At 58.8% G+C, this 54,062-nt stretch carries 58 protein-coding genes and 4 tRNA genes (2 of these 62 only partly in view); 38 read left to right on the top strand and 24 right to left on the bottom strand.

Going from position 1 to position 54,062, the window contains the following annotated elements; genetic code table 11:
• The 3 genes in view from EXN68_RS07300 to EXN68_RS07290 are tightly spaced (each overlapping or abutting the next) and all read right to left on the bottom strand, a layout consistent with a single transcriptional unit that may run on beyond the window.
• Positions 1 to 654: the 5' portion of an anti-sigma factor family protein gene (locus tag EXN68_RS07300; protein WP_142840221.1), read on the bottom strand. Its footprint begins 135 nt before the window's first position; 654 of the gene's 789 nt are visible here — the first part of the coding sequence; the start codon lies at positions 652 to 654; its stop codon lies off the left edge, out of view.
• The gene (locus EXN68_RS07295; RefSeq protein ID WP_161991236.1) at positions 651 to 1,208 is read right to left on the bottom strand and encodes an RNA polymerase sigma factor; all 558 of its coding nucleotides are present in this window, start codon (positions 1,206 to 1,208) and stop codon (positions 651 to 653) included. The genes EXN68_RS07300 and EXN68_RS07295 overlap by 4 nt, the downstream gene beginning before the upstream one ends.
• The gene (locus tag EXN68_RS07290; RefSeq protein ID WP_142840220.1) at positions 1,192 to 1,572 is read right to left on the bottom strand and encodes a COG4315 family predicted lipoprotein; all 381 of its coding nucleotides are present in this window, start codon (positions 1,570 to 1,572) and stop codon (positions 1,192 to 1,194) included. Before EXN68_RS07290 ends, EXN68_RS07295 begins: the two co-directional genes overlap by 17 nt.
• A 142-nt stretch (positions 1,573 to 1,714) precedes the next feature.
• Between EXN68_RS07290 and EXN68_RS07285 the strand changes: the two genes are divergently transcribed.
• Complete coding sequence (locus EXN68_RS07285) at positions 1,715 to 2,074, top strand: ArsR/SmtB family transcription factor (RefSeq protein WP_161991234.1); 360 nt, start codon at positions 1,715 to 1,717, stop codon at positions 2,072 to 2,074.
• Entirely contained in the window at positions 2,071 to 2,553 is a 483-nt protein-coding gene (locus tag EXN68_RS07280; protein ID WP_142840218.1) for an SRPBCC family protein, read from the top strand. The genes EXN68_RS07285 and EXN68_RS07280 overlap by 4 nt, the downstream gene beginning before the upstream one ends.
• A gap of 6 nt (positions 2,554 to 2,559) precedes the next feature.
• Here the strand turns inward: EXN68_RS07280 and EXN68_RS07275 are convergent, their stop codons facing one another.
• Together EXN68_RS07275 and EXN68_RS07270 are read right to left on the bottom strand one after the other, a co-directional pair.
• On the bottom strand, positions 2,560 to 3,042 hold the full coding sequence (locus EXN68_RS07275; RefSeq protein WP_142840217.1) for a DUF2269 family protein: 483 nt from the start codon (positions 3,040 to 3,042) through the stop codon (positions 2,560 to 2,562).
• A complete protein-coding gene (locus tag EXN68_RS07270; protein WP_142840672.1) occupies positions 3,042 to 4,328 on the bottom strand; it encodes an SDR family oxidoreductase in 1,287 nt (428 codons plus the stop codon). The genes EXN68_RS07275 and EXN68_RS07270 overlap by 1 nt, the downstream gene beginning before the upstream one ends.
• 124 nt (positions 4,329 to 4,452) lie before the next feature.
• Between EXN68_RS07270 and EXN68_RS07265 the strand changes: the two genes are divergently transcribed.
• Entirely contained in the window at positions 4,453 to 5,580 is a 1,128-nt protein-coding gene (locus EXN68_RS07265; protein ID WP_046798120.1) for an ATP-dependent DNA helicase, read from the top strand.
• A gap of 78 nt (positions 5,581 to 5,658) precedes the next feature.
• Here the strand turns inward: EXN68_RS07265 and EXN68_RS07260 are convergent, their stop codons facing one another.
• Positions 5,659 to 6,354, bottom strand: a complete 696-nt coding sequence (locus tag EXN68_RS07260) for a MerR family transcriptional regulator (protein WP_142840216.1) — start codon at positions 6,352 to 6,354, stop codon at positions 5,659 to 5,661.
• Positions 6,355 to 6,588: 234 nt separating this feature from the next.
• On the opposite strand from EXN68_RS07260, the gene EXN68_RS07255 reads away from it, so the two are divergent.
• Entirely contained in the window at positions 6,589 to 7,344 is a 756-nt protein-coding gene (locus tag EXN68_RS07255; protein ID WP_142840215.1) for a pyridoxine 5'-phosphate synthase, read from the top strand.
• A 71-nt stretch (positions 7,345 to 7,415) separates the two neighbouring features.
• Positions 7,416 to 8,681 (top strand): NAD(P)/FAD-dependent oxidoreductase, encoded by a 1,266-nt coding sequence (locus EXN68_RS07250; RefSeq protein WP_142840214.1) that lies wholly within the window; start codon positions 7,416 to 7,418, stop codon positions 8,679 to 8,681.
• A gap of 228 nt (positions 8,682 to 8,909) precedes the next feature.
• Here EXN68_RS07250 and EXN68_RS07245 read toward each other — a convergent pair whose 3' ends face one another.
• Positions 8,910 to 9,956: an NAD(P)-dependent alcohol dehydrogenase gene (locus EXN68_RS07245; protein ID WP_142840213.1), complete on the bottom strand. Its 1,047-nt coding sequence runs from the start codon at positions 9,954 to 9,956 to the stop codon at positions 8,910 to 8,912.
• A gap of 189 nt (positions 9,957 to 10,145) precedes the next feature.
• Here EXN68_RS07245 and EXN68_RS07240 point away from each other — a divergent pair, with 189 nt between their 5' ends.
• On the top strand, positions 10,146 to 11,084 hold the full coding sequence (locus EXN68_RS07240; protein ID WP_142840212.1) for an AraC family transcriptional regulator: 939 nt from the start codon (positions 10,146 to 10,148) through the stop codon (positions 11,082 to 11,084).
• A gap of 60 nt (positions 11,085 to 11,144) precedes the next feature.
• Here the strand turns inward: EXN68_RS07240 and EXN68_RS07235 are convergent, their stop codons facing one another.
• Positions 11,145 to 12,029, bottom strand: coding sequence for an SDR family oxidoreductase (locus EXN68_RS07235; RefSeq protein ID WP_142840211.1), 885 nt, complete (start codon positions 12,027 to 12,029; stop codon positions 11,145 to 11,147).
• 111 nt (positions 12,030 to 12,140) lie between these two features.
• On the opposite strand from EXN68_RS07235, the gene EXN68_RS07230 reads away from it, so the two are divergent.
• From EXN68_RS07230 to EXN68_RS07210, 5 genes are all read left to right on the top strand, one after another.
• Positions 12,141 to 12,554 carry a winged helix-turn-helix transcriptional regulator gene (locus EXN68_RS07230; RefSeq protein WP_116979280.1) on the top strand — a complete coding sequence of 138 codons (414 nt, stop codon included), beginning with the start codon at positions 12,141 to 12,143 and terminating at the stop codon, positions 12,552 to 12,554.
• Between the two features lie 165 nt (positions 12,555 to 12,719).
• A complete protein-coding gene (locus EXN68_RS07225) occupies positions 12,720 to 13,373 on the top strand; it encodes a TetR/AcrR family transcriptional regulator (RefSeq protein ID WP_142840210.1) in 654 nt (217 codons plus the stop codon).
• Between the two features lie 49 nt (positions 13,374 to 13,422).
• Complete coding sequence (gene ilvC, locus EXN68_RS07220) at positions 13,423 to 14,442, top strand: ketol-acid reductoisomerase (protein WP_142840209.1); 1,020 nt, start codon at positions 13,423 to 13,425, stop codon at positions 14,440 to 14,442.
• A 137-nt stretch (positions 14,443 to 14,579) separates the two neighbouring features.
• On the top strand, positions 14,580 to 14,834 hold the full coding sequence (locus tag EXN68_RS07215; protein WP_142840208.1) for a type II toxin-antitoxin system Phd/YefM family antitoxin: 255 nt from the start codon (positions 14,580 to 14,582) through the stop codon (positions 14,832 to 14,834).
• Complete coding sequence (locus tag EXN68_RS07210) at positions 14,831 to 15,100, top strand: Txe/YoeB family addiction module toxin (protein WP_046798129.1); 270 nt, start codon at positions 14,831 to 14,833, stop codon at positions 15,098 to 15,100. Before EXN68_RS07215 ends, EXN68_RS07210 begins: the two co-directional genes overlap by 4 nt.
• A gap of 4 nt (positions 15,101 to 15,104) precedes the next feature.
• On the opposite strand, the gene EXN68_RS07205 is transcribed toward EXN68_RS07210, so the two are convergent.
• Positions 15,105 to 15,554 carry an RbsD/FucU family protein gene (locus tag EXN68_RS07205; protein WP_142840207.1) on the bottom strand — a complete coding sequence of 150 codons (450 nt, stop codon included), beginning with the start codon at positions 15,552 to 15,554 and terminating at the stop codon, positions 15,105 to 15,107.
• A 276-nt stretch (positions 15,555 to 15,830) separates the two neighbouring features.
• On the opposite strand from EXN68_RS07205, the gene EXN68_RS07200 reads away from it, so the two are divergent.
• The 5 genes from EXN68_RS07200 to EXN68_RS07175 all read left to right on the top strand — a co-directional run bounded on the left by EXN68_RS07200 (position 15,831) and on the right by EXN68_RS07175 (position 22,279).
• Positions 15,831 to 17,075, top strand: a complete 1,245-nt coding sequence (locus EXN68_RS07200) for an aminotransferase-like domain-containing protein (RefSeq protein WP_142840206.1) — start codon at positions 15,831 to 15,833, stop codon at positions 17,073 to 17,075.
• A 331-nt stretch (positions 17,076 to 17,406) separates the two neighbouring features.
• Positions 17,407 to 18,390 carry an ABC transporter substrate-binding protein gene (locus tag EXN68_RS07190; RefSeq protein WP_142840205.1) on the top strand — a complete coding sequence of 328 codons (984 nt, stop codon included), beginning with the start codon at positions 17,407 to 17,409 and terminating at the stop codon, positions 18,388 to 18,390.
• Between the two features lie 9 nt (positions 18,391 to 18,399).
• Positions 18,400 to 20,094: an ABC transporter permease gene (locus tag EXN68_RS07185; RefSeq protein ID WP_142840204.1), complete on the top strand. Its 1,695-nt coding sequence runs from the start codon at positions 18,400 to 18,402 to the stop codon at positions 20,092 to 20,094.
• Entirely contained in the window at positions 20,082 to 21,110 is a 1,029-nt protein-coding gene (locus EXN68_RS07180) for an ABC transporter ATP-binding protein (protein ID WP_142840203.1), read from the top strand. Before EXN68_RS07185 ends, EXN68_RS07180 begins: the two co-directional genes overlap by 13 nt.
• Positions 21,111 to 21,169: 59 nt before the next feature.
• Complete coding sequence (locus EXN68_RS07175; RefSeq protein WP_142840202.1) at positions 21,170 to 22,279, top strand: endonuclease/exonuclease/phosphatase family protein; 1,110 nt, start codon at positions 21,170 to 21,172, stop codon at positions 22,277 to 22,279.
• A 91-nt stretch (positions 22,280 to 22,370) separates the two neighbouring features.
• Here the strand turns inward: EXN68_RS07175 and EXN68_RS07170 are convergent, their stop codons facing one another.
• The gene (locus tag EXN68_RS07170; RefSeq protein WP_142840201.1) at positions 22,371 to 24,110 is read right to left on the bottom strand and encodes a GGDEF domain-containing protein; all 1,740 of its coding nucleotides are present in this window, start codon (positions 24,108 to 24,110) and stop codon (positions 22,371 to 22,373) included.
• 210 nt (positions 24,111 to 24,320) lie between these two features.
• Here EXN68_RS07170 and EXN68_RS07165 point away from each other — a divergent pair.
• Positions 24,321 to 24,396: transfer RNA gene (locus tag EXN68_RS07165), tRNA-Thr, on the top strand.
• Positions 24,397 to 24,456: 60 nt separating this feature from the next.
• On the opposite strand, the gene EXN68_RS07160 is transcribed toward EXN68_RS07165, so the two are convergent.
• On the bottom strand, positions 24,457 to 24,810 hold the full coding sequence (locus tag EXN68_RS07160; protein WP_142840200.1) for a nuclear transport factor 2 family protein: 354 nt from the start codon (positions 24,808 to 24,810) through the stop codon (positions 24,457 to 24,459).
• 397 nt (positions 24,811 to 25,207) lie between these two features.
• Between EXN68_RS07160 and EXN68_RS07155 the strand changes: the two genes are divergently transcribed.
• Complete coding sequence (locus EXN68_RS07155; protein WP_046798137.1) at positions 25,208 to 25,810, top strand: J domain-containing protein; 603 nt, start codon at positions 25,208 to 25,210, stop codon at positions 25,808 to 25,810.
• 7 nt (positions 25,811 to 25,817) lie between these two features.
• On the opposite strand, the gene EXN68_RS07150 is transcribed toward EXN68_RS07155, so the two are convergent.
• Positions 25,818 to 26,387 (bottom strand): DUF922 domain-containing Zn-dependent protease, encoded by a 570-nt coding sequence (locus EXN68_RS07150; RefSeq protein WP_404944519.1) that lies wholly within the window; start codon positions 26,385 to 26,387, stop codon positions 25,818 to 25,820.
• 202 nt (positions 26,388 to 26,589) lie between these two features.
• On the bottom strand, positions 26,590 to 27,045 hold the full coding sequence (locus EXN68_RS07145; protein ID WP_142840198.1) for a PRC-barrel domain-containing protein: 456 nt from the start codon (positions 27,043 to 27,045) through the stop codon (positions 26,590 to 26,592).
• Between the two features lie 188 nt (positions 27,046 to 27,233).
• Here EXN68_RS07145 and EXN68_RS07140 point away from each other — a divergent pair, with 188 nt between their 5' ends.
• Both EXN68_RS07140 and EXN68_RS27390 read left to right on the top strand, forming a co-directional pair.
• Positions 27,234 to 28,739: an anti-phage dCTP deaminase gene (locus EXN68_RS07140; RefSeq protein WP_142840197.1), complete on the top strand. Its 1,506-nt coding sequence runs from the start codon at positions 27,234 to 27,236 to the stop codon at positions 28,737 to 28,739.
• Between the two features lie 2 nt (positions 28,740 to 28,741).
• Entirely contained in the window at positions 28,742 to 28,915 is a 174-nt protein-coding gene (locus EXN68_RS27390) for a hypothetical protein (protein WP_161991232.1), read from the top strand.
• Between the two features lie 34 nt (positions 28,916 to 28,949).
• On the opposite strand, the gene EXN68_RS07135 is transcribed toward EXN68_RS27390, so the two are convergent.
• Both EXN68_RS07135 and uvrB read right to left on the bottom strand, forming a co-directional pair.
• Positions 28,950 to 29,918, bottom strand: coding sequence for an alpha/beta hydrolase (locus tag EXN68_RS07135; protein ID WP_142840196.1), 969 nt, complete (start codon positions 29,916 to 29,918; stop codon positions 28,950 to 28,952).
• Between the two features lie 210 nt (positions 29,919 to 30,128).
• Positions 30,129 to 33,095: an excinuclease ABC subunit UvrB gene (gene uvrB, locus EXN68_RS07130; protein ID WP_142840195.1), complete on the bottom strand. Its 2,967-nt coding sequence runs from the start codon at positions 33,093 to 33,095 to the stop codon at positions 30,129 to 30,131.
• Between the two features lie 258 nt (positions 33,096 to 33,353).
• Between uvrB and EXN68_RS07125 the strand changes: the two genes are divergently transcribed.
• Both EXN68_RS07125 and EXN68_RS07120 read left to right on the top strand, forming a co-directional pair.
• On the top strand, positions 33,354 to 33,707 hold the full coding sequence (locus EXN68_RS07125; protein WP_003495099.1) for a DMT family protein: 354 nt from the start codon (positions 33,354 to 33,356) through the stop codon (positions 33,705 to 33,707).
• 106 nt (positions 33,708 to 33,813) lie between these two features.
• A complete protein-coding gene (locus EXN68_RS07120) occupies positions 33,814 to 34,236 on the top strand; it encodes a GNAT family N-acetyltransferase (RefSeq protein WP_142840671.1) in 423 nt (140 codons plus the stop codon).
• 36 nt (positions 34,237 to 34,272) lie between these two features.
• On the opposite strand, the gene EXN68_RS07115 is transcribed toward EXN68_RS07120, so the two are convergent.
• Entirely contained in the window at positions 34,273 to 34,656 is a 384-nt protein-coding gene (locus EXN68_RS07115) for a winged helix-turn-helix transcriptional regulator (protein ID WP_142840194.1), read from the bottom strand.
• Positions 34,657 to 34,813: 157 nt separating this feature from the next.
• On the opposite strand from EXN68_RS07115, the gene EXN68_RS07110 reads away from it, so the two are divergent.
• Complete coding sequence (locus EXN68_RS07110; RefSeq protein ID WP_142840193.1) at positions 34,814 to 35,425, top strand: NAD(P)-dependent oxidoreductase; 612 nt, start codon at positions 34,814 to 34,816, stop codon at positions 35,423 to 35,425.
• 12 nt (positions 35,426 to 35,437) lie between these two features.
• Positions 35,438 to 35,914, top strand: a complete 477-nt coding sequence (locus tag EXN68_RS07105) for a nuclear transport factor 2 family protein (protein WP_142840192.1) — start codon at positions 35,438 to 35,440, stop codon at positions 35,912 to 35,914.
• 76 nt (positions 35,915 to 35,990) lie between these two features.
• On the opposite strand, the gene EXN68_RS07100 is transcribed toward EXN68_RS07105, so the two are convergent.
• From EXN68_RS07100 to rlmB, 5 genes are all read right to left on the bottom strand, one after another.
• On the bottom strand, positions 35,991 to 37,355 hold the full coding sequence (locus EXN68_RS07100; RefSeq protein ID WP_142840191.1) for a PepSY-associated TM helix domain-containing protein: 1,365 nt from the start codon (positions 37,353 to 37,355) through the stop codon (positions 35,991 to 35,993).
• Between the two features lie 45 nt (positions 37,356 to 37,400).
• The gene (locus tag EXN68_RS07095) at positions 37,401 to 37,802 is read right to left on the bottom strand and encodes a DUF2946 family protein (protein ID WP_142840190.1); all 402 of its coding nucleotides are present in this window, start codon (positions 37,800 to 37,802) and stop codon (positions 37,401 to 37,403) included.
• 70 nt (positions 37,803 to 37,872) lie between these two features.
• Positions 37,873 to 38,466 (bottom strand): hypothetical protein, encoded by a 594-nt coding sequence (locus tag EXN68_RS07090; protein ID WP_142840189.1) that lies wholly within the window; start codon positions 38,464 to 38,466, stop codon positions 37,873 to 37,875.
• A gap of 5 nt (positions 38,467 to 38,471) precedes the next feature.
• The gene (locus EXN68_RS07085; RefSeq protein WP_142840188.1) at positions 38,472 to 38,864 is read right to left on the bottom strand and encodes an acyl-CoA thioesterase; all 393 of its coding nucleotides are present in this window, start codon (positions 38,862 to 38,864) and stop codon (positions 38,472 to 38,474) included.
• 71 nt (positions 38,865 to 38,935) lie between these two features.
• The gene (rlmB, locus tag EXN68_RS07080) at positions 38,936 to 39,823 is read right to left on the bottom strand and encodes a 23S rRNA (guanosine(2251)-2'-O)-methyltransferase RlmB (RefSeq protein WP_142840187.1); all 888 of its coding nucleotides are present in this window, start codon (positions 39,821 to 39,823) and stop codon (positions 38,936 to 38,938) included.
• 209 nt (positions 39,824 to 40,032) lie between these two features.
• Here rlmB and EXN68_RS07075 point away from each other — a divergent pair.
• From EXN68_RS07075 to EXN68_RS07065, 3 genes are all read left to right on the top strand, one after another.
• Positions 40,033 to 40,117, top strand: a tRNA-Tyr gene (locus EXN68_RS07075).
• A 25-nt stretch (positions 40,118 to 40,142) separates the two neighbouring features.
• Positions 40,143 to 40,216 (top strand) — tRNA-Gly (locus EXN68_RS07070).
• Between the two features lie 509 nt (positions 40,217 to 40,725).
• Complete coding sequence (locus tag EXN68_RS07065; RefSeq protein WP_142840186.1) at positions 40,726 to 41,415, top strand: alpha/beta hydrolase; 690 nt, start codon at positions 40,726 to 40,728, stop codon at positions 41,413 to 41,415.
• A 54-nt stretch (positions 41,416 to 41,469) separates the two neighbouring features.
• On the opposite strand, the gene EXN68_RS07060 is transcribed toward EXN68_RS07065, so the two are convergent.
• Positions 41,470 to 41,796: a BA14K family protein gene (locus tag EXN68_RS07060; protein WP_142840185.1), complete on the bottom strand. Its 327-nt coding sequence runs from the start codon at positions 41,794 to 41,796 to the stop codon at positions 41,470 to 41,472.
• A 334-nt stretch (positions 41,797 to 42,130) separates the two neighbouring features.
• Here EXN68_RS07060 and EXN68_RS07055 point away from each other — a divergent pair, with 334 nt between their 5' ends.
• Together EXN68_RS07055 and EXN68_RS07045 are read left to right on the top strand one after the other, a co-directional pair.
• The gene (locus EXN68_RS07055) at positions 42,131 to 42,580 is read left to right on the top strand and encodes a hypothetical protein (RefSeq protein ID WP_142840184.1); all 450 of its coding nucleotides are present in this window, start codon (positions 42,131 to 42,133) and stop codon (positions 42,578 to 42,580) included.
• A 638-nt stretch (positions 42,581 to 43,218) separates the two neighbouring features.
• A complete protein-coding gene (locus EXN68_RS07045; protein ID WP_142840183.1) occupies positions 43,219 to 43,587 on the top strand; it encodes an MliC family protein in 369 nt (122 codons plus the stop codon).
• A 481-nt stretch (positions 43,588 to 44,068) separates the two neighbouring features.
• Here the strand turns inward: EXN68_RS07045 and EXN68_RS07035 are convergent, their stop codons facing one another.
• A complete protein-coding gene (locus tag EXN68_RS07035; RefSeq protein ID WP_142840181.1) occupies positions 44,069 to 44,701 on the bottom strand; it encodes a TerC family protein in 633 nt (210 codons plus the stop codon).
• Positions 44,702 to 45,103: 402 nt separating this feature from the next.
• Here EXN68_RS07035 and tuf point away from each other — a divergent pair, with 402 nt between their 5' ends.
• A complete protein-coding gene (gene tuf / locus EXN68_RS07030) occupies positions 45,104 to 46,279 on the top strand; it encodes an elongation factor Tu (protein WP_080824790.1) in 1,176 nt (391 codons plus the stop codon).
• Positions 46,280 to 46,346: 67 nt separating this feature from the next.
• On the opposite strand, the gene EXN68_RS07025 is transcribed toward tuf, so the two are convergent.
• Positions 46,347 to 46,934, bottom strand: a complete 588-nt coding sequence (locus EXN68_RS07025) for a histidine phosphatase family protein (RefSeq protein ID WP_142840180.1) — start codon at positions 46,932 to 46,934, stop codon at positions 46,347 to 46,349.
• Between the two features lie 194 nt (positions 46,935 to 47,128).
• Here EXN68_RS07025 and EXN68_RS07020 point away from each other — a divergent pair.
• The 8 genes from EXN68_RS07020 to rpoB form a co-directional block, all read left to right on the top strand.
• Positions 47,129 to 47,204 (top strand) — tRNA-Trp (locus EXN68_RS07020).
• A 183-nt stretch (positions 47,205 to 47,387) separates the two neighbouring features.
• On the top strand, positions 47,388 to 47,588 hold the full coding sequence (gene secE / locus EXN68_RS07015) for a preprotein translocase subunit SecE (RefSeq protein WP_003523719.1): 201 nt from the start codon (positions 47,388 to 47,390) through the stop codon (positions 47,586 to 47,588).
• Positions 47,589 to 47,620: 32 nt separating this feature from the next.
• Positions 47,621 to 48,151, top strand: coding sequence for a transcription termination/antitermination protein NusG (nusG, locus tag EXN68_RS07010; RefSeq protein WP_046798156.1), 531 nt, complete (start codon positions 47,621 to 47,623; stop codon positions 48,149 to 48,151).
• A gap of 144 nt (positions 48,152 to 48,295) precedes the next feature.
• Positions 48,296 to 48,727, top strand: a complete 432-nt coding sequence (gene rplK, locus EXN68_RS07005; RefSeq protein WP_027677153.1) for a 50S ribosomal protein L11 — start codon at positions 48,296 to 48,298, stop codon at positions 48,725 to 48,727.
• 2 nt (positions 48,728 to 48,729) lie between these two features.
• The gene (rplA, locus tag EXN68_RS07000) at positions 48,730 to 49,425 is read left to right on the top strand and encodes a 50S ribosomal protein L1 (protein ID WP_142840179.1); all 696 of its coding nucleotides are present in this window, start codon (positions 48,730 to 48,732) and stop codon (positions 49,423 to 49,425) included.
• A 356-nt stretch (positions 49,426 to 49,781) separates the two neighbouring features.
• Positions 49,782 to 50,300, top strand: coding sequence for a 50S ribosomal protein L10 (rplJ, locus tag EXN68_RS06995; RefSeq protein WP_142840178.1), 519 nt, complete (start codon positions 49,782 to 49,784; stop codon positions 50,298 to 50,300).
• Between the two features lie 59 nt (positions 50,301 to 50,359).
• A complete protein-coding gene (rplL, locus tag EXN68_RS06990; RefSeq protein WP_142840177.1) occupies positions 50,360 to 50,737 on the top strand; it encodes a 50S ribosomal protein L7/L12 in 378 nt (125 codons plus the stop codon).
• A gap of 262 nt (positions 50,738 to 50,999) precedes the next feature.
• Positions 51,000 to 54,062, top strand: partial view of a DNA-directed RNA polymerase subunit beta gene (gene rpoB, locus EXN68_RS06985; RefSeq protein WP_142840176.1) — the 5' portion only. 1,074 nt of this gene lie beyond the right edge of the window; the window shows 3,063 of its 4,137 coding nt (coding positions 1–3,063); it begins with the start codon at positions 51,000 to 51,002; its stop codon lies beyond the right edge, outside the window.

Genomic DNA, 54,062 nt, shown 5'->3' with positions numbered 1-54,062 from the left:
GAAACTGGTGGTGCGGTTTTCCTCGTTATGGCCGATCAGTACCGTCACCCGGCGGCCCGTCTTGTCCTGATACATCAGCATCGCGCCCGGCTTGCCGCTGACGGGGATGAGACGCCCGCCGACGAGATCGTATCCGATCTTGGAAAGATCAGGGATCGCAAAGGGATAACCGAGCCGCTTGCCGAGCCATGTCGCGAGATGCTGCTGCTCTCCCGCACCAACTTCGACGGGGTGGCGCACTTCGCTTGCATAGATGAGATAGGCGGATTTTGCCTGTGCCGGAATATCCGTCGTCAACGACGCCAGCGTCACGTCCTGCGGTGTGGAGGCGGATGGCGGCAGAAGCCGGCCAGCTGCGGCGCCCGCGGCAAAGATCATGAGGGCGGCCGCTATTTTCGCAAGAGCTGGCTTCAGCCGCCATGTACGGTCCGGTTTCGGTGGGCTGAGCATCGATGCGTCGTGCGGATGGGCGGCGGCGTAGGAAGCGAAGGCATTGCGAAGAATGTCGGCCTGCTGTTTCCAGTCCTGCACGCGGGCCTGTTCTTCAGGTCTTTCTGCGAGCCACGCCTCGACAGCCGCGCGGTCATCGTCGGAAAGAAGCCCGTCGACATAGGCGTGCAGGTCGTCTTCGGTTATGGCATCGGGCCGTTTCATCGTGGTCTCCGCAGGGGAATGATATTGTCCGCCGCCAGCTGCTGGCGAAGGGTTTCGCGGGCGCGGGACAGTCTGGACATGACCGTGCCGAGCGGGATCGATAGCATCTCGGCCGCCTCCTGGTAGCTGTAGCCTTCCACCGTCACCAGCATCAAAACCGCCCGCATATCAGGCGAAAGAAGGGCGAGCGCGCCGTGCAGCCGATCATTCTCCAGCGTATCGGACAACTGATCGGTGACGGCGATGGTCTCATGGCCATCAAGGCTTTCGGACGGGTGGCGTTTCTCGGCGCGGTGGCGGTTGCGATAAAGATTCGTCATTATCGTGTAAGCCCATGATTTCAAACCCGTTCCGCGCCATTGCCTTTTATTGACGAGCGCTTTTTCCACGCAGTCCTGCAAAAGGTCTTCGCCATCCGCATCCGAGCGGGAAAGGCTGCGGGAATAACGGCGCAGCATGGGTATCAGCGCCAGAACCTCCGCTTCGAAGGTGCCGGCTGCGGGGGAGAGGCTCCCCCGCGTTTTGCCATTCATACCGTCAGGGTTTTGCGGCATCCCATACACCGTTCATACCATCACCGGTGGCGTCGCCTTTTTTCATGTCCTTGACCCAGTAATAGAGCGGCATGCCGTCCTTTGCCCATTGCATTTTGCCGTCCTTGCGCGTCACGGTCGTATATGCCCCCTCGGCCTTGGCGCCAGTAGCTGCGAAAAACGGCGGCCAGTTCACCGCGCATTTGTCATAACAATTGGATACGCCCTTCTTGTCGTTCTTGAAAGTGTAGAGCGTCATGCCTTTTTCGCCGGCAAGTACATTGCCTTTGTCGGTCTTGACCGTTTCGACCGCCGGGGCCGCATAGGCCGTTCCGGCAAAAGCCAGAATGAGGGCGGGAACGATAAAGCGGATCTTCATGGACATATCCTCCTTGGTTCGGGCGGGCTTTGCCGCCAACAGACCAAGAGACACCGCAGGCGGCGGGTTTATTCCCTGTCGCGACACGATTTTTGCGATTTTAAAACTTATCCATTGAGCTAAGTATTTTATCGTGATAGTTAGCCTTATGGAAAACTATTCAGACGCGCTCGACGATATCTTCCAGTCTCTTGCCGATCCGACCCGCAGGGCGGTGATCCTGAGGCTGGGCGGCGGGGAGGCGAGCATCGGAACGCTGGCCGAACCCTTCGACATGGCCCTGCCTTCCTTCATGAAACACATTCGCCAGCTGGAAGAGGCCGGGCTGATCGCGACGCGCAAGCAGGGCCGAGTGCGGTTCTGCTCGCTGGAGAAACAGCGGTTTTCCATGCTCGATGGCTGGCTGTCGCAACAGCGCGCCATCTGGGAAGATCGCACGGACCGGCTCGAACAATTCGTCATGGCGCAACAGGATAGAGCGTCAGGCAAAGGGGAGAATGACCAATGACCGAGACTTTTAATCCCGATCTCGACCTGAAGATTTCACGCATCATAAGGGCGCCGCGCCGGCTTGTGTGGAATGCATGGGTGGACAAGAACAGCCTTGAACAATGGTGGGTGCCGCATCCCGGCCAGTGCCGCGTCGAGAAAATGGAGCTTCACCCCGGCGGCGCCTTCGAAACGCGTTACAGCGAGGATGGCGCGGCATTCGGTGACCATATCAGTGGCTGTTTCCTGGCTGTGGATGACGGCGAGCGTCTGATTTTTACCGATGCGCTGACGGCGGGTTTCCGCCCCTCCGCCCGATCGTTCCTCACCGCCGTGATGACTTTCCGTGATCACCCGGAGGGCATGGAATATGTGGCCTATGCCATGCACAGAAACCCCGTGGATCGCGATAAGCACGCGGAGATGGGGTTCTTCGACGGCTGGAACACGGTCGCGGAGCAGCTGGCGCAGCTTGTCGAAAAGCAGGCGGCCCATTGAACGGCATCAGCCGAACAGGGGAATATCCGGCTTGTTGAGCATCAGCCAGATGATGCCGAGGACCGCGAAGAAGGCGGGGAAACCGCAGGCGAACCAGATGCGGTAAAGGCGGAACCATTGCGCTGGCAGGGCCTGTCCCGTGGCGGCGCAGTCTCTGGCGATATTGCGCAGTTGGATTTGGATCCACACCACCGGCAGCCAGAAAATGCCGGTGAAGACATAAAGGCCAAGCGAAAGGGCGATCCAGCCTTCGGTCAGCGGCCAGCCGATGATGCGCGCGAGAAGATAGCCGGTGACAGGCTGGATGATCGCCGCCGTGGCGGTGAAGATCGTATCGGCAATGACGACCGTTCCGGCGACATGGGCGATCAGCGCCGGGTTTGCCGTTCGCCGCGCCATGACCATGAAAAATGCGATGCCCGCGCCGGTGCCGAACAACACCGTTGCGCCGATGACATGGGCAAGCCGCAGCAGTTCCTCAAGCGTCATCAGCGTTCATCCAGCGTGGCAAGGGCGACAAGTGTCAGGGCTATGGAAGGCAGAACCTTGACCAAGGGACCGAGCGGATCGAGCCACAGGCCCGGCTCCAGCAGGCTGCCGCCAGCAAGGTAAGCGGCGCTGACCAGCAGCATGCCGATGAGCGCCTTTCTGGCGAGCGGCCGTAGCAGGACGGTGACGCCGAGGGCGACATCGAGGAGGCAGGTGGCGAGTGTGAGCGCGACTGCCGGTGCCTGCGGCATGAAGGGCAGAAAATGCGCTGCAGCTCCGTTGATGTTCAGCAGCGGCACGAGGCCGGATAGCAGCCAGAATAGAGACAGGCAGAGGATGACCAGCGGTTTGAGCAGATAGGATCTGGCAAACCACAGGTCCTGCACGCCGGAAGGGTGGGCGGCCAGTGTCTGCGTCAGGGGCCTGAGCGACAACGTCCTTGGTCGCGCCTCATCCTCCGTCACGATGCCTTCCGACATGACTGTCATCGCGGTTGAACGCAGCGGCGAGCGCCAGCCGAGCGCGCCTGCGGCGTCCGCAACAAGGCTGACGGGTCGCATGAAGGCCGCCGGAAGGTTTACGACAGGGGCAGGGGGCAGGCCGAGCCATTGCCGGTGCGTGGTGACCACGTCCTGCAATGTCAGCATTTCTTCTGCGGCGAGTTCGAGATCGCTGCCCGGCGGAATTTCACCATCGACCGCCGCGCTGACGGCCGACGCCACATCTTCGACCGCGACCGTGCGAACGGGCATCGCGCCATTGACAAGTGGCAGCATGAGGGGAAAGCCGGCAAGCGCCCGCACCAGCGCCGTTCCGCCATGGGCATTGCGCCCGACAACGAGGGCTGGGCGGAGAATGACATAGGGCAGGCCGCTTGTGGCCAGTGCTTCGTCGGCGCGGCGTTTGGTGGCGAGAAAGGGCAGGTCGGCCGCCGCTCCCGCCGTGCGGGCCGATATCTGGATCAGCAGCCTGCCGCCCGCCTGCGCCGCCGCCGCGTAAAGCGCCAGCATGGCTTTTTCCTGCGTCGCGGCCAGGTCATCCGAAAGACCGTCCTGAAGCGCGCCGGCGCAATTGACGATGGCGTCATGATCCCTCACCAGCACGTCCCAGTCTGCGACTTGCGTCATGTGGGCGAGATCGGCGGAAGTCCAGTTGGCGAAAGGCCACTTGTCTTTGGCGCGTCTGACGGAGCGGGCCAGGCCGGTGACGGAATGGCCTCTGCCGTGGAGGCTGCGCATCACCTCCGAACCGATGAAACCTGTCGCGCCGAGAATCAATATCTTCATAGGCGGCATGATAGCCGCCGTGGTTTAAAAACCAGCCGTGTTTTATTGCCGCATTCTGGTGTCACGATTCATCTTTCGTTCTTTTTCTGTTGCGCAGGGTGCTCGAATCCTGCGATGAGGGCGCATGTTATTTTCACCGCAACAGGACGAAGCGCTCAAGGCTGTTTCCCGCTGGCTGAAGGAAGGCCGGACGCCGGTTTTCCGGTTGTTCGGTTATGCCGGAACGGGCAAGACGACGCTTGCCAAACATTTCGCGGAAAATGTCGATGGTGAAGTGCTGTTTGCGGCCTTCACTGGCAAGGCAGCGCAGGTGCTGCGCTCCCGCGGGGCGACCAATGCTCGCACCATCCATTCGCTGATCTACCGCCCGCGTGGCGAAGAAACGGTGGAAGACGAGGAAACCGGCAAGACCTCGGTCGCGCCGATGTTTTCCATCAACCGCCAGAGCCCGCTTGCCAAGGCAGCGCTGATCATCATCGATGAATGTTCGATGGTGGACGAGCAGCTCGGCAAGGATCTGATGAGCTTCGGCACGCCGATCCTCGTGCTTGGCGATCCGGGCCAGTTGCCGCCGGTATCGGGTGGTGGTTTCTTCACCGAGCAGGAGCCGGATTATCTTCTCTCGGAAATCCACCGTCAGGCCAAGGACAATCCCATCATCCATCTTGCCATGGATGTGCGCGAGGGCCGCGAGATCATGCGCGGCGATTATGGCTCGGCGCAGGTGATCTCGAAGTCAGAAGTGACGCAGTCACTGGTGCTGGAGGCCGATCAGGTGCTGGTCGGCACCAATCGCACGCGCCGCCGCTACAATCAGCGGCTTCGTGAACTCAAGGGTTTTTCGGCCGATTATCCGCAATCCGGTGACAAGCTGGTTTGCCTCAGGAACGATCCGGCCAAGGGCCTGCTGAACGGCTCGCTCTGGCAGGTCATGAGCTCCTCGCGCGAGACGGTGAAGCCCGGCATCAACCTGATGATCCGGCCGGAAGATGACGATATGGATCGCGGTGCGGCCAAGATCAAATTGCTGAAGGCGGCGTTCGAGGATGTCGAGACCGAAATTCCGTGGTCGACCCGCAAGCGTTATGACGAGTTCGATTTCGGCTATGCGCTGACCGTGCACAAGGCGCAGGGTTCGCAGTGGAACAATGTGGTTCTTTTCGATGAGAGCTATGCATTCCGGGATTCACGTGAGCGTTGGCTTTACACAGCCATTACCCGCGCGGCCGAGACGCTTACGATCGTTCGTTGAGATTGGGCATGGGCCCAATCTCCTTGTCTGCGCATCGTCCGGGCGGAAAATCGCTATGCACTTTTCCTCGACACGCTTTTATGCGCGGATAACACCAAGCAGGACTGCCTTGGCGACCGCCTGAAAGCGGTTGCTGGCACTGAACTTGCCGATGATCTTCGCTTCAAGCGCGTTGAGGTCGCTGCCCGAAAGACCGAGAGCCCGGGCGAGACGCACCGGCGCATAACCTTCTGCCATCAATTCCAGACATTTCCGTTCGGTATCGGTGAGGGCAATGTCCTTGGCCGGACCACGTTCAGCGCCGTCAAAGCCATCCGCATCGCTATCGATGACGAGCAATTCTTCAATCTGCTGTGCCTGACGCTGAAGGGTTGAAAGCTCGGCCGTCAATTCTCTCTTCCGCTGTCTCAGCGCGGCGTGGAAAATGTCGTCCGCCTCTTCCTGCGACAGGGAGCGGACGAGTTTTTCCATGATCTCGGTAATGGCAGCAACCGAAATGCCGACCTCGCGGCAGACATTGATGACCGCCATGCGCTGGACGTTGCGATGGGTGTAGACCCGCATCTGGCCGATGCGCTTCGATGTCAGCAGCGCCTTTTCTTCGTAAAAATGAAGGGTCCGGTGGGTCACTCCGAAGATATTGGCCATATCGGCAATGGGCACCGGTTCGGCGGGCAGGGAAGAGGGCAGGCTTATGTCAGGTAAAAAGCTGCTGAGCCTTAGATTGGGTTTGTCCTCGTCGCCGTGTTCAAACGGCATACGGCCATCCTGCATTCTTTCCCCCCTTTGCGCTCTTTGGCGGCGCGCCTGCTTTTAAAAGACGTCCGTTGCTTGTTCCCCCGCAACGGTCTGTCTCCTGATCAAGACATCATGCCAAACGCTACATAAGAACCGTAACGTGTATTGTGTGTTTTCGTTCCCGTGTTCCAAAAAATTTTATCGGCCTCCTTGCGGTCGGCGTCAACCTGCGTGAAACAGGATGCAGATTCCGAACCGGAGCCCGACGCCATGCCCGCAAAACTTTCCGTCAATCTCAATGCAATCGCCATGCTGCGTAACCGTCGCGACCTTCCGTGGCCGGATGTCGCGCATTTCGGGCAACTGGCACTCGCTGCGGGTGCAAGCGGCCTGACTGTACACCCTCGTCCCGATCAGCGCCATATCCGCTTTTCAGACCTGCCGGTGCTACGCGCGTTGATCGATGACAGCTTTCCCAAGGCGGAATTTAACATCGAAGGTTATCCGACCGAGGATTTTCTCGTTCTTTGCGAAAAGACCCAGCCGGAACAGGTAACGCTGGTGCCGGATGATCCCTCGCAGGCGACATCCGATCATGGCTGGGATTTTCGCAGGCACGGCATTTTCCTGAAGGAAGTCGTCGGACGCCTGAAGGCTGGCGGCATGCGGGTTTCACTGTTTGCCGATGGTGACGGGGAACGCGAGCCGGTGGAACTGGCGGCTGAAACGGGTGCGGCGCATATCGAACTCTACACCGGCCCCTATGGCGGTTGTTTTGACGATCCGCAAAAGGGCGAGGCGCTTCTTGAGAAGCTCGGACAGACGGCGGACCATGCTGCGGCACTCGGGCTTGCCGTCAATGCCGGCCATGACCTGACTGTCGCAAACCTGCCCAGGCTGATGAAACGCATTCCTTATCTGGCTGAAGTTTCTATCGGTCACGGATTGACGGCGGATGCGCTGGAATATGGCATGGCTGAAACAGTCCGGCGTTTTTGTCAGGCCTGTGGTCAGCCTATTTCATAACCAAAGTCAATTTTTTCGCCTATGCTCTGGCTGCGCATGCTCCGTGCGCGAGCTTTTGAAGGCAGAGACATATGCAAGAACATCATGTTGTCGTCGTGGGTGGAGGCTTCGGCGGTTTACAACTGGTACATGGGCTGGAGGGGGCCCCTGTCCGCATCACATTGATCGATCGCCGCAACCATCACCTGTTCCAGCCACTGCTTTATCAGGTTGCGACCACGGCGCTGGCGACATCCGAAATCGCCTGGCCGATCCGCCATCTTTACCGCGACCGCAAGGAGGTAACGACCCTGCTTGCGGAGGTGACCGGCATAGACCGGGCGGCGCGGACCGTGCATTTAAGTTCGGGTCAGGTGATCGGTTTCGATACGCTGGTGCTGGCCACCGGCGCGCGCCATGCCTATTTCGGTCGCGACGAGTGGGAGCGTTCCGCCCCCGGTCTCAAGACGCTGGAAGATGCAACGACAATCCGCCGCCGTCTGCTTCTGGCTTTCGAAAGGGCCGAACTTTCCATCAGCGAAGAGGAGCGGCAGGCGCAGCTGACTTTCGTCATCATCGGGGCGGGCCCGACGGGCGTGGAAATGGCGGGCATGATCGCCGAGCTGGCCCATAAGGCGCTGCCGGCGGAATTCCGCAATGTCGACACCCGGCAGACCCGCGTGCTGCTTGTCGAGGCCGGCCCGCGTGTCCTGCCGGTTTTCACCGAGGATCTTTCTGCCTATGCCAAGGAAGCGCTCGAAAAACTGGGTGTCGAGGTTCTGCTCGGTACGCCGGTGACGGCCTGCAGCGATGAAGGCGTGACGGTGGGCGACACTTATTATCCCTGCCGCACGGTTGTCTGGGCCGCCGGTGTGCAGGCGTCTCCCGCCGCGAAGTGGCTAGGGGCGGCGGCTGACAGGGCGGGGCGCGCCATTGTCGGACCTCATCTCAATCTGGAAGACGATGCCGATATCTTCGTCATCGGCGATACGGCCGCCGTCAATCAGGAAAACGGCAAGCCGGTGCCGGGCATTGCGCCCGCGGCGAAGCAGCAGGGCGCTTATGTTGCAAAGGTCATCAGGGCGCGGCTTGACGGCAAACCTTCACCGGCTCCGTTCCGCTACAGCCATCAGGGCAATCTCGCCACCATCGGCAAACGTGCGGCGGTGATCGATTTCGGCAGGTTCAAGCTGAAGGGCGTGCTGGCATGGTGGATCTGGGGCCTTGCCCATATCTACTTCCTGATCGGAACGCGTTCGCGACTTGCCGTGGCGTGGAGCTGGTTGTGGATTTATCTGAGCGGCCAGCACAGTGCGCGGCTGATTACCCAGAAAGAGACGCTGAAGGACGAGGCCTGAGGACCGGGCAGGCAAATGACAAGGGCGGGAAGCATGGCTTCCCGCCCTTATGTTATGACAGCTGCGCCAGACTACTCCTCCGTCATGCCGGACTTGATCCGGCATCCAGCCGCCGCGCGTCTGCGCGGCGAGAAGAGTTTTTCAGTCCAAGGACTTGGGCTGGCCGGACCCCGGATTTGGTCCGGGGTGACGGCGGGTGGATGGAGCGGGTTTGCCCCAATCCAAGACTCACGCGTCGAGCGATGCCATGTCGATGACGAAGCGATACCGCACGTCGCTCTTCAGCACGCGCTCATAGGCTTCATTGACATCCTGGATGTTGATCGTCTCGATCTCCGAGACGATGTTGTGCTCGCCGCAGAAATCCAGCATTTCCTGGGTTTCCTTGATCGAACCGATCATCGAACCCGACAGGTTCTTCGCACCGAAGATCAGCGCGAATGCGTGGACGGGGATCGGATGTTCCGGTGCGCCGACCACGACCATGCTGCCCTTGGGCTTCAGGAGGCCGAGATAGGCATTCCAGTCGATGGCGACGCCGGCCGTGCAGATGATCAGGTCGAAGGTGCCGGCCAGCTTCTCGAAGGTCGAGGCGTCGCTGGTGGCGTAATATTCCTTCGCGCCGAGCTTCAGGCCATCTTCCTTCTTCGACAGCGTCTGGGACAGCACGGTGATATCCGCACCCATGGCCGCGCCGAGCTTGACGCCCATATGGCCAAGGCCGCCCATGCCGACGATCGCGACCTTCTGGCCGGGGCCGGCGTTCCAGCGGCGCAGCGGCGAATAAAGCGTGATGCCGGCGCAGAGAAGCGGTGCGGATGCATCGAGCGGCAGGTTGTCCGGGATCGACAGGACATAACCTTCCTTGACGACGATCGAGTCGGAATAACCGCCATGGGTCGCGGTTTTCGTGAACGGATCGACATCGTTATAGGTCTGGACGAGGCCGGGCATATAATGTTCGTTGTCGAGATCGCGGGTGGCGCAGCCGACGCAGGAATCGACGAAGCAGCCGACGCCGACATGGTCGCCGACCTTGAACTTCGTGACCTTGGAGCCGACAGCCTTGACGACACCGGCAATTTCGTGACCCGGGACGATCGGGAAGACGGCATTCTTCCATTCGTTGCGGACGGTGTGGATGTCCGAGTGGCAGATGCCGGCATATTTGATATCGATGACGACGTCGTCATCGTTCGGCTCGCGGCGTTCGAAGGTGAACGGGGTAAGCGGCTTCGACGCGTCGGTCGCAGCATAACCTCTTGCAATAGCCATCTGAATATCCTTTCGGGAGTTGGGGACGGCGGAATATGCAATGGAAGTGCAAGGCGGCGTTAGAGCGATCCTCCGAGCTTTTTGCACGATCCTGCAAAAATATGCGGGCATGCTCTTTGCGGAAGTCCGGCGGCTTTCTAGATAAGTGGCATCTAACGCATCTCTTCCTTCAGTTAAGGGATTTCCCTCATGTCCTTGCCGTTCAATGTCTATCAGGAGATCGCCTCCATCGCCGCACGGCATGCCACCCGTGACGGTGAGGTGCAGACGGCAATCGAATCCCTCGGCATCAGCCGGCGTACTGCGCCGAGCGCGCCGTGCCACGGTAGCTACCGTCCCTGTCTGGCGATGGTGATACAGGGATCGAAATGTGTTCAATTGGGAACGGATACCATCAATTACGGCGCCGGCGACTATCTGCTGACCTCGCTCGACCTGCCGGTCGCGTGGCGGGTGGTGGAGGCGAGCAAAGAGGTGCCGCATTTCTGCATCGCGCTTGCCATCGACAGCGAGAAGCTGCTCGATCTCATGCGCCGCGTGCCGATCGATACGCCGACGGAGCCCGCGAATGCGCAGCGCGGCATCGTCGTCAACGCTGCCACGCCGGAGCTTCTGGATGCGGCGATCCGGCTGCTGCGCTTGCTCGATCGTCCAACAGAGATTGCCGCCATGGCACCGCTGATCGAGCAGGAAATCCTCTATCGCATCCTGACAGGACCAGCCGGCGGGCAGCTGATGAACATCATCGCGGCCGGCAGCCAGGGCAACCGCATCGCCCGCGCCATTGCCTGGCTGCGGGAGAATTTCGCGCGCCAGCTGCGCATCGAAGACCTTGCCGAGCATATCGGCATGAGCGTGTCGTCCTTCCATCATCATTTCAAGACGATCACGGCCATGACGCCGGTGCAGTACCAGAAGCAGCTGCGGCTGCATGAGGCGCGCCGGCTGATGCTTGCTGAACGGCTGGATGCCGGCACTGCCGGCCATCGTGTCGGTTACCAGAGCCCGTCGCAGTTCAGCCGCGAATATAGCCGTTTTTACGGATTGTCGCCGTCGCGGGATATTGATGCTTCGCGTGAGATTATCGCGGCGGAACAGGCTGTTTCGCCCTCGACCATTCGGGCTTGAGCAACGGTCGCTGTTTTAAAGCCCGTCCCCTCCCGGCGCGGGGTGGAACGGGCCGGCATTTCAGCCCAGCAGTGCGGATTTATGCTCGCTGAAGAAATCCGCTGCGGATTGCGGCGTCGCACCTGTCAGCGTTTCGAAGTCTCGGGTCACGATGTCGAAGTTTCCGGCGGCGATATTGGCGTCGGCGGAAGCGATCATGCCGGCAATGATGTCGGGCAATCCCGTCGCAGTTATTGCCTGCTTGAGCTGCTCGGGCGTGACCTGCACCACGGCAAGCGGCTTGCCCGTCACCTCGCTTATCAGGGAAGCCAGACCGTCGGCCGTCGATGTTTCCGCCCCGGTCAGCGTATAGGTCCGGTTTTCCGCCGGTTTCAGTAGTGCGGCGGCGGCAGCATGGGCGCAGTCTTCCCGGGAGACATCGCCGACCCTGCCGTTGCCGCGGGCCGTGAACCACTGGCCATTCTTCAGATTTTGCGGCATGCCGTGCAGGTGGTTGTCGAAATACCATGCATTGCGAAGAATGGTGTAGGGCAGGCCGCTTGCCTTGATCGCTGTTTCCGTTCCCAGATGATCGGGTGCGAAGCTGACGAGCGATTTGTCGGGGCTTGGCATCGACGTATAGGCGATATGCCGGATACCGGCTCTTGTGGCTGCCTCCACCGCCGTTTGGTGTTGTCTGAGGCGAAGGCCGGGGACCATGAGCGCATCGGTGGAGATGACCAGCAGCGTGTCGATGCCGGAAAAGGCGGCGTCAAGCGATGCGGGATCGTCGAAATCCGCGCGTCGCACTTCGGCGCCTTTTGCTGCAAGCGCGGAGAGCCGGGATACGTCGCGGGTGGCGGCGACGATATTGGCGGCCGGGACGTGGTAGGTTTCCAGGAGGTGGCGGATGACGGCCTGTCCAAGCTGTCCGGCGGCGCCGGTCACCAGAATTCTGCTCATGATTTTTATCCTTTCGGTCGTCTCAAAAAGAGAGCAGCACTAAAATAGGAATTGCCTAGAGGCTGTAAAGAAGGCAGGTTCTGCGCGGATCGTTACCAAAAGGGAACCATGCTTATGGATGTTGTCGGGCCCGCGAGGCAGGAAAACAGGCTTGACGAGGCCTTCGGGCTGGTGTTTTCCGCCACCAGTGTTGCCGATTGCCCCGTGCGGGACGTCATGAGCCAGATCGGCGGCAAATGGTCCACTTTGCTGCTGGGGGCGATAGCATCGAAGCCCTACCGTTTCGGCGAGCTGCGGCGCATGGTGCCGGATATTTCCCAACGCATGCTGACGCAGACACTGCGGGATTTGCAGCGCGAAGGCTATATTCACCGGCAGGTCTTTCCGACGAAGCCGCCAAGCGTGGAATACAGCATCACCCCGCTCGGCGCATCGCTCTACACGCCGCTTAAAGTCGTCATTCAATGGGCGCTCGATAATCACGATGCGATACGCAAGGCGAGAAGCCGGTTCGACATCGAGAACTGAATGCCGGCGCCTGCCACGCTTCATGCTGCGGCGCATGGCATGCCGCAGCGCGTCAATTCTCGTCCTCCTCCGAAGAATCCGCTTGACCGGGAAGCAGCCTCCGCTTAAATGGCGCTCGAACCGTACCGTACGGTACATTAATCGAGCCCCTGGAGTGGAAAAGACTTGGCTTCCGACCCGATCACAGCGCAGGAATTTTCGCCGCGTCAGAACGCCGTTCTGGACCAGGCATTGCGTCTATTGGTCGAGGGCGGCGAGAAAGCGCTCACCACATCGGGGCTGGCGCGCGCCGCCAACTGTTCCAAGGAAAGCCTCTACAAGTGGTTTGGTGACCGGGACGGCCTGCTGGCGGCGATGATTACATTCCAGCAGAGCAAGGTCCGCACCTTCGAAAAGGCAGGCGACCGCGTTTCCGCGCCGCAGCTTGCCGATCATCTCGAGGTTTTTGCGCATGATCTGCTGGATGTGCTGGCGGGTGACGTGTCGCTGGCGCTCAACCGTCTGGCCATCGGGCAGGCGAGCCGCGATGGTTCCAAGCTCGGCGATCTGCTGCTCGAGCGCGGCCGTCGCCAGATCGACCGCCGCGCCCGTGGACTGATCGAGGCGGGTCGCCGTTCCGGCTACCTGCGTTTCGATGACGCTGAAGAGGCGTATCGCGGTTTTTACGGTCTCATCGTTTCGGATCTGCATGTGCGCATGCTGCTGGGCGAGGCGCCGGACAAGGATTTTTCCGCCCGGGCAAAGAAGGCGGTCATCGCCTTTCTGACGCTCTACGGGACGGAAAAGGTACATTCGGAACTCAGCGGCAAACCCGCCTGAGATTCCGGTTCAGACAACTGAGAGACAAGCATTAGGGAAGGACCATAAAATGCGCGTTTATTATGATCGTGATGCCGATCTCAATCTCATCAAGGCGAAGAATGTCGTCATCGTTGGTTACGGCTCCCAGGGCCGCGCCCATGCGCTGAACCTTAAGGATTCCGGCGCCAAGAACGTCGTCATCGCCCTGAAGGCCGGTTCGCCGACCGTCAAGAAGGCAGAAGCCGACGGCTTCAAGGTCATGACCGTTGCCGAAGCCGCCAAGTGGGGCGACCTGCTGATGATGGCGACTCCTGACGAATTGCAGGCCGACATCTACAAGGCCGACATTGCCGGCAACATCCGCGATGGTGCAGCGATTGCCTTCGCACACGGCCTCAACGTTCACTTCGGCCTCATCGAGCCGAAGGCATCGCTCGACGTCGTCATGATCGCACCGAAGGGCCCCGGCCACACGGTTCGCGGCGAATACCAGAAGGGCGGCGGCGTTCCCTGCCTCGTTGCCGTTCACCAGAACGCTTCGGGCAACGCTCTTGAACTCGCTCTCTCCTACGCCTGCGGCGTTGGCGGCGGCCGTTCGGGCATCATCGAAACCAACTTCAAGGAAGAGTGCGAAACCGACCTCTTCGGCGAACAGGTCGTTCTGTGCGGCGGTCTCGTCGAGCTCATCCGCGCCGGTTTCGAAACGCTGGTCGAAGGCGGTTATGCGCCTGAGATGGCCTATTTCGAGTGCCTGCACGAAGTGAAGCTGATCGTCGACCTGATCTATGAAGGCGGCATCGCCAACATGAACTACTCGATCTCCAACACGGCAGAGTGGGGCGAATACGTCACCGGTCCGCGCATCATCACCGCCGACACCAAGGCAGAAATGAAGCGCGTCCTGCACGACATCCAGACCGGCAAGTTCACCACCGAGTGGATGCAGGAATGGAAGGCCGGTGGCGCTCGCTTCAAGGGCATCCGCCGCAACAACGACTCTCACCAGATCGAAGAAGTCGGCGCCAAGCTGCGCGGCATGATGCCCTGGATCGGCAAGAACAAGCTGGTCGACAAGGCTGTCAACTAAGCTTCATTGTTTGGTGGAAGATATGGAGGCCGGGGCGAAAGCTCCGGCCTTTTTCGTTCTGGGCCAAACTACCTAACCTTGACTTTCGTCGTCAAATACGTACATAAATCTGTACATATTTCCGAAAGGCGGCTTCTATGGCAAATGTGCGATTTACGGAATTCCGTCAGAACTTCGCGACCCATTTCGACCGGGTTCTGGAGACACGGGCGCCCCTGCTGGTTACCCGTCAAGGCAAGGAAGCCGTCGTCGTTCTGGCCGAAGGCGAATATGAGAGCATGCAGGAAACGTTGCACCTTCTATCCAACCCGGCAAATGCGTCTCGGCTTCGTGCTTCCATGCAAGAGCTTGAACGCGGTGACACCGTCGAGCGGGATCCGACCGAAGAATGAAGCTCGTCTGGAGCTTGAGTTCGTGGGACGATTATGAGTTCTGGCAGAGAACCGATGCCCGCATGGTCGAGAAAATCAACGACCTTATTCGTAATGCCAAACGCACACCCTTTTCGGGGCTTGGAAAGCCGGAGCCCTTGAAGGGCGACATGGCCGGTTACTGGTCGCGGCGAATTACCGGCGAGCATCGCTTTGTCTATCGGGTGTCCGGGTCTGGAAGCGAGCAAAAGCTGGAAATTATTCAGTGCCGCTTCCATTACCAGTAGGCGATCACTTCGGCGGGATGACGCCCTTTGTCAGCAGAAAGCAGCCATAAAACCGCGTTTCGCCTGTCGTGATGACGCAATAGGCCTGTTTGGCTCTTTCGTAAAAAGCGAAACGCTCGATGCCATACATCGGTGCGGATTTTCCTTCCGCTGCGTCGATTTCCTTCTGCACCTCGGCCTGGACCGGCTCCAGCTGATCGGGTGCGCCCATCACTTCCATGCGGCCGACCGAGGGCTGCAATGGCGTATCGAGCGGCAGGACGGACAGGATCGCCTGCATGGCGCGCGCGGCAGAGACGTTGTCGATATGCAGCACCTTGCCGACCGTTGTGTGACGGGAAACCGAATCGGACGGGAAATTGGTGTCGGAGATTACCAGCGTATCGCCGTGCCCCATGGCGCGCAGCGCGTGCAGCACATCGGCGTTCAGCGCCGGATCGATATTTTTCAGCATGTCGTCTCACTCCCATCGATGCTTTCGCCGCGTCACGGCGCTTGGCCGCAATCCAGCCGGAAAAGCTTGCCGCGTCAATCGCAAAGGTGAGATTGTGAAGCTTTGCGGGAGGGTGTATTTGGCTTTGTCCGCAAAAACGGGCCTCAGGGAGGGCCGGCTGCGGGCAATGTGCAGGGAGGCAGAAATAATTCGAAAAACTGATAAGTCAGTATTGCTGACATATCGACATTTCTGTAAAGATGCACGCATAAAAACGACACAAGAGGAAACGTACCCATGCTAGATTGGGAACAAATTTTCGCCACGCGCTCTTCGCGCATGAAAGCGTCTGAAATCCGCGAGCTGCTGAAGCTGCTCGAGCAGCCCGACATCATCTCCTTTGCCGGCGGTATTCCGGACCCGGCTCTTTTCCCCGCAGAGGAATTCCAGCAGGCTTATGCCGAAATTTTTTCAGGCGCGCAGGTCAATGCAGCGCTGCAATATTCGGTGAGCGAGGGTTACAAGCCGCTGCGCGAATGGCTGGCGGGCGAGATGGTCGATATCGGCATCGACTGCACCGCCGACAATGTCTTCATCGTTTCCGGCTCGCAGCAGGGTCTCGATTACCTCGGCAAGCTGTTCCTGTCGCCGAAGGATACGGCGCTGGTCACCTGGCCGACCTATCTCGGCGCACTTTCCGCCTTCAACGCCTATGAGCCGAATTACGATCAGCTCAATCCCGGCGGCAACCGCACGCCGGAGGCCTACCGCGAAACCGCCGCCAAGCATGGCGGTGCGGTGAAGTTCGCCTATCTCTCGGCCGATTTCTCCAACCCGACCGGCGAGACCGTTGATCTGGCCGGCCGTGAAAAGGTTCTGGCGCTGGCCGACGAGCTCGACATTGCCGTCATCGAAGACGCCGCCTATCAGTCGCTGCGTTACGATGGCGAGGCGGTTCCGCCGATCATGGCGCTCGACATTGCCCGTTCCGGCGGCATCGAGAACACCCGCACCATCTATTGCGGCAGCTTCTCCAAGACACTCGCACCGGGCCTTCGCGTCGGTTACATCGTCGCTTCCGCACCTGTTATCCGCAAGCTGGTGCTGATGAAGCAGGCCGCTGACCTGCATTCCTCGACCATCAACCAGATCGCCATCGAACGTGTCGCCTCGCGCGGTTTCGACAAGCAGGTGGCCAAGATCAAGGCCGCCTATAGCGCCCGCCGTAATGCGATGCTGGCCGCACTCGACAGGTACATGCCGAAGGGCACGCACTGGACGAAGCCGGAAGGTGGCATGTTCATCTGGGTCACCTTGCCGGAAGGCATGGATGGCGCCGCCCTGCTGGCAAAATCCATCGCCACGGAAAAGGTCGCCTTCGTTCCCGGCCGTGCATTCTTTGCGGATGGTTCGGGCACGAACACGCTGCGCATCAGCTTCTCCTGCGCCAACGAGGCGATGATTGAAGAGGGTATGAAGCGGCTTGGCCGGTTGATTACGACGGCGCAGGCGGAAACGGGCGAAGTGCTGCCGGCGATTTGATGTCATCGGCTTACGGCAGCGGTGGAGGGTGCGGCTTCACCCCCCTCTGTCCTGCTGGACATCTCCCCCACAAGGGGGGAGATCGACTCGTGGCGAGGTATCGCCCATCTCAACGGTTGAGAATGAAGTTGTGAGAGAGCCTCTTGCCGATCTCCCTCCTTGTGGGGGAGATGCCCGGCAGGGCAGAGGGGGGTAAGCCGCGATTACCAGGGAACATTGTTCCTCTCGATCGCGACGGCCCCAAGAGAACCCACCCCAAAAATCCTGCCTGTCACATACATGTTATGCAATCATGTTTAAGCGGTCCCACCAAACAACAGGGACTGGACCCATGAAAACGCTGCTTTCCGCTTTCACCGCCATCGTATCGCTCGGCTTTATCGCCACTGCTGCCAATGCCGCCGATCTGGTGCTCTATACCAGCCAGCCGAACGAGGACGCGCAGGCGACCGTTGATGGTTTCAAGGCCGCCAATCCCGGTCTTGAAGTCGAATGGGTGCGTGACGGAACGCCGAAGATCATGGCCAAGCTGATGGCCGAGATCAGCGCTGGCAATCCGGTTGCCGACGTGCTGTTGATCGCCGACACCGTGACGCTCGAGCGCATGAAGCAGGCTGGCCAGTTGCTGGCCCACAAGTCTGCCGAAGCCAAGAACATCGATGCTTCGCTTTATGATGCGGACGGCTTCTATTACTCCACCAAGCTCATCACGACAGGCATCATGTACAACACCGCTGCCGCGATGAAGCCGACGAGCTGGAAGGATCTGGCCAAGGCTGAAGCCAAGGGTCTCGTGACCATGCCGAGCCCGCTGACCTCGGGTGCAGCGCTGATCCATGCGCAGACGCTTGCTGCTGCCGATGGTCTCGGCTGGGACTATTACAAGCAGCTGAAGGCCAATGACGCCATTGCCGGCGGCGGCAACGGTGCGGTTCTGAAGTCTGTTGCTTCGGGCGAAAAGGCTTACGGCGTGGTCGTCGATTACATGCCGATCCGCGAAAAGGCCAAAGGCGCGCCGGTCGAGTTCGTTTTCCCGGAAGAGGGTGTTTCGGCCGTCACCGAGCCGGTCGCGATCATCAAGGGCACCAAGCACGAGGAAGCCGCCAAGAAGTTCGTTGACTACGTGCTTTCGGAAAAAGGCCAGCAGGGCTTCGTCAAGCTTGGCTACATTCCTGTTCGTGCCGATGCCGGCATGCCGGAAGGTTTCCCGGCCCGCGACAAGATCAAGGTTCTGCCGCTCAGCGCTGCTGATGCGCTGAAGAACTCAGAGCAGGACCTGAAGACCTTCTCCGATATTTTCGGCTCCAAGGGCTGATATAGCGGCATGTCCCGTTCAAGTGCCTATGGAAGCAGCCAGCCGCGCTGGCTGTTTCCTTTTGTGGTGAGTGTCGTTTTTGCCCTCAGCGCCCTGCCGCTCGGCCGGCTGGCCTATACCGGCATCATTTCATCACTCAATGGTGACATATGGCGGCTTCTCGCTGATCCAGCCCTTTGGGATGCGGCGCTAAACACGCTCTCCACCTCGTTTTTCGGCATGGTGATCTCGCTGGCGATTGGCGGCGCCTTTGCGCTTTCGCTGACGCTTTGCGACATTCGCGGCAAGTCGATCTTAAGCTTTCTGTTCATGCTGCCTATGATGATCCCGCCGCAGGTGACGGCGTTGTCGTGGATCGGCATGACCGGCCCGTCGAGTACGCTGTTAAAGGCCATCGGCCTTGCGCCGCCGATGGGATCGCCGCAGCCGCTTTATTCGATTGCGGGCATCGCGCTGCTGCTCGGCGTGCAGCATGCACCGCTTGTTTATCTGTCGCTGCGCGCCGGTCTGCTTGCGCTGCCGCAGGATGGCATCGAGGCCGCCAAGCTTTCGGGCGCTTCGCCGCGCCGTGTGCTGTTCGATATTATCCTGCCACTTTCCACGCCGGGGCTGATCGCCGGGGCGGCGATTTCCTTCGTGTCCAATGTCGGCAATTTCGGCATTCCGGCAATCCTCGGCATACCGGGGTCGATCTTTACCCTGCCGACGCTGATCTACAGCCGTTTCGCCAGTTTCGGCACCAGCACCTTCGGCGATATCGCCATTCTCTCCACCATGATCGCCATCATCTCGGTCGCCGGGCTGGCGCTTCAGGAACGGGCGATGAAGGGCAGGGACTATCGCATCATCGGCCTTTCCGGCAAGGCCGCGACCTTCGGGCTGGCGCGCTGGCGGGTGCCGGCAGAATGTGCCCTGTGGTTGGTGCTGTTCTTCATGCTGGTTGCGCCGCTTGCGGCACTGGTGGCGAGTTCGCTCGCGCCTGCCTATGGCGTGCCGCTCAGCCTCAAGACCGCGACGCTGCATGCCTATGAGGAACTGCTCTACCGCCAGAGCGTCACCCGTACCGCCTTCCGCAATTCGCTGTTTCTGGCAACCGCCACATCGCTCTGCCTGCTGGCGGTAACTGTGCTGACCGCCTATTTCCTGGTGCGCGGCAAGAGCCGCTTCATGTTCCTGCTGTCGGCCCTGGTGGATATTCCCTATGCATTGCCGGGCGTGGTTATCTCGGTGTCCTTCGTGCTGCTTTTTGCAGCCCCCATTCCGTTGTTGGGCATCACGCTTTACGGCACGATCTGGATCATCCTGCTCGCCTATTTCTCCTCCTTCTTTGCCGTCAGCCTGAAACCCATGGTCAGCGCCTTCCTGCAATTCGATCCGTCGCTGGAAGAGGCCGCTCGGCTGTCCGGTGCCGGTTTCTGGCGGCGGCTCACGGATATCATTCTGCCGCTGGTCGGCCCGGCGGCGGGCGCTTCGGTCATTCTTGTTTTCCTGATCGCCTGTAACGAGCTAACGGTCTCGGCGCTCCTGTGGTCGGCCGGCACGCAGACGCTCGGCGTGCTCATCTACAATCTCGATGACAGCGGCAGCTTCGATCTTGCATCCGCGCTTTCGGTGCTTGTCGTCATCATGGTGATTTTCCTCATGTTGCTGCTCGAAATTCTGGGGCGCTATCTGCCGAAAGGAGTGGTTCCTTGGCGAAACTGATCCTCAACCGCCTGTCGAAAAATTTCGCAGCCGGATCGAAGCCTGCCGTCGACGACGTGTCGCTTACCGTGCGCGATGGCGGCTTTCTCGCCTTGCTCGGCCCTTCCGGCTGCGGCAAGACGACGGTGCTGCGGATGATTGCCGGTTTCGAACAGCCGACCGACGGCTCCATCCTGCTTGGCGAACGCGTGCTGGCCGATGGGGGCAGCATGGTGCCGCCGGAGCGGCGCAACATGGCGATGGTGTTCCAGTCCTATGCCTTGTGGCCGCATATGTCGGTTGCCGACAATGCCGGTTACCCCTTGAAGGTGCGCGGCATTTCCGGTGAAAAATATCGCGAGAAGGTGCGTCAGGCGCTTGCCGCCGTCCGCCTCGAGAGCTTTGCGGATCGCCGTCCCGCCGAGTTGTCCGGCGGCCAGCGGCAGCGTGTGGCGCTTGCCCGCTGCCTCGTTACCGAGCCTGACGTGGTACTGCTCGACGAGCCGCTCGCCAATCTCGATCGGCATCTGCGCCAGGAGATGGAGGAGACGTTCCGCGAATTCCACATCCGCTCCGGCGCGACGATGATCTATGTTACCCATGATCAGGCCGAGGCGATGGCGCTGGCAACCGATGTCGCCGTCATGTCGCAGGGCAAGCTCTTGCAGGTGGCGGCACCGGCAGAGCTTTATGCGCGGCCGGAAGGCAGGCTTGTCGGTTCGCTGGTGGGGCAGGGGGCGATCCTGACCCTGCCGGTAACGGAAGGGGTTTCGCGCGATCTTGACTGGACGGCGCTTCGGGCGGCGATGGAGAGTGACAGGCACCTGCCGCAGGCGGATATTCTCGTGCGGCCACAGGATGTGGTGCGGGACGCGGAGGGTGTCAGCTGCACTGTCACCTCGGTCCTTTACGAGGGCGAGCGTTATGCTCTCCGTCTCGACCTGCCGGATGGGCAGGCGCTCAGGGCGTATTCGCGGGAAGCGGTTGCCATTGGTGATCGGCTGCCGGTTGCTATCAGGGCGGCGTGGCGGCTTTAGACTATTGGCGAGACAGGGCCGGAGCGGTTAAGCTTTCCTTCCAGCAATAGGAATGAACCATGTCGCTTCGGCTTGCCACCTTCAACATCGAAAATCTTCTCACCCGCTTTGATTTCACCGGCTTTCGCAACCAGACGCGACGCGACAGGGCGATCCAGCTGTTCGATATCAGGGACGAGGCGACCTATCAGGCGCTGGAAAGCGCGCGGACAGTCTCCTCCACCGACGATACCCGCCAGCTTTCGGCGCTCGCCATAGCGGATGCGGATGCCGACATTCTCTGCCTGCAGGAGGTCGATAACATGGCCGCGCTGCAGGCCTTTGAATATGGTTATCTTTACCGCATGGTCGGTAATGGCTACCTGCAGAAATATCTGGTCGAGGGCAATGACAGCCGCGGCATCGATGTCGCCGTCGTCATGCGCGAGCAGACCCGAGATGGTGACAAGATCGAGGTGGTCGACATCAAGAGCCATGCGGCGCTGACCTATCGCAATCTCGATCTCTTCAATCCGACGCTTTCGGCCACCAACCAGATCGATGACAAGATTTTCAAACGGGATTGCCTGGAAATCGACCTCCGGATCGGCGGCAAGCCGCTGACGCTTTACGTCACACATTTCAAATCCATGACCAATTCCCGCGATCCGGTCGATGCGCGGCTCGCCACCATGCCGATCCGCGAGGCGGAAGCCATGGCCGTGCGCCGTATCATCGAAAACCGCTGGGGCGTCGGCAATACGCGCAACAAGAACTTCGCCATCTGCGGCGATATGAACGACTATCAGGAGCGGGTGGCGATTTCAGGCGATCGGCGCAATGGCTATAGTTTCACGCCCGTCGAGGAGGCGAGGAGCGCGCTCGATGTCTTCACCGCCGATGATTTCGTTACCAATCCGATGATGCGCCGCGATGTCATGGATCGCTGGACGCTTTATCATTCGCGTGGGCCGCAGGAGCAGCATCTGTGCCAGCTGGATTACATCTGGCTTTCACCGCGTCTGGCTGAAATCAACGCGGCAAGGGCTCCTGAAATCATCCGGGCGGGCCAGCCGTATCGCACCATCTTTCCGCCGGGGCAGGAGGTGGAACGTTATCCGCGCACCGGCTGGGATCGCCCCAAGGCTTCCGACCATTGCCCTGTCGTGATGACGCTGGACCTGATCTAGAGATTTTTCGGGTTTTTTCGACGTAAGAAACGATTTCCGTTCTGACTGGAAATGCTCCAGCCGCCGGCAGCTTGCCGTTCCATGCCAGCAGCTATCCGTTGGCGACCTTTGGGAAATAGGTGGCCCAGACGCGGTTGCGGCCGGCACGCTTGGCTTCATAAAGCCGGTCGTCGGCGATTGCGATCAACTCGTCCCAGCTGTTTATCGCCCGCGCTTCCTGCCACACCACGCCAAAGCTTGCCGTCAGCGACAGGCCGCTTTGCTCATCGATCATCTGTGCTTCGATCAGACGGCGAAGGCGGTCGGCGGTTGCCGTCGCGGTGGCGTGGCTGACATCCTGCAGCACGACGACGAATTCCTCACCGCCGTAACGGGCCAGAATATCGTTCTTGCGCAACGCGCTGCGCAAAAGCCCCGCCGTCTTTTGCAGCGCGAGGTCGCCCATGGCGTGGCCATAACGATCGTTGATTGACTTGAAGTGGTCGATATCGACAATCATCACGCCGAGCGACTGATACTGTTCCTCGCCGCTCAATATGGCGCGAACGGCCCTTTCCAAGGCACGGCGATTGAAGACGCCCGTCAGGGCATCGGTTTCAGAGAGCGTGCGAAGCTGCTCGGCCAGCGCGCGCTGCTGGTTTTCCATTTCGCCCTTCTGGCGAAGCTGCTCGCGCAGGAAATCGAGTTCCTCGAACATCTTCTTCACTTCGGGAGCAACCCTGTCTTCACAACGGGCTTCGGAAAGGTCTCCGGCGGCGATCGCGGCGATCTGCGCTCGGACGGATTGCATGGGCTGGAACAGCGCCGTTCTATAGACGGAAGTGAGCCGCAGCAGGACCAGAACCGCGATGGCGGCGAGAAGAAGGGATGCTGCACCAAAGACCAGAGCCTCGTTCTTCCTTTTCTCGAGTCTTGCCCGGGTTTCGGCGAGAATGAGGTCGCGCAGCGTATCGGACGAGCGCATGCCGGCAATATAGTTCCTGGAGAATTCAAGAATGCTTGGCTGGGCGGAGGGCATGGCTATCACGATGGTATTCTGCGCATAACGCAACGCCTGACCGAAATAATAAGTCTCCATGTCCTGAAACGCCTTGTCCAGTTGCGGCGTCGACAGATAGGCGGCGGTGTAGTTGATCAGCGACGCTTTCAGCGACAGCAGGCTCTGCATCTCATTGTCAAACCTGGCACGATATCCCAGCTTTTCCTGCCTGTTTGCCCGCAGGCTCATCACCACATAAGAGCCGAGCCGCCCGATCCTGTCGCGCATCACGCCGGCGGTGCCGGTCATGGTGATATCGATCGCCACTTCAGGCGTGACCTTGATGACGGCGCGTGCCACCTTGCCGCGCAGCAGGTTGACGCTGTCAGCTGCCTTGAACATCGATAAAATCGCGTTGGACATGGCGCTTTGGCTGCGTGTGGCAGGGGGCAGCGCGGCAACCCGATCCACGGCTTCGCGGGATTGCGCCAGTTTCTGTCGGGTTTCGGCGAGTGATTTCGAAAATTCAGGCTGGGCCTTGATTTCCTCGGTGAAGGAAACTTCAAGTTCCGAAAGCTTGTCATCCGTCGCCTTGCGTGCAGCCGCAAGCCCTTCCGCCAGCTTCGGATCGGGGGCGGATGCGCCCATCAGATTGTTTGCAGGGCCGCGCTCGGCCGAGATCAGCCATGCGGACTGAAGTGCGGTCTCGAAACGGGTGAGCTGGGCGGCATTGGTGCGGTAACGCAGATAATTGGCGACACTTGGCACTGCGGCGAGAGTGGCCAGCAGTATCGAACTCGCGGCGATGACGATCGTGCCTGTCAGCTGTATTTTCTGTATGCTCGCGCGCATCTGAGGCGTCGTTCTCGCTGCAATGGTTATGTTTCATCGCCATCTTACCGGCGCTGCGTAAATACTTCGCTTATTTTCCGGGCCTTTGCGGCGATGATAGTCTGGGGTACGATGAGCGCAGGTGATGTGGAAAAGCTATTCGCTGATGCCGTGTCATCAGTTTTTGCTTTACACCAAGTCAGAATCTGATAGTTGGCAAGGCACTGGATTGCCCTTGTAGCTCAGTTGGTAGAGCACCTGATTTGTAATCAGGGGGTCACGAGTTCGAACCTTGTCGGGGGCACCAGTATTTTCAATAGCTTGAACCTGCCTCCATCCGCACTTCCGTTGCTTTTCCGGACCGCACCTACCGCTTGATGTGGTAGAGCTTGTGCACGATCGACCAGTTGCCTTCGTGTTCCAGCAGGGACAGGTATTCGTAAAAATCCATGCCATCGAAACTTGTCGTCAGCTTCACCGAGGCGCTGTCGCCCTCCTTGTCGATGCCCATGATTTCGAATGTGGGGTCGTGATCCGGCAGGCCGCGTTCGTTTTTTCGCATCTGGTCCACGAAGTCCTCCAGGGACAGCCATTCGGTCTCCCCTTCGAAGGTGCCGACAATGCTGGCGCGCGGATCGAAAACGTCACGCATCAGGCTCTCATCGGCATAGGCCATGGCGTGCACATAGTCCGTGACGGTCTGGGTAATGGTTTGCGGCATCGGATCATCCCTCCCTTCAGATCCAAAAGCCGAGCTTACACCCGTTGGTGAGTTTCCACCATAACCTCCTGAAAACGCGCTCCTTACGCCTTCGCAAAAGTGTTTTACGGTGGCCTGCCGCAAAGGCGGCGGGTGGAGTGGCGGCATGTTTTGCTGCCGCTTTCCACAATTTTGTCCCGCCTGTCATTATAGTCGCCTTGGGTCCGACAAATTTCGGCATCAAGGGCTTTTCCGCCGGTCGTCCTGCGGCGTGCCATGAGGCTTTTATGTGGGCTTTGCCGGTTTAACCGCCGGTACGGGGTGCCGTGCGGGGCGGATTTGGCCTATGATCCGCCCGCAGGTCCTGTGACGGTGGTATCGGGCATGCGGGTAACAGTTTGCGTTTGAAGGTGTTTTTGTGATCGATCCCTATGTTTTGCTTGGCGTGGAGCGCGATGCCGACGAGGCGGCGGTCAAGTCGGCCTATCGTAAGGTTGCCAAGGCGGCCCATCCCGACAGCGGTGGCGACGCCGATCAATTCGCCCGCCTGCAGACGGCCTACGAGCTTTTGAAGGATCCGGTGCGCCGCAAGGTGTTCGACGATACGGGTTACGATCCACAGCTTGCCGACGCCAAGGACCTGAAGGGCCTGCTGATGCTGGAAACACTGGTCAACGAGTTCATTCTGGATGAGCGTGAACCCGGAAGTTTTGATCCCGTGGCCGCCATGCGTCGCAAGCTGACCGACGATATTCTCAAAAGCCGCTTCCACATTCTGGAACTTGAGCGGCACCGCACCCGGGTTCGCAAACACATGGATCGTCTCGGCCGCAAGCCGGAGACCGATGTGCTGAGTTCCATGCTGCGCGCCCGCAGCCAGTCGATCGCCGAAGCCATCCGCAATGCGGAGGCCCAGATCGAGGCAATCGAGCAGGCCTATACGATGCTCGAGGGTTATTCCTATGAGCTGGAGACGATGGTGCTGTCCGAGCCGCTGCTGAAAGGCGAGGCGGCGGAATAATCGCTCTTCAGGGCCCGTTGACCAGCGCGAGAATGAGCTTGTGCACCCGCCCGCCGGGGGAAAGCTCGTCCCGGTCGAAATCACGGCCGCGCTGGCGCTGCTCGTTGGAAAGCTCGCCCAGCCGTTGCTGCAGGACAACGCGCACCTTCTGGCATTTCGGATCGTTTTCCGCCCTCAGACCCGTGCTGAAGGCTTCGATCTTCTGCACCATGTCGAGAATATGTTCGCCATGGACACGCTCATGGGTTTCGACGCCGGAAATGAAGGTTTTCCAGCTGGCGGCAACGGCGGATGGCAATTGCGCCGGTGCTTTCGGCCAGGTGTAGATGATGGTGAGATTGGGCCTTGCGGTGGCCAGCACACAGGCGCCGTCTGGCTGCGGACGATAATCCCGCCGCCAGGTCAGCTTGAAGGTCGTGTGGGCGATCGCCTGTACGCCGGCGGTCGGGCCGCGTTCGCCGATAGACTGGTACAAAGCACCGCCGGTATTGCCGCTGATGGCATAGGTTTTTATCTGCTCTGCGGGTTTCCAGCCGGTGGATTGCGCGAACAGCGGAACGGCGCTTAGCAACATCATGACGGTGCTGGTGGCGAGGGCGGAGACGGTCTTGGCGGGCACGCATGGATCCTTGGTGATTTGCGAGCCGAAGATAGGCGAGAGGCGGGCTGTCAGGCAAGGGTCTGTGCGATGGGATTACCAGATGCCCTGCCGGAATATAACGCAGGAAAAACCCCCGCGATGACGGATCGCGGGGGCAAGCTTGCGACTGCAGGGGTAATCAGTCGTCCAGCTTGTCGTAGTCGAGCTTCGGCGCGTTTTGCAGCGCTTCCTTGGTGGTGTCGACATAGGCCTTCCAGGTGCCGTTGTCGTTGTTGACCGCGACCGAGGCCGGGTCGAGCACCACGTAGCTCTTGTCGATACCGAGGAAACCGCCGACGCTGGCCACAAGGCCGATCACCGACTTGCCGTCGCCGATGACGACATCTTCGATTTCGCCGATGTTTTCGTTCTGCGCGTTATAGATGTCCATGCCATCGAGCTGGGACGCGGTGAGGTCGGTCTTCTGGACATTGACGAACTTCAGCGGGCCGCTGGCCTTGGTGCCCATGGTAATGCCAGGGCCGGACAAAGCGGCGTCCGCGCCGGCAGCAGGAGCCGTAGTGGCCGTCTGTGCAAAAGCCACGGAAGAGGAGAGCGCTGCTGCCGCAGCGAGCGCGATGACCTTGATTTTCATGATGTTTCTTCCCTTTGTATGCTGAACGTTGCGTTCGGGGAGGAAACGACGGGAGGCGGATTTGGTTCCGATGATCTGCCTGAGAGAACTAATCAGAACTTATTAGCGTAAAAGGCTACTAATCTTTGCCGGTTGCAATTCAATCTGCCTCGCGTAAAAATAGTTAAAATGATTCCAAAAGGTGTAAAATGGCTGGGAGCAGAACGATTATTCAACATAAGACGGTCGATCCGGCAGTGGTGGGCGAAGATATACAGTCCGATGAACTTGTTACGTTAGACCAACGACGTACACAGGAGTTAGTTTTTGCTATGGTCGCGCCTATCGGATCGGGCGCATCCACAGTAGCTGAACTTATAAAGTCCAAAATTGCCGAAAATTTCGGATATGAGACTAATTTAATAAAAGTAAGTGATTTAATAAACGAACGTGCTGAAAGTTTGGGTGAAAATAAAGTTCGAGCTAATGATCGTGATCGTGTTGAACGTCTGCAACAGCTCGGTAATAATCTTAGAGAGAAGCACTCAAGTGATGTTCTTGCAGTATTTAGTATTGATAAGATTAATCACTCACGAAAAGATACGCAAAACGGAGAGGACAGGCGATTTTGTACAATTATAGACTCTCTAAAAAATCCTGAAGAAGTTGCATTGCTAAGAAAAGTTTACGGTGATTCATTCTGGCTTATTGGTGTTTTTGCCCCAGAAGATAAGAGAATATCTAGATTAGAGAATAATATTTCAAATTCTTCTTATATTTCAAAGATAAAAGATGCTGATTATGATGAGGGGCTTGATTTCGGTCAGTCCGTTCGAAAGACAATGAATTATGCGGACATATTTTTTCGTAATGATGGCGATAATACAGATGGTGTAGGGAAATCTGTTGATAGACTATTGAATCTTGTATTTGGAATTAGTGTGCAAACGCCAACCCGCGAAGAGTACGCTATGCAGGCTGCTTCTGGGGTTTCATTAAATTCAGCATGTCTTTCCAGGCAAGTTGGTGCAGTTATTGTATCAAGGACGGGTGAGATTATTGGGCAAGGCGCGAACGATGTTCCTAAATTTAGGGGCGGAACCTATAACGTCGATGATGGTTCAGGCGATAATCGCTGTTATAAATGGAAAGCATGTCAATGTTGGAACGACTTTCATAAGGATAAACTGTTCGATCAAATAAGCGCCAAGCTTGGAAGCGACACAACCAATGATCTCAAAAACGGATTGCGTAAAACGGACGTTAAAAATCTGATTGAGTTTTCTCGTGCCGTTCACGCAGAGATGGAAGCTATCATGTCGGTCGCTCGTCAGGGTAAGCAGGGGATAGTTGGCTCTAAACTTTTTACTACGACATTTCCTTGTCATAGTTGCGCTCGCCATATTGTAGCAAGCGGAATTGAGACGGTTGTTTATATCGAGCCTTATCCCAAAAGTTTGGCATTGACGCTGCATTCTGATGCTATAACTACGAATGCAAATGAGAGCGAAAAGGTAGCTTTCCTTCAATATGAAGGGGTGTCTCCATCTAGTTTTTCGCGCGTTTTTGGACCCAAGCTTGAACGTAAAGAATCAGGTAAGGTAAAAAATGTTATACCCAAACAAGCGCGCCCGCTTGCGTCGCCGCCACTGGATTCATTGGTGAGCAGAGAGCAGCTTGTTTTAGCACCAGTATTGGAAAAGGAGAGGATATGAACATGAAACGCGAAAAGCAGTTAAATTTTCTTCTGCCTATCACCAATAAAAATGTTAAAGCCGGGGAATATAAGGCGGGGGCCTCACAATCGTTGAATGATAAGATTGACGATGAAAAGCGTTATATCAAAATAAAAGAGTCATTGAGAAGTAAGGGGCTATTCAAGTCTCGCTAGGCTATTCCGAGTGTGGTATTCGACAGGGCGTGCCTCAATCCTTGGCTTTGTCGGCAGCCTTGTCCCATTCCCCATCGATGAACTTCAGCGCGTCGATAATCGAAACCTTCCACACCGACCAGACGTGATCGCCGTCGGTCACCCGCAGCTCGGATTTGCGCTTGTCGGCCTGCAGCGTCTCGTGCAGGGCGATGGCCCCGCGCCAGAGGAAGAAGCTGTCATCGTCGCCGACGGTCAGATAGGTGGCGGGCAAATCCTGGCTTTCGGCCACATGCTGCGCCACGAGGGTGAAGACGTTCTTTTCGTTGAAGAGCCTCGCATCGAAAGGTGTGCCGAAGGCGCCAGAGAAATGGTCGCCGGTTGAAGGAAGCACGATGCCGCTGGTGACGGTGGTGCGGTCGACCCGGTGGAAAAAGGCGCTGTCCTGAATGAGCTTGAGCTCGGCGGGTGTCTTGTCGAGATCGGAGGCGGGGACATTCTGCCAGATGGCGCCCGACAGGCTGGCGACGGCGCCATAGAGGCCTTCATGGCCATAGGCGAGATGCAGGGCGCCGAAACCGCCCATGGAGAGGCCGGCGATGGCGCGGCCTTCCCGATCTTTCCGCACCGGCAGCGTTTTTTCGATCTGGTGGCGCAGATCGCCGGTCAGGGCGATTTCGTAATCGCCGGGGCCGCCGACAGCGGCGGAATCCACATACCAGCTGTTTTTCACACCGGGCATGACGACAACCAGCGGGCGGATGGCGCCGGCAGCGATGAGCGTATCGAGCGTCTTTTCGATATTGCCGAGATCGCGCCAGCTGTTCTGGTCGCCATCATGGCCGTGCAGGAGGTAAAGCACCGGCCAGCCGTTTTCCGGCGGTGCGCCGTCCAGGCGATAGATGTTGACGGGGAGCGGCGCATTCAGGGCGGCACTATGGAGGGTCGCATCCTCGATCTGTCCGGCAAAGGCCGGGGTGCAGGTGAAGAGAAGGCAGAACGCCGCCAGATTTTTTCGATACATGCGGTTGCTCCCTGCTGCCATTCCGGCGGAAAATGAAGACAACATTGCCATGGCCCTGGATGCCGATCTGGTGAAAGTTTTTGGTGCGGGCCACGTCGCAGCACGGATCAGGCAGTGCGAAAGCTGATCGCCGTTGCCGGAGCGCGTGAGTGCTCCGGCCATGTTTTTCGCAATACATATGCCTGGCGTCGAATATCGCCGATGCGTGCGTCAGCGCCCCGGCCGGCCCGTCTTGCCCTTGGTCCGGCTCTTGCGCTTCTGCTCGCCGGCATCCTCATAGGAACCCGCGCCGATCTTGCCGCGCGCCAGCGGCCGCGGGTCATCCGTGGCGCGTTCGGGCTGACCTTCGAGAAGCGGTGAGAACCGTTTGCCGGGCTCGGTCTCGGGCTTGTCGGGCACTGCGCCGCGCACGGGTTTTTCGGTCCTGCCCACCGTCATCTCGTCCAGCGTGTTCCTGCGGAACAGCGGTTTGCCCGCATCCGAGCCGGGGCCCATTTCGTCGAGCGAGGGTTTGGCGAAGAGGGATTTGCCGCTTTCGTTCGCTGCGGCGTCTGTCTCCGTCCCGCCGGATGTCTCGCCCTCCGGTGGGGAGATCGACAAGTGGCTGCGTCTGTTGTTTTTTCCGCCGCCTTCGATGGCGCGGGCCTCCTCCTTGGCCATCGGGTCGTCCATGGTCGCCAGTTCGGCGGCCTTGAGGCGTTTGATTTCGTCGCGCAGGCGAGCGGCCTTTTCGAAGTCGAGGTCGGCTGCGGCATCGCGCATGGATTTTTCCAGCGCGTTCAGATGGACCTGCAGATTGTTGCCGACCAGATGGCCACCATCGGCGAAGCCCTTGCCGGAAACGCCTGAAATATCAGCCCTTACGTGATCGCGCTCATAAACTGAATCAAGAATATCGGAGATTTTCGCCTTGACCGATTCTGGCGTGATGCCGTGTTCGGCGTTGTAGGCCATCTGCTTTTCGCGGCGGCGGGAGGTTTCCTCCATCGCCCGTTTCATCGAGCCGGTGATGTTGTCGGCATAAAGGATGACCTTGCCGTCGACGTTACGGGCGGCGCGGCCGATGGTCTGGATCAGCGAGGTTTCCGAACGCAGGAAGCCTTCCTTGTCGGCATCGAGGATGGCGACGAAACCGCATTCGGGAATATCGAGGCCCTCGCGCAGCAGGTTGATGCCGACGAGGACGTCGAAGGCGCCGAGGCGCAGGTCGCGGATGATCTCGATGCGCTCAAGCGTGTCGATGTCAGAGTGCATGTAACGGACGCGCACGCCCTGTTCATGCAGATATTCGGTCAGGTCCTCGGCCATGCGTTTGGTCAGCACGGTGCAGAGCGTGCGGTAACCCTTGGCGGCGGTCTCACGGATTTCGCCGAGAACGTCGTCCACCTGGCTGCGGGCGAAACGTACCTCCACCGGCGGATCGATGAGGCCGGTCGGGCGGATGACCTGTTCGGCGAAGACGCCGCCGGACTGCTCCATTTCCCATGAGCCGGGGGTGGCTGAAACCGCGACGGTGAGCGGGCGCATCGCATCCCATTCCTCGAAGCGCAGCGGCCGGTTGTCCATGCAGGAGGGCAGGCGGAAGCCATATTCAGCCAGCGTCGCCTTGCGCCTGAAGTCGCCGCGATACATGCCGCCGATCTGACTGACGGAGACGTGGCTTTCATCGATGAACAGCAGCGCATTGTCGGGGATATATTCGAACAAAGTCGGCGGCGGCTCACCGGGGTTGCGGCCGGTGAGGTAACGCGAATAGTTCTCGATGCCGGCGCAGGAACCGGTCGCTTCCAGCATCTCGATGTCGTAACGGGTACGCTGCTCCAGCCGCTGGGCTTCCAGCAGGCGTCCGGCCTTTTCCAGCTCGGCGAGGCGGCCCTTCAGCTCTTCCTTGATCGACTTGATCGCGCCATTCAGCGTCGGGCGCGGGGTGACATAGTGCGAATTGGCGTAAATCTTGACCGATTGCAGATCGCCGGTCTTCTGGCCGGTCAGCGGGTCGAATTCGGTGATGGAATCGATCTCGTCGCCGAACATCGAGATGCGCCAGGCGGCATCCTCAAGGTGGGCGGGGAAGATTTCGATGGTATCGCCGCGCACGCGGAACGAACCGCGCTGGAAATCCATGTCGCGGCGCTTGTATTGCTGGGCCACCAGGTCGGCCAGAAGCTGACGCTGGTCCAGCCGGTCGCCCACCTGCATCTGGAAGGTCATGGCCGTATAGGTTTCCACCGAGCCGATACCATAGATGCAGGAGACCGAAGCGACGATGATGCAGTCGTCACGCTCCAGCAGTGAGCGGGTGGCGGAGTGGCGCATCCGGTCGATCTGTTCGTTGATCGAGGATTCCTTCTCGATGAAGGTGTCGGAGCGCGGCACATAGGCTTCCGGCTGGTAATAATCGTAGTAGGAGACGAAATATTCCACCGCATTATCGGGGAAGAAGTTCTTGAACTCGGAATAGAGCTGTGCCGCCAGCGTCTTGTTGGGTGCGAGAATGACGGCGGGGCGCTGCGTCGCCTCGATGACCTTGGCCATGGTGAAGGTCTTGCCGGAGCCGGTGACGCCGAGCAGCACCTGGCTGCGCTCACCGGAATCGATGCCTTCAACGAGGTCGGCGATGGCGGTCGGCTGGTCGCCGGCGGGCTGGTAGTCCGAGGCCATGCGGATGGCGACGCCGCCTTCCGATTTCGGCGGGCGGGCGGGTCGGTGCGGTGTCCAGAGCTTGCCGTCCTTGAACAGTGGATTGCCGCTCTCGATCAGCTTGGACAATGCGTCCACCGTGGCGGTGACGGCGCCTGGCGCGAGATTGGCGGCTTCCTCCAGCGAAACGTCCATGCCGGCCACCGGATTAAGACCAGCGGCGGCACGGGTCTTCGGATCGCTCGACGCGCCGATGGACACGCCGCGCGCGGTTTTGGACGCGGTGGTGTTCTTGGCCGTCTTGGAGGCTGCCTTTTCCGCTTCCTTGCGGGCCTCTATCTCGATCTTCTTGCGGTGCTTGCCCGCTTTCGAGGCAATTTCGCGCTGGGTTTCCACCGAGCCCGCCTCGGCTTCCGCCTCCAGCTGCTTCACCCAGTCGGCGACGCTGCCGCTGAGCGGCGCGCCTTCGAACGACGATTGCGGGGCTTCCTCAAAGCCGGAGGGCGAGGACGGGGGATTTTTCGGTGATCTGGCCATGCGCGAAATATGGAGGGAGTCACGCGCAAAGGGAAGGGGAGGCCGTGAAAAAATGAGTACAAAAAGGAAACGAAGCGTCCGGAACAAAATTCAGGCGGATGCGTTGCATAGCGGCTGAATGCAGCTTTATCGAAACCTGTCGAAAATCGATTCCGGTTTTCGCTGCGATGCGCTAGAGCAGATCTCTACCGGCAGAATGATGTGGTTGCGTTTTCAAACTGCCTTTCATGACATCCCTCCCTATTTTCAGGAACCATCATGCCGTTCTCGATCAGTCCCGCCCACATCTGGCCTGTCCTGATGCTCGTCGCCTCAAATGTTTTCATGACTTTCGCCTGGTATGGCCACCTCAAGCACAAGGGCAGCGCGCTCTTCCTGGCGATCATCGCAAGCTGGGGCATCGCGTTCTTCGAATATATGCTCGCCGTGCCGGCGAACCGTATCGGCTCGGAGGTCTATTCCACGGCGCAGCTCAAGACCATCCAGGAAGTCATCACGCTTGCGGTCTTCGCGCTGTTCTCGATCTTCTGGCTGAAGGAGAGCATCACCATCAATCATGTGATCGGTTTTGCCCTGATCGCTTTTGGGGCTTCCTTCATTTTCCGGTCCTGATCCGCATGGTGAGGCTCCGGTCCGGGACCATATGCCAGCAGTCGCAACCTATGAGGTCGATACATTGATGAAGATACGGCCTGCGAGAGACGATGATGCGGCTGGCATGGCGGCGGTCCAGAACGAGATATTCTCGGCAGGCCTCCGAAAGGCGCCGACTGATATCGGTGCGGTGCTGGAAAATTACATCCGGCATGCAGAGCGTATCGAGTGTTCGGTCGCCGAGGATGAGGACGGGCGTATTCTGGGCTTCCAGTCGCTGCGTTACGCGCGGGCGGACAATCCCTACGGCGTGGCGGAAGGCTGGGGTATCATCGGCACCCATGTCAGCCCGCATGCGGCGCGAAGGGGCGTGGGGTCCGCGCTCTTTACGGCTACCCGAAAGGCGGCGGAGGCTCGCGGCCTGAAAAATATCGATGCCAGTATCGGCGCGGATAACAGGCTCGGGCAGAATTATTACGAGGCGATAGGCTTCACGACCTATCGTCAGCCGGAAGGGCTGGTGTGCAAGGTCTATCGTCTGGCCTAGGTATGATTTGCGATTCTGCCCGTGCCGGCAGTGCGATCAGCCGCGATTGTCGTTTTCGGAATATTGCAGGCGCGCCTTGCAGATACGAACGTGGTTCTCGTCGGCCCATTGCACCAGCAATTGCATCGGCACCAGAAACGAGCGGCCGAGATTGGTGAGTTCATATTCCACCCGCGGCGGCACTTCGGCATAAAGCGTGCGGCGGATGAAGCCGTCTTCTTCCAGCCGCTTCAGCGTGCGCGACAGCATCTGCTTGGAAATATCGTCGATCCTGCGGTTCAGTTCGTTGAAGCGCAGCACGCCGCCCTGCAGGGCTTCCAGAACCAGCAGGCTCCACTGATCGCCGATGCGATCCAGTACGTCACGGATCGGGCAGGGTTGCTCGAAGGTGAAGATTTCCTTTGTTTGCGTGTCCGACACTGCTTCTTACCCCTTGCCCTTTTTCACTCATCAAGGTCATCGCCATGTGACCAGATCAGCCGCCGCTGACTTCTTGCGGCTATGGTTGCGATATCATAGCTCTCTTTCGCGGTCTATTATCTAGACCGATAACGATTGTGACGAAAGGACAGAAGCCATGGCTAAAATCGCGCTCGTCGGCGCTTCCGGCAATGCCGGCTCCCGTATTTTGAAGGAACTTTCCGATCGGGGGCATCAGGTAACGGCGATTGCCCGCGCTCCTGAGAAGATCGCCAGCCTGCCGAATGTGGTGGCCAAAAAGGGCGATGTCTTCGATCAGGCGGGGCTTTCTGAGCTGCTTAAGGGTCACGATGCTGTGATAAGCTCGGTGCACTTCACTGCCAGCGATCCCCTGAAGCTCATCGAGGCCGTGCGTGCTTCCGGTGTTCAGCGTTATCTCGTGGTCGGCGGTGCCGGCAGCCTTGAAATCGCGCCCGGCCAGCGTGTGGTCAATCTTCCGGATTTCCCCGCCGCCTACAAGGCCGAGGCGACGAAGGGTGCGGAGTTTCTAGACCTGCTGAAACAGGAAAAGCAGCTCGACTGGACCTTCCTGTCACCCTCAGCCGAATTTGTGCCGGGGGAAAGAACCGGCAAATTCCGGATCGGCAAGGACAGCCTGCTCAGCAATGACGAAGGCAGCCGTATTTCCTTCGAAGATTATGCCATCGCGCTTGTCGATGAAATCGAGAAGCCGCAGCATTCCCGCCAGCGTTTCACCGTCGGTTATTGAGAGGTATCACCCATGAATTTCGTAACACGCCGTCTTGCCATTGCCGCTTTCGCGCTCGTGCCCGCTTTAGTGGCCGCACCGGTTCTGGCGCAAACCGCAAATCGCGATCTGGCTCAGGAAGAAGCCAACCGCAAGCTGGTGATCGAATTTTACGACACCGTCTTCAACAAGCACGAGGTGGAGAAGGGCGCTGCCGTTGTCGTCGACAGCTACAAGCAGCACAACCCCAATGTGCCTGACGGCAAGAAGCCGTTCGTTGATTATTTTACGGGGCTCTTTAAGGAAAACCCGCAGTCGAAAGCACGGATTGTCCGCAGCGCCACGGATGGCGATCTCGTCTATCTGCATATTCATTCGACGAAGAGCGACGGTGATCGCGGCAGGGCCATCGTCGACATCTTCCGCGTCACGGATGGCAAGATCACCGAGCATTGGGATGTGATCCAGCCTGTGCCGGAGACGGCGGCGAATAACAATACGATGTTCTAAGTCAGACTTTCGTCAATATCGAGGGAAACAGCCGGGATTTTCGCCCGGCTGTTTTCATTTTAGAGGACGCTTTTTTTTAACCGGCCCGCCGCTTCTGGCGAGACTGCACGATCAGGTCCAGCGCCAGCATCACCAGCAGGCTCGCACCCACCAGCGGGAAAAGGATGCCGCCGATGGCGAGTACAGCGAGGAGCCCGCGTAGCACACGTTTTTCCTGCGGCAGGGGCGGAACGCCGAGCGAGCCTTGCGGGCGGCGTTTCCACCACATGATACCGGCGGAGACGGCAAGCAGCACAATGCCGATACAGGCGACCAAAAGCACGATCTGGTTGGCGAGGCCAAATTGCTGGCCCAGATGCACGTTGATGCCCCATTCGAGCGCTTTGCCGAGCGGGCCGTAATCGGCGTAACTCATATCGATCAGCGGCTCGCCGCTATATTGATCGAGGTGGACGACGCGTTGCTGCGTCAGATCGTCAGGATAGGCGGAGCCGCTATAGACACCGGACGATTTGGTGGGCAGTGCGACGGCGTAACCGGCAGCGAGGCCCAAGGCGTCGAAACGCGCCATGGCCGCATCGATCCCGATCGGTTGGCCGGTGCCGGACGTACTGGATTCGGGAATTTTTGCCTGTTCCAGCGACCAGCTTGTTTTGGCTACGTGATCGAGATGGTCACCGGACATCGGAACATCGGTGCGGACGCCCGCCGGATATCCGAAATTGCTGCCATTCGCCCATTCATTGACCTTCGCGCCCCAGACGCCCGACCAGGGCATGCCGGTGACGGCGAGGAAGACGATGAAAAAGCCGACGAAGATGCCGGTGACGGCATGGGTATCACGCCAGAAGACCCGCTTTTTCGGCGTACCGCGCACCGTTACGACACCGCCCGTCTGTTTTCGCGGCCACCAGAGATAGATACCGGTGGCGACGAGCAGGATGGACCAGCCGGCGGCGATCTCGATCAGGTAGCGGGCATAGGCACCGAAATATTTTAGGCTGTGGAGGTAGCGGATCGTCCACATGACGGTGCCGCGATCCGGCAGGGAGCCGGCAACCTCAGCCGTATGGGGATTGACGTAGACGGCGCGCTTGCCATCCGCCGTATTGACGGTGATTTCCGTCGACGCGCCGGGATCGGCCGGGGTCGTATATTTGACGGCAGTGCCTGGAACCGCAGCAAGTGCAGCGGCAACAATTTCGGAAGGCAGCGCTTTCGGTGCGTTTTGCACCACCTCTATCCGCTTCAAATCCGAATGGATGAGGTTATCGAATTCGTCCCGGAAAAGATAAAGGGCGCCGGTGACGGCGAGCGATATCATGAAGGGCAGGACGAAGAGACCGGCATAGAAATGCCAGCGCCACACGGCGCGGTAAAGATTGATGGACGAGGAATGCGCAGGCGCGCGCTCGCCCTCGAAAGAGGTCGTAACGGACATGGATGTCTCCGCAGGAAGAGTGATTTCCGGCAAGCCGGGCGTGTTTCAGTTCTGCGGAGGGGCGGGCGGTGCGCGGGGGCGTGATTCCAGATTGGGCGGCGATGGCGGCAATGCCGCATCGAAGTTCAAAAAGGCGACTTCGTCCGTCGTAACGACACTGTCTGCGCGTTCGACAGGTGTGACCGGAAGAGTGGCAATGGTGGCCGATGCCAGCCGGCACAGCGTTCCGCAGCAGTCGGCGGCAATTTTGCCCGCCGGGTCCTGCTTTGCGGGCCCTTCGGGCATGTGGCTGGAACAGATGACCTCATCTGCCGCAAGCGCGGCCATGGCCATGTTGCCGCTGGTCAGGCCGTTGGCGAGACCCTGCAGGAGGAAAAGCAGGACGGCCAGCGTGGCGATGGCGCCAGCCGAGCTTCTGTCCTGCATGATCCTGCGAATATGTCCCATAAGGCCGGAATGCCATAATCGCGGCGAAATGTCACCGCGACACAATGACGGCATCAGGACGTTACGGTCTTCAGGCCAGCAGGTCGTAGGTGCGGAAAATCCAGGCGATCTGGTAGATCAATGCGAAGATGACGAGGAACCGGTGGAAGCGGCGGTTGCCGATGAAGGCGGCGGATGTGAAAAGAACGACGTAAATGGCGGTACGGATGAGATATTCCGGGCCGAGCGTTGCAAGATAGTCCTGTCCCTTCAGCAGCGTGTCACCGACATCGGTGACGAAAAGCGCTGCCAGAAAACCGAAGAACCAGCTTTTGCGGGAAAAGAAGTAGTCCTCATATCCCTTGTATTCCTTCATGTCGGTGGGAAACAGCAGCACGCAGAGGAAATAAAACAGCGAGCAGAACAGGATGAGGAACAGGAAAGCGCCGAAGCCCAGCACGTGGCCGGTGGCGGAAAGCCGGTGTTCCCACCACCAGAAATGCACCAGCATCAGAAACAGGAACGCCACCCAGCCGAGATGCAGCGGATAGATGCGTTCCTTCTTTGGGTGTTGCACGAAACCGGCAAGGCCGGTCAGCAGGCGGGCGAGGCTGAGGCCGACCACCATGCCCATGACGGCACGGATGTGCGAATAGGCTTCCGCGGCGTTGACGGCGGCCTCCATCGTGCCTACTCCCCCGGAGGAATGGGCGTCGGCTGCCCGTTTTCGTCCATCGCCACCATGATGAAGGTGCCGGCGGTGACCTTTTCCAGCTTGTCGAAACGCGACCGCTGTGCCCAGGCTTCAACCGTCAATGTGATGGAGGTGCGGCCGACGCGGGCGATATCGGTATAGATGGACAGCGTATCGCCGATCTTCACCGGCAGTTCGAAAGCCATTTCCTTGACCGCCGCCGTGACCACGCGACAGCGTGAGCGTTCCGCTGCGCGGATGCCGCTTGCCAAGTCCATCTGCGACATGACCCAGCCGCCGAAAATATCACCGGCGGGATTGGCGTCGGCCGGCATGGCAAGCGTCCTGAGCGTCAGCTCGCCGGTCGGTTTGATGGTCTGCTCGGTCATGTTGAAATTTGCTCCTTGCGAAAAAGCGCAGCATGCGTTGCGCTTTGTGATTTCGCAAGGAAGGGAAAGCGTCAGGACGACGCTTTGCCCAGAAATTGCTGCGTTGCGTAAAGGGCGATGGCCGCCGCATTCGACACGTTAAGCGATTTGATCTCGCCGGGCATATCGAGACGGGCGAGCGCCGAGACGGTTTCGCGAGTCTTCTGGCGCAGACCCTTGCCTTCAGCTCCCAGTACCAGCGCGACTTTTGCGCCGCTGAAGGTCTGTTCGATGGGGGCGGGGCCTTCCGAATCCAGCCCAACCGAAAAGAAGCCGAGTTTGTGCAACTCGCCCAGCGCATCCGCCAGATTGGTGATCTGGATATAGGGGATGAGTTCCAGCGCGCCGGAGGCGGATTTTGCCAGGACGCCCGACTCGGTCGGGCTGTGGCGCATGGTGGTGATGACTGCGCCGGCGTTGAAGGCGACCGCCGAGCGCATGATGGCGCCGACATTGTGGGGATCGGTAACCTGATCGAGCACGAGGACGAGCGGGCTGTCCTTCAGCGCGCCGAGCCTCTTGACCGGCAATGGCTTCGTTTCCAGCATCACGCCCTGATGGATCGCCTCGGGGCCGAGTACCTTGTCGATATCCTGCGGGGAAACCATCTCGACAGGGAAGGGCTGGGCGTCCGCCTCGCCGATATCCAGACGTGCAAGCGCATTCTGGGTGACGGAGAGCTTGACGATCTGCCGTTCGGGATTGGTGAGTGCGGCGCGCACCGTATGCAGGCCGTAAAGATGCACCTGATCCGGTGCAAGCTGCGGCGGCTTCCAGTCGTCCGCATCGCGGTTCCTGCGCCTCTGCTGCGGCGGAGTGGGGATTTCGCCCCTTTCGCGCTTGGCGTCGCGTACGGCGCGGCGCAGGGTGGCGTAGTGCGTATCGCGGGTGGATTTGTTGTTTGGATCGTCTTTGCTCATGGCGCCTTATATCTCCGCTAGGAGGCGCGCACCAGCCCCCGCGATAATCCACAGGACTGTAAACATGTTTGAATTTTTTCCCGAAAATTCGTGAAAGGGCGTGTTGACAGAAACGAACGAGGCCGTCATATACGCGCCACAGACGACGCAACGGCGCTTCGCCGCGGCAAAATCTGAAGAGCTTGGTAGCTCGATCCTAGCAGAAAGCTGGAGGGATGCCCGAGTGGTTAAAGGGGACGGACTGTAAATCCGTTGGCTACGCCTACGTTGGTTCAAATCCAACTCCCTCCACCATTCTGCACGGATCGAAATCACCACCGCGGGTATAGCTCAATGGTAGAGCAGCAGCCTTCCAAGCTGAATACGCGGGTTCGATTCCCGCTACCCGCTCCATTTACTCTCCCGGTACAATCAAAGACGTTCGTTAGATACGGTTTGCAGCGTTTTCTGACGCCCGCGAGATCGTGTAGGGCATCCAGCAATTCTGGTGTTAGAAATCGCGATATTGACTAAAGCGGTTGGAAGCCGGGCCGACCTCGCCCTCAAAATGTCGCGACTTGAAGTCGCCCGTCAAAAATCTCGCTGGAAATCCAACCGCTCTTTCCAACATCGATAGAGTTTTTGGAGCAGGGACCCAAATGGGCTTGCCTGTCGACTATCTGATGTTAGTCTCAATTCACGCAGTTGCGTAATCAGCGCTCGCCGGGCCAAACCCACAGGTGACGCTATCGTGTTTACATATGATTTCGACCGGCACCATAACAGCATGCTACATTGCTCTCGCGGGGCCAGGATGCGCCGATTATTCCTGTCCCGGCAAGTGCAGTAATCACTCGACGCCAGCGAACGTCCGACAAGAGCGGCCAACGACCGGTGTCGTAATTCCAACCGAGGAGTGACACATGGGTTCGAAGCCGACGATTATTCTCGTGCATGGGTTCTGGGGTGGGGCTGCCCACTGGAGCAAAGTAATCGTCGATCTTGCCGGCAGAGGTTACACTCTCAAGGCTGTCGAATTACCACTGACATCACTCGCCGACGATGTTGAGCGCACCCGCAAGATGGTTGCGCAACAGGATGGCCCCGTTCTGCTTGTTGGACACTCCTACGGTGGCGCGGTCATCACGGAAGTCGGCAATCTGCCGAATGTTGTCGGGCTTGTTTATATCGCCGCCTTCGCTCCCGATGCCGGCGAGAGCCCCGGAGGCATTACTCAGCAGCATCCGCCTGCGGCGGTTGCAAATCTTGCGCCTGATGACGACGGTTATCTCTGGCTGCGCGCAGACAAGTTCCATGAGAGTTTTTGCCAGGATCTCAGCGCTGATGAAGCGCTGGTCATGGCGGTGACCCAGAAGGCGCCGCTCGCCTCGACCTTTGGAAATGCTATCTCGAAGCCTGCCTGGAAGGCAAAACCGTCCTGGTATCAGATTTCAACCGATGATCGGATGATCTCCCCGGAGAACCAGCATCTGATGTCGGCTCGACTGGGGGCTCGTCAGGTTATTTCACTTGAAGCAAGCCACGCATCCCTTGCGTCGCATCCTGCCGCCGTCGCCGGATTGATCGACGAGGCGGCTAAAAGCGTATCGTAACTGGAGCCAGCACCGGAACCTGCGTGCGCAACAGGCTGTTCTCGCAGCCGGGCGTTAATAGGGAGAAAGACACTGGGTGCGTGTCCCCGCGGGGGCCATGTAGCTGTTATCGGTCGGATGGTAGGAGGTGTATCGCGCCGCACACCATTTGACGTGATTTATCTCCGCCTGCGACAGGGCGTAACCATTCGATGTGGCTTCCTCACCCTTGCCCGCGGCGAAGGCGGACGCGGGGTAGCCACGCTGGTTCGAATTCTGCGCCTGTTCCGGCGGTTCATAGGCCGGCTGTATAAGGCTCAGCGCGTGGGCGGGAATGACAGAAGCGCCAGATAATGCGACGCCAAGAGCGAGTGCGGAGATAGTCTTCGGCATCCTCAACATCGATAAATCCTCGTTATTCGTTCGGGATGCTAACGAAAATTTAGGAAATTCGTTCCGTGAGAGGGTTGACGCCACACGAACACGTGATTCTTCGCGATCGGTAAAAGGTGAGGCGGCGGGATTGGAGAGGTCGCTTGCGGCGGCTGTTGGGCCTTACGCGTCCACGCGCAAATGTGAGCCGGCATGATGCCGTCTTTACCAGGAAGATGCCGTGTCCTCTGAACACGTTTCATTCCCCCGTCAATTCGACTTTCCGTCCTTCCCGCACTGCTCGTTGACAAGCGGAAAATCCGGTCGGATAGTCGGCCGGCAATCATGCAAACGGGAGTCTTCAATGTTTAACAGGGTTGTCATTCTCTCATCCTTTGCGCTGCTGGCATCGGCAGCGTTCGTCTCCCCCGCAGCCGCACTCACCATGAAGGAGTGCAGCGTGAAATATCAGGCGGCGAAAGCCGACGGGTCCGCGAAGGACGTCAAGTGGAACGACTATCGCGCCAAATTCTGCGGTGCCGATGCGGCGGCCGAAGATGCGGCCGACGATAAGCAGGTCGCGGCCACAACCGACAAAGAACCCGAAAAAGCGACGACAAAGGCCCCGAAGGGCGTCGCTTTTCCGAGTGCTGTCGATAAGAAATATTCAAGCGAAACGCCTGGCAAGGCACGCCTGAAGACCTGTGTCGACTCCTACCACAAGAACAAGAATGACGGCACGCTCGGCGATCTGAAGTGGATTCAGAAGGGCGGCGGCTACTGGAGCCTGTGCAACACGGCGCTGAAGAGCTGACAAGCGACGGGGCGGCGGCCGACTGCCGTCGCCCGACCATCAGACTGATTCCAGAATCATATTGGCAGGCGGGAACCGTTTCAGCCGGGGAGGGTGTGTTCATGCGCTCTCCATCGCCGCCACCAGATAGGGCAAAGGTGGGCAAGGCTTCTATGGCCATGCAAGATGGTCAGGCGTGGCCGGGAATTAACTCTTACAGCCGGTAACATCCGGAGCCCTGGGGCAACCCCGTTTTCGGGCGGGTAAAATCTGTGAATAGTCCGTGATTCAGTATCTTGGTAGAAAGAGTTGATCCTGCGGTTCGACCCGCATCCAGCAATTCAACGGTGCGAGTTGTCCCGTGACGGCCGACCGGCAATGTGGGCGGATGACCAGACGATTTCGAAACTATCTTACAGTGCTGGCCATATCATTGCTGATGTGGGCGGTGATCCTTGGCGCCGCTTATTGGATGTATCGATAAGGGCACCGGGTGTGCCTTCCGGCATGAGCTGACAGCGGATAGACGTGTCGTCGATACGCTTCGGTATGTCCCCGTCGTTCATGTTCCCGCAAATTCCAAAAGTCAGGAATGGCCCGCCCAATTTTGGCTTTGCTGTCGTGACCTTATGTTTCGACTGGATCAGGAAAGGGTCATCATGAGAAAATCCATCGCCATCACGTGTCTTGCAATCCTGTCGCCGATGGTCGCTTCCAGCGCTCTGGCTGAAGACTTGGTGATTCCGCTTCCGAAGGACCTGACGATCGAAAAGGTCGAGGCTGTCTATCAATGCGACGCCGACACGGTGGACGCCGTTTATTTCAATGCCGGCGATATCAGCCTCGTGCGGCTGGGGCTGAAGGATGGTGTCATCGTTGCCGCGAATGTCATTTCAGGCTCAGGTGCCAGATATCAGGGCGGCGTTCACGTCTGGTGGTCGAAGGGTGAGGAGGCCGATCTTTATGATCTGATGGCGGATCCGGAGATGAAGAAGCCGGTTCACTGCGTGGAAAAGAAGAAGTCCTGATCGGCAGCGGCAGCACTTAAAGGAGCGGCGGCAGGGCGGTTATGAAACCTTGCCATGCCGCCGGTCAGTGTTGGTCTGCGCTTGCGGCGCGTTCAGACGAGAACGAGCGACGCCAGCAGCGCGAGAAGGATGAGGGAGCTTGCGACAACGCCGAGTTTCACCCTTCGAAGGCGACGGGTACGACCGCCGCTCCAGTCATAAGCCATTGGCAGCTTTACCTTTCTTTTTATTATTATGACTTATTACTAGCTCCCTAGGCTTGCTTGTGGCTGACCTCAATTGCCAGAACCCATAGGCGAGAAATTACGATTTCCCTGCCTTGCCCGGATGTTGCAGCGGTTGAATCGCGTGATTCTCGAGGTGTGCCTGCCGGTGGGTCGAAGGGGTTTTCGAAGACGTTCATCGCACTCGGCAGCGCGTAAAAAAGGCCCGGAAACCTTCACGTTTCCGGGCCTTTCAAATGGCGCTCCTGCGGGGCGGCTCAGCCCAGATAGGCCTTGATATAGGGCAAGACTTCGATCACGCCGTGATAGAGCATGTTGAGCGCTACATAGATGATGACCATCAGACCGAGATAGGAAATCCAGCGATAGCGGTGCAGAAGCTTGGCGACGAAGTTGGCCGCAAGCCCCATGAGGGCGATCGAGACGATGAGGCCGATCACCAGGACGGTCACATGTTCCTGTGCGGCGCCGGCAACAGCCAGAACGTTGTCCAGCGACATGGAGACATCGGCGATGACGATCTGAGTTGCGGCCTGAAAGAAGGTCTTGTGGCCTTTGGTCAGATCGGCTTCGTCGTCGGTCACCTCGTCTTCGATGGAGCCGGCAGCTTCGCGCAGTTCGGACCACATCTTCCAGCACACCCAGGCGAGCAGCAGGCCGCCGAACAATTGCAGCCCGACAATGGCGAGAAGCTGCACGGTGACGGCGGCAAAGGCGATGCGCAAAACGGTGGCGGCGATGATGCCCACCAGAATTGCCTTGCGGCGAAGATGGGCGGGAAGACCGGCGGCGGCAAGGCCGATGACGATGGCATTGTCGCCCGCCAGAACGAGATCGATCGCGATGACCTGTAAGAATGCCGTGAAACCGGCGGCTGTGAAGATTTCCATGGAATGGTCCTGAAACGGATAGAAAGGTCGCGGGGGAAAGCGACGGAACGAGATAAGGCATGGGATGGCGCCCAGCGCCGCATCGGGATCGCCCGTCTCCCCCCGGCGATGGATTGTCCTTAAGCCATCATGGCGGTGCAGGTAAAGAAGTTGTGATGGAAATATCTTAATTAGTGATCGAGAATAGCAGAAAGGCACTCCGCGCGGCTTGCGTCGATGTCATCCTTCCAAGGGTTTAAATGTCGCAAACGGCACACCATATGCGGGCCTCGGGGCACGCTTGAAGCGCGTGCGCAGGCGCTTTCACAATTAAGTCTTGCGCATTCGCTTACAAAGCCTTAAACGGCGACACCAAACCGGTTCGCCGGGGAAACTACTTCACGTTCACAGGAAGCAATTCACATGGCAAAGAGCAAGTTTGAGCGCAATAAGCCGCACGTCAACATTGGCACGATCGGTCACGTTGACCATGGCAAGACGTCGCTGACTGCCGCGATCACGAAGTTCTTCGGCGAATTCAAGGCGTATGACCAGATCGACGCCGCGCCTGAAGAAAAGGCCCGTGGTATCACGATTTCGACGGCACACGTTGAGTATGAGACGCCTGCCCGTCACTACGCGCACGTCGACTGCCCCGGCCACGCCGACTACGTGAAGAACATGATCACCGGTGCTGCGCAGATGGACGGCGCGATCCTGGTTTGCTCGGCTGCTGACGGCCCGATGCCGCAGACCCGCGAGCACATCCTGCTTGCCCGTCAGGTTGGCGTTCCGGCAATCGTCGTGTTCCTCAACAAGGTCGACCAGGTTGACGACGCCGAGCTTCTCGAGCTCGTCGAGCTTGAAGTTCGCGAACTTCTGTCGTCCTACGACTTCCCGGGCGACGATATCCCGATCGTCAAGGGTTCGGCACTTGCCGCTCTTGAAGATTCTGACAAGAAGATCGGTGAAGACGCGATCCGCGAGCTGATGGCCGCTGTTGACGCCTACATCCCGACGCCTGAGCGTCCGATCGACCAGCCGTTCCTGATGCCGATCGAAGACGTGTTCTCGATCTCTGGCCGTGGTACGGTTGTGACGGGTCGCGTTGAGCGCGGTATCGTCAAGGTTGGTGAAGAAGTCGAGATCGTCGGCATTCGTCCGACCTCGAAGACGACGGTTACCGGCGTTGAAATGTTCCGCAAGCTGCTCGATCAGGGCCAGGCTGGCGACAACATCGGTGCACTGGTTCGCGGCGTTACCCGTGACGGCGTTGAGCGTGGTCAGATCCTGTGCAAGCCGGGTTCGGTCAAGCCGCACAAGAAGTTCATGGCAGAAGCCTACATCCTGACGAAGGAAGAAGGCGGCCGTCATACGCCGTTCTTCACGAACTACCGCCCGCAGTTCTACTTCCGCACGACGGACGTTACCGGCATCGTTTCTCTGCCGGAAGGCACGGAAATGGTTATGCCTGGCGACAACGTCACGGTTGAAGTCGAGCTGATCGTTCCGATCGCGATGGAAGAAAAGCTGCGCTTCGCTATCCGCGAAGGCGGCCGTACCGTCGGCGCCGGCATCGTGGCTTCGATCGTCGAGTAATCTTTTCCCGCAAGGGATTTGAGAAAACCCCGCTGGAGACAGCGGGGTTTTTTATTGCAAAAAAGCCTCAGCAATCGATCCGGGCAATGTCGCCGTGCCTGAGATGAAAAAACGCGTCTTGCGGTACTTCGAGGCGCAGTGTCCCGTCTTTCGGGAGGCTCGCATAAACGCCGCGTAATATCCGGCTGGTGATGCCGTGGCAGATGATGATCGCGTCGCGGGCCTGCCTCTGTTTGATCGTCTCCAGGCTGCGGGTGACGCGGTCCGTCATTTTCTCAAATGTTTCACCCCCGGGGGCGTGAAAAAACCACTCATGCCGGTCCAGTCCGTCGCGCATGCCGGGATATTCGTGATCGATCTCGTAATCCGTCATGCCATCCCATGCACCCATGCCGATTTCCATCAGACCCGGATCGAGGGTGATGCCGTCTATCACGCCGATCTCACGGGCTATGATCTCGCAGGTCTGCCGTGCCCGTCCGAGCGGGCTCGAGAAAACATGCGCTTCACCTGTGCCGGTCAGCGCGGCGAGCTTACGCCCCATGCGCGCCGCCTGTTGTCGTCCCAGCTCCGTCAACGGCGAATCGACCTGACCCTGCCAGCGCTGGACGGCATTAAATTCGGTCTGGCCGTGACGGACGAGATAGATGCTCATGGGTTTTTCCTGTTGGGGAGTGTGAGAAAGATCAAGGGAATAGGCATTGTGCCGGGTGGGGCAGGCGGCTCGTCCGTGTATTTTGCCAGACATTGTGAAAAAACGAAAAACACCCTTGCCATTCTTTTCCCGGCGTCTTAAAGGAGCGCATACCGAATTGGCCAAGCGATTTTCGCGGTCGATTACGGTGATGAAGGGGTATAGCTCAGTTGGTAGAGCGGCGGTCTCCAAAACCGCAGGTCGTAAGTTCGAGCCTTACTGCCCCTGCCACTTTCCATTCGCAAGCGCGGTCTTCGCTGCACGGCAGATGGATACCGGATTTCCGGTGAATTTCGCGGAATGTCGATTTCCTCTTGTTAAAAGTGGAATCGGTGTTTATGTAGGTCAAAACAGACACGCGGTGCGTGGGGCTGATTAGTTCGGCTTTACGCGCCGTAATTGCGTGGGCAGTCAATGGCATCCAAAACCAATCCGTTTACGTTTCTGCAGCAGGTTCGCGCCGAAGCGTCAAAAATTACTTGGCCGTCGCGCCGCGAGACCATGATTTCGACGGCTATGGTGCTGGTGATGGTCATTTTTGCGGCTCTGTTCTTCTTTGCTGCAGACCAGCTCATCGGCTGGCTGCTCAGCCTCGTGCTGAACGTAGGCCGGTAACGGCCTGGTGAAGGATTGAACGGAGAATAAAAATGGCAGCACGCTGGTACATCGTTCACGCATATTCGAATTTCGAAAAGAAGGTCGCCGAGTCGATCGAGGAAAAGGCCCGCCAGAAGGGTCTTGATCATCTTTTCGAGAAAATCCTCGTGCCGACCGAAAAGGTTGTCGAGGTGCGTCGCGGCCGTAAGGTTGATAGCGAACGCAAGTTCTTTCCGGGTTACGTGCTGGTGCGCGCCAACCTGACGGATGAGGCCTATCACCTCATCAAGAACACGCCGAAGGTTACCGGTTTCCTCGGTTCGGACAATAAGCCTGTTCCGATTCCCGATTATGAAGCCGATCGTATTCTCGGTCAGGTTCAGGAAGGTGTCGAGCGTCCGAAGTCTTCGGTTTCGTTCGAGATCGGCGAGCAGGTTCGCGTTTCCGACGGTCCGTTCGCGTCGTTTAACGGCGTGGTGCAGGATGTCGACGAAGAGCGTTCGCGCCTGAAAGTGGAAGTTTCGATTTTCGGCCGCGCTACGCCGGTCGAGCTGGAATACAATCAGGTCGAGAAGGTCTGATTGGAGGGGTGAAACCCCAAGCGCGTGGAAGGCAATCTGGCTCTTAAAGCCGGGGCAGGGCGCCGCACCACGCAACCGCAGCCGCCGGAGCGATCCGGCTAGAGAGAAGCCGGGTAACCGGTTTGAATTGAAAGGCAGAGAGATATGGCTAAGAAAGTTGCAGGCCAGCTCAAGTTGCAGGTAAAGGCTGGGTCGGCCAATCCGTCCCCGCCGATCGGTCCGGCACTTGGTCAGCGTGGCATTAACATCATGGAATTCTGCAAGGCGTTCAATGCCGCCACGCAGGAAATGGAAAAGGGTATGCCGATCCCGGTCGTCATCACCTATTACCAGGACAAGTCCTTCACCTTCGTCATGAAGCAGCCGCCGATGACCTATTGGCTGAAGAAGGAAGCTAAGATCACCTCCGGTTCCAAGACGCCTGGCAAGGGCGCCAAGGTCGGCTCCATCACCAAGGCTCAGGTCAAGACGATCGCTGAAGCCAAGATGAAGGATCTGAATGCAGCCGATATCGAAGGCGCAATGGCAATGGTTGAGGGCTCCGCCCGCGCCATGGGCCTGGAAGTGGTAGGTTGATCATGGCCAAGGTAGCAAAGCGCATTCAGAAGATCCGCGAAGGCGTGGATCCCAACAAGCTTTACGTTCTCACCGACGCCATTTCGATGGTCAAGGAACGTGCGGTTGCCAAGTTTGACGAAACCGTTGAAGTTTCGATGAACCTCGGCGTTGACCCGCGCCATGCGGACCAGATGGTTCGTGGTGTTGTCAACCTGCCGAACGGCACTGGCCGTGACGTTCGCGTCGCCGTTTTCGCCCGTGGCGTCAAGGCTGATGAAGCCACGGCTGCCGGCGCTGACGTTGTTGGCGCGGAAGAACTGGTTGAAATCGTTCAGGGCGGCAAGATCGACTTCGATCGTTGCATCGCGACCCCGGACATGATGCCGCTCGTCGGCCGTCTCGGCAAGGTACTCGGCCCGCGTGGCATGATGCCGAACCCGAAGGTCGGTACGGTGACGATGGATGTTGCCGGCGCTGTCAAGGCGTCCAAGGGCGGCGCTGTCGAGTTCCGTGTTGAAAAGGCTGGTATCGTGCATGCCGGTATCGGCAAGGCTTCGTTCGACGCCAAGGCTCTTGAGGAAAACATCAAGGCTTTCGCCGATGCAGTCATCAAGGCAAAGCCGACGGGTGCCAAGGGCAACTACGTCAAGCGCGTTGCGATTTCCTCGACCATGGGTCCGGGCGTCAAGATCGACCCTTCGTCGGTTACGGCTTAATCAATTCTCGCGCGTCTTTCGGGGCGTGTGACTAAAAGAATTTCCGGCTCTCAGGGAGCCGGAGATTTCCGGGGAAACCCGGAACTCCTGTCCGAGATTGCAGGTGGCCATGTCTTTCGGGATCTGGCCTTAATCATTCAACCTGCATGAGACGGGTGAGGCTGGATTTGAGACATCCAAGGATGTCTGACTGTCCGGTTCGAACCTGGTGTGCCTGTGCCTGGAGCCGTTTGCGGCGACAGAGCGGGGGACAGGATCCTCGAGCGTCGCTCGGGATCTTTGTAAGAAGGTCCCCTGGGGCAAAGGCAAACCCGACGGGTTCACAATCATGTGGTCCCGTCTACTGGAGACAGACAGTGGAAAGAGCGGAAAAACGCGAATTCGTCACGGAGCTGAACGAAGTCTTCAAGGCTTCCGGTTCGGTTGTCGTGGCCCACTATGCTGGTGTCACCGTTGCGCAGATGAACGACTTCCGTTCGAAGATGCGCGCTGCCGGAGGCACCGTCAAGGTCGCGAAGAACCGCCTGGCCAAGATCGCTCTTCAGGGCACGGAGTCGGAAGGGATGACAAATCTCTTCAAGGGCCAGACGCTGATTGCATACAGCGTCGACCCGATGATCGCTCCGAAAGTCGTCATGGACTTCGCAAAGACCAACGATAAAGTCGTTGTTCTCGGCGGCGCCATGGGTGCAACCACGCTCAACGCCGAAGCAGTCAAGTCGCTTGCGACCCTGCCTTCGCTGGACGAGCTTCGTGCAAAGCTGCTGGGCCTTCTCAATGCCCCGGCAACTCGCGTCGCTACGGTTGTCGCCGCACCTGCAAGCCAGCTTGCACGCGTGTTTTCGGCTTACGCCAAGAAGGACGAAGCCGCTTAAGGCGGTTTTTCGCTGTAATTATTCAAACTGGTTCGAACTGAACAAAAGGAACTATCAAAATGGCTGATCTCGCAAAGATCGTTGAAGACCTCTCCACCCTGACCGTTCTGGAAGCTGCAGAACTGTCGAAGCTTCTTGAAGAAAAGTGGGGCGTTTCCGCTGCTGCTCCGGTAGCTGTTGCTGCTGCTGGCGGTGCTGGCGTTGCTGCTGCTGTTGAAGAAGAAAAGACTGAATTCGACGTGATCCTGGTTGACGCTGGCGCCAACAAGATCAACGTCATCAAGGAAGTCCGCGCTATCACGGGTCTCGGCCTGAAGGAAGCTAAGGACCTCGTTGAAGGCGCTCCGAAGGCTGTCAAGGAAGCTGTTTCCAAGGCTGAAGCTGCTGACCTCAAGAAGAAGCTTGAAGACGCCGGCGCTAAGGTCGACGTTAAGTAATCTTGCGATTGCTGGCGGAAAGGGGCTTCATGCCCCTTTCCGTCGTCATCGTTTTTAAAACTTATTACCCAAAAGCCGCGTGAAAATGGCTTTTGGGTAATGGGTTCTTCAAGAGAATGGTTCCGAACCGGCTCATCTAGGCAATCCGGCCTGATCGATCCGGGATGTGGAACGAGATTGATGATACCCATTGCTTGACGGGGTCGACTGGCCATCGGTTCCCGTCCGTTGCAGGCCCGGATGCAATTTTAAAGGAGCGACGATGGCTCAGACCCTTTCGTTTAACGGTCGCAGGCGCGTACGCAAGTTTTTCGGCAAAATTCCAGAAGTAGCGGAAATGCCTAACCTCATCGAGGTTCAGAAGGCTTCGTATGACCAGTTTCTCATGGTTGACGAGCCCAAGGGTGGCCGTCCCGACGAGGGATTGAATGCCGTATTCAAATCCGTATTCCCGATCACCGATTTTTCGGGCGCATCCATGCTCGAATTCGTATCTTACGAATTCGAAGCGCCGAAGTTCGACGTCGAGGAATGCCGTCAGCGCGATCTGACCTATGCAGCGCCGCTGAAAGTGACGCTGCGCCTCATCGTGTTCGATATTGACGAGGATACAGGCGCGAAGTCCATCAAGGACATCAAGGAACAGTCCGTCTACATGGGCGACATGCCGCTCATGACCAATAACGGCACGTTCATCGTCAACGGTACCGAGCGCGTCATCGTTTCGCAGATGCACCGTTCGCCGGGCGTGTTCTTCGATCACGACAAGGGCAAGAGCCATTCTTCCGGCAAGCTTTTGTTCGCTGCCCGCGTCATCCCGTATCGCGGTTCCTGGCTCGACATCGAGTTCGACGCTAAGGACATCGTCTATGCGCGTATCGACCGTCGCCGCAAGCTGCCCGTGACCTCGCTCCTGATGGCGCTTGGCATGGATGGCGAAGAAATCCTGTCGACCTTCTACACCAAGGCTTCCTACGAGCGCTCCGGCGATGGCTGGCGCATTCCGTTCCAGCCTGAGACGCTGAAGAATGCCAAGGTCATCACCGACATGATCGACGCCGATACCGGCGAAGTCGTTGTCGAGGGTGGCAAGAAGCTGACCCCGCGCCTCATCCGCCAGCTCTCCGAAAAGGGCCTCAAGGCGCTGAAGGCGACCGACGAGGACCTGTACGGCAACTATCTGGCCGAAGACATCGTCAACTACGAGACGGGTGAAATCTATCTCGAAGCCGGCGACGAAATCGACGAGAAGACGCTCGGCATCATCCTGCAGTCCGGCTTTGACGAGATTCCGGTCCTCAACATCGACCACGTCAATGTTGGCGCCTATATCCGCAACACGCTGTCTGCGGACAAGAACGAGAACCGTCAGGAAGCCCTGTTCGACATCTACCGCGTCATGCGTCCGGGTGAGCCGCCGACCATGGATTCGGCGGAGGCGATGTTCAACTCGCTGTTCTTCGATGCTGAACGTTACGATCTCTCGGCTGTTGGCCGCGTGAAGATGAACATGCGTCTCGACCTCGACGCGGAAGACACCGTGCGCACGCTGCGCAAGGAAGACATCCTCGCGGTCGTCAAGATGCTGGTCGAACTGCGCGACGGCAAGGGCGAAATCGACGACATCGACAACCTCGGCAACCGCCGTGTTCGTTCTGTCGGCGAGCTGATGGAAAACCAGTATCGTCTGGGCCTTCTGCGCATGGAACGTGCGATCAAGGAACGTATGTCCTCGATCGAAATCGACACCGTGATGCCGCAGGACCTGATCAATGCGAAGCCGGCAGCTGCCGCGGTTCGCGAATTCTTCGGTTCCTCGCAGCTGTCGCAGTTCATGGACCAGGTGAACCCGCTTTCGGAAATCACCCACAAGCGTCGTCTTTCGGCTCTTGGACCGGGTGGTCTGACCCGTGAGCGCGCCGGCTTTGAAGTCCGTGACGTTCACCCGACCCATTACGGCCGTATTTGCCCGATCGAAACGCCTGAAGGCCCGAACATCGGTCTGATCAACTCGCTTGCAACCTTTGCCCGTGTGAACAAGTACGGCTTCATCGAAAGCCCGTACCGCAAGATCACCGACGGCAAGGTGACGACCGACGTGATCTACCTCTCCGCCATGGAAGAGGCCAAGTACTACGTCGCACAGGCCAATGCCGAACTTGATGGCGAAGGCGCCTTCGTTGAAGAGTTCGTTGTTTGCCGTCACTCGGGCGAAGTCATGCTCGCACCGCGCGACAACATCAACCTGATGGACGTTTCGCCGAAGCAGCTCGTTTCGGTCGCAGCGGCTCTCATTCCGTTCCTGGAAAACGACGACGCCAACCGCGCTCTCATGGGCTCGAACATGCAGCGTCAGGCCGTTCCGCTTCTGCGGGCCGAAGCGCCGTTCGTCGGCACGGGCATGGAACCGGTTGTTGCTCGCGACTCCGGCGCTGCCATCGCGGCTCGCCGCGGCGGTGTGGTCGACCAGGTGGATGCGACGCGTATCGTTATCCGCGCTACGGAAGACCTCGATGCCGGCAAGTCGGGCGTCGATATCTACCGTCTGCAGAAGTTCCAGCGTTCGAACCAGAACACCTGCGTCAACCAGCGTCCGCTGGTCTCCGTTGGTGACGCCATCTCCAAGGGCGACATCATCGCGGACGGTCCGTCGACCGACCTCGGCGATCTGGCGCTTGGCCGTAACGCGCTCGTCGCGTTCATGCCCTGGAACGGCTACAACTACGAAGACTCGATCCTGATGTCGGAACGTATCGTTTCCGACGACGTGTTCACCTCCATCCACATCGAAGAATTCGAAGTGATGGCGCGCGACACGAAGCTTGGTCCGGAAGAAATCACGCGCGACATTCCGAACGTTTCGGAAGAAGCGCTGAAGAACCTCGACGAAGCCGGTATCGTTTACATCGGTGCGGAAGTTCAGCCGGGCGATATCCTCGTCGGCAAGATCACGCCGAAGGGCGAAAGCCCGATGACGCCGGAAGAAAAGCTTCTGCGCGCCATCTTCGGTGAAAAGGCTTCCGACGTTCGCGACACCTCCATGCGCATGCCTCCGGGCACGTTCGGTACGGTCGTCGAAGTCCGCGTCTTCAACCGTCACGGTGTGGAGAAGGACGAGCGCGCGATGGCTATCGAGCGCGAAGAGATCGAGCGCTTAGCGAAGGACCGCGACGACGAACAGGCAATTCTTGACCGTAACGTCTACGGCCGCCTGATCGACATGCTGCGTGGCCACGTTTCCATCGCCGGTCCGAAGGGCTTCAAGAAGGGCGTCGAGCTTTCCAACGCCGTCGTCTCCGAATATCCCCGCTCGCAGTGGTGGATG

Source organism: Martinezella rhizogenes, from assembly GCF_007002745.1.
Lineage (GTDB): Bacteria > Pseudomonadota > Alphaproteobacteria > Rhizobiales > Rhizobiaceae > Agrobacterium > Agrobacterium cucumeris.
Note: the sequence above shows the minus strand (reverse complement) of the source record. Positions and strands in the feature narration are given on the sequence as shown.

Excerpts from the sequence above, each read along its gene's own strand:
- EXN68_RS07100 (WP_142840191.1), bottom strand. The coding sequence starts at position 37,355 with ATGTCCGTTACGACCTCTTTCGAGGGCGAGCGCGCGCCTGCGCATTCC.
- EXN68_RS07185 (WP_142840204.1), top strand. The coding sequence starts at position 18,400 with ATGTCCCGTTCAAGTGCCTATGGAAGCAGCCAGCCGCGCTGGCTGTTT.
- EXN68_RS07245 (WP_142840213.1), bottom strand. The coding sequence starts at position 9,956 with ATGGCTATTGCAAGAGGTTATGCTGCGACCGACGCGTCGAAGCCGCTT.
- uvrB (WP_142840195.1), bottom strand. The coding sequence starts at position 33,095 with ATGGCCAGATCACCGAAAAATCCCCCGTCCTCGCCCTCCGGCTTTGAG.
- EXN68_RS07295 (WP_161991236.1), bottom strand. The coding sequence starts at position 1,208 with ATGCCGCAAAACCCTGACGGTATGAATGGCAAAACGCGGGGGAGCCTC.
- EXN68_RS07275 (WP_142840217.1), bottom strand. The coding sequence starts at position 3,042 with ATGACGCTTGAGGAACTGCTGCGGCTTGCCCATGTCATCGGCGCAACG.
- EXN68_RS07160 (WP_142840200.1), bottom strand. The coding sequence starts at position 24,810 with ATGCCGCAAACCATTACCCAGACCGTCACGGACTATGTGCACGCCATG.
- EXN68_RS07135 (WP_142840196.1), bottom strand. The coding sequence starts at position 29,918 with ATGTATCGAAAAAATCTGGCGGCGTTCTGCCTTCTCTTCACCTGCACC.
- EXN68_RS07290 (WP_142840220.1), bottom strand. The coding sequence starts at position 1,572 with ATGTCCATGAAGATCCGCTTTATCGTTCCCGCCCTCATTCTGGCTTTT.
- EXN68_RS07085 (WP_142840188.1), bottom strand. The coding sequence starts at position 38,864 with ATGACCGAGCAGACCATCAAACCGACCGGCGAGCTGACGCTCAGGACG.
- tuf (WP_080824790.1), top strand. The coding sequence starts at position 45,104 with ATGGCAAAGAGCAAGTTTGAGCGCAATAAGCCGCACGTCAACATTGGC.
- EXN68_RS07205 (WP_142840207.1), bottom strand. The coding sequence starts at position 15,554 with ATGCTGAAAAATATCGATCCGGCGCTGAACGCCGATGTGCTGCACGCG.
- EXN68_RS07230 (WP_116979280.1), top strand. The coding sequence starts at position 12,141 with ATGGATGTTGTCGGGCCCGCGAGGCAGGAAAACAGGCTTGACGAGGCC.
- EXN68_RS07285 (WP_161991234.1), top strand. The coding sequence starts at position 1,715 with ATGGAAAACTATTCAGACGCGCTCGACGATATCTTCCAGTCTCTTGCC.
- EXN68_RS07200 (WP_142840206.1), top strand. The coding sequence starts at position 15,831 with ATGCTAGATTGGGAACAAATTTTCGCCACGCGCTCTTCGCGCATGAAA.
- EXN68_RS07055 (WP_142840184.1), top strand. The coding sequence starts at position 42,131 with ATGTTTAACAGGGTTGTCATTCTCTCATCCTTTGCGCTGCTGGCATCG.
- EXN68_RS07140 (WP_142840197.1), top strand. The coding sequence starts at position 27,234 with ATGGCTGGGAGCAGAACGATTATTCAACATAAGACGGTCGATCCGGCA.
- rplK (WP_027677153.1), top strand. The coding sequence starts at position 48,296 with ATGGCTAAGAAAGTTGCAGGCCAGCTCAAGTTGCAGGTAAAGGCTGGG.
- EXN68_RS07145 (WP_142840198.1), bottom strand. The coding sequence starts at position 27,045 with ATGAAAATCAAGGTCATCGCGCTCGCTGCGGCAGCAGCGCTCTCCTCT.
- EXN68_RS07215 (WP_142840208.1), top strand. The coding sequence starts at position 14,580 with ATGGCAAATGTGCGATTTACGGAATTCCGTCAGAACTTCGCGACCCAT.
- EXN68_RS07175 (WP_142840202.1), top strand. The coding sequence starts at position 21,170 with ATGTCGCTTCGGCTTGCCACCTTCAACATCGAAAATCTTCTCACCCGC.
- EXN68_RS07105 (WP_142840192.1), top strand. The coding sequence starts at position 35,438 with ATGAATTTCGTAACACGCCGTCTTGCCATTGCCGCTTTCGCGCTCGTG.
- EXN68_RS07190 (WP_142840205.1), top strand. The coding sequence starts at position 17,407 with ATGAAAACGCTGCTTTCCGCTTTCACCGCCATCGTATCGCTCGGCTTT.
- EXN68_RS07240 (WP_142840212.1), top strand. The coding sequence starts at position 10,146 with ATGTCCTTGCCGTTCAATGTCTATCAGGAGATCGCCTCCATCGCCGCA.
- EXN68_RS07265 (WP_046798120.1), top strand. The coding sequence starts at position 4,453 with ATGTTATTTTCACCGCAACAGGACGAAGCGCTCAAGGCTGTTTCCCGC.
- EXN68_RS07095 (WP_142840190.1), bottom strand. The coding sequence starts at position 37,802 with ATGGGACATATTCGCAGGATCATGCAGGACAGAAGCTCGGCTGGCGCC.
- EXN68_RS07120 (WP_142840671.1), top strand. The coding sequence starts at position 33,814 with ATGGCGGCGGTCCAGAACGAGATATTCTCGGCAGGCCTCCGAAAGGCG.
- EXN68_RS07090 (WP_142840189.1), bottom strand. The coding sequence starts at position 38,466 with ATGGAGGCCGCCGTCAACGCCGCGGAAGCCTATTCGCACATCCGTGCC.
- EXN68_RS27390 (WP_161991232.1), top strand. The coding sequence starts at position 28,742 with ATGAAACGCGAAAAGCAGTTAAATTTTCTTCTGCCTATCACCAATAAA.
- EXN68_RS07065 (WP_142840186.1), top strand. The coding sequence starts at position 40,726 with ATGGGTTCGAAGCCGACGATTATTCTCGTGCATGGGTTCTGGGGTGGG.
- rlmB (WP_142840187.1), bottom strand. The coding sequence starts at position 39,823 with ATGAGCAAAGACGATCCAAACAACAAATCCACCCGCGATACGCACTAC.
- EXN68_RS07060 (WP_142840185.1), bottom strand. The coding sequence starts at position 41,796 with ATGTTGAGGATGCCGAAGACTATCTCCGCACTCGCTCTTGGCGTCGCA.
- EXN68_RS07150 (WP_404944519.1), bottom strand. The coding sequence starts at position 26,387 with ATGATGTTGCTAAGCGCCGTTCCGCTGTTCGCGCAATCCACCGGCTGG.
- EXN68_RS07280 (WP_142840218.1), top strand. The coding sequence starts at position 2,071 with ATGACCGAGACTTTTAATCCCGATCTCGACCTGAAGATTTCACGCATC.
- nusG (WP_046798156.1), top strand. The coding sequence starts at position 47,621 with ATGGCAGCACGCTGGTACATCGTTCACGCATATTCGAATTTCGAAAAG.
- EXN68_RS07125 (WP_003495099.1), top strand. The coding sequence starts at position 33,354 with ATGCCGTTCTCGATCAGTCCCGCCCACATCTGGCCTGTCCTGATGCTC.
- secE (WP_003523719.1), top strand. The coding sequence starts at position 47,388 with ATGGCATCCAAAACCAATCCGTTTACGTTTCTGCAGCAGGTTCGCGCC.
- EXN68_RS07250 (WP_142840214.1), top strand. The coding sequence starts at position 7,416 with ATGCAAGAACATCATGTTGTCGTCGTGGGTGGAGGCTTCGGCGGTTTA.
- EXN68_RS07045 (WP_142840183.1), top strand. The coding sequence starts at position 43,219 with ATGAGAAAATCCATCGCCATCACGTGTCTTGCAATCCTGTCGCCGATG.
- EXN68_RS07170 (WP_142840201.1), bottom strand. The coding sequence starts at position 24,110 with ATGCGCGCGAGCATACAGAAAATACAGCTGACAGGCACGATCGTCATC.
- EXN68_RS07270 (WP_142840672.1), bottom strand. The coding sequence starts at position 4,328 with ATGAAGATATTGATTCTCGGCGCGACAGGTTTCATCGGTTCGGAGGTG.
- EXN68_RS07025 (WP_142840180.1), bottom strand. The coding sequence starts at position 46,934 with ATGAGCATCTATCTCGTCCGTCACGGCCAGACCGAATTTAATGCCGTC.
- EXN68_RS07255 (WP_142840215.1), top strand. The coding sequence starts at position 6,589 with ATGCCCGCAAAACTTTCCGTCAATCTCAATGCAATCGCCATGCTGCGT.
- EXN68_RS07110 (WP_142840193.1), top strand. The coding sequence starts at position 34,814 with ATGGCTAAAATCGCGCTCGTCGGCGCTTCCGGCAATGCCGGCTCCCGT.
- EXN68_RS07260 (WP_142840216.1), bottom strand. The coding sequence starts at position 6,354 with ATGCAGGATGGCCGTATGCCGTTTGAACACGGCGACGAGGACAAACCC.
- EXN68_RS07210 (WP_046798129.1), top strand. The coding sequence starts at position 14,831 with ATGAAGCTCGTCTGGAGCTTGAGTTCGTGGGACGATTATGAGTTCTGG.
- rplA (WP_142840179.1), top strand. The coding sequence starts at position 48,730 with ATGGCCAAGGTAGCAAAGCGCATTCAGAAGATCCGCGAAGGCGTGGAT.
- EXN68_RS07035 (WP_142840181.1), bottom strand. The coding sequence starts at position 44,701 with ATGGAAATCTTCACAGCCGCCGGTTTCACGGCATTCTTACAGGTCATC.
- rplL (WP_142840177.1), top strand. The coding sequence starts at position 50,360 with ATGGCTGATCTCGCAAAGATCGTTGAAGACCTCTCCACCCTGACCGTT.
- ilvC (WP_142840209.1), top strand. The coding sequence starts at position 13,423 with ATGCGCGTTTATTATGATCGTGATGCCGATCTCAATCTCATCAAGGCG.